The organism is Rhodococcus sp. IEGM 27 (assembly GCF_033142305.1).
Taxonomy (GTDB): domain Bacteria; phylum Actinomycetota; class Actinomycetes; order Mycobacteriales; family Mycobacteriaceae; genus Rhodococcus_F; species Rhodococcus_F oxybenzonivorans.
Window position 1 is genome coordinate 169,983 of sequence record NZ_JAWLSG010000002.1, and the last position, 57,671, is coordinate 227,653.

Below are 57,671 nucleotides of genomic sequence, written 5' to 3' on the forward strand. Positions count from 1 at the left end.
CGAGGTGCTCGGTTACGAGGCCGCGACGGGGTTACTCGAGGCCGGGGCGATCGAGGACGAGGGTGACCTGTTCTCGATCACGGAGGACGATCTCCTGAAGACGTCGATCTTCCGGACCAAGGCGGGCGCTCTCTCCGCCAACGGCCGGCGGCTCCTCGACAACCTCGACTCCGCGAAGGATAAACCGCTGTGGCGGGTGCTCGTGGCGTTGTCGATTCGTCATGTGGGACCTACGGCCGCCCGTGCGCTTGCCGGCGAGTTCGGTTCGCTCGATCGGATCCGCCAGAGTTCTGTCGAGGAGTTGGCGGCAGTGGACGGCGTGGGCGGCACCATTGCCGCGGCGGTCGCGGAATGGTTCGGAGTCGACTGGCATCTGCAGATCGTCGAGAAGTGGGCGGCGGCCGGGGTGCGCATGGAAGACGAACGTGACGAATCGATCCCGCGCAACCTCGAGGGCTTGTCGATCGTGGTGACGGGATCGCTCGAGACGTTCTCACGTGATCAGGCCAAAGAAGCCATCCTCGTCCGAGGCGGCAAGGCCGCGGGTTCGGTGTCGAAGAAGACGGCCTACGTGGTGGTCGGGGAATCACCGGGCTCGAAGCACGACAAGGCCGTCGAACTCGGTGTTCCTGTTCTCGACGAGGACGGATTCCGGCGACTGCTCGAAAGTGGGCCGGAGGCTGTGACCGATTCGGCGATGTGACCGGTTCCTCACTCCCTTTTTTTGGGCACCGTGAGGTGTCCTGCCATAGTTCTGGACATGATCGAAATACGGGATGTGACCCCGGAGGAGTACGAGGTCGTCGGCGACCTGACGGTGATCGCGTACGTCGGCGGCGGATTCGTCGAAGCGCACGATCCGTACACCGAACGCTTGCGCGATACGGCCGGACGTGTGGAGAAGGCGGATGTCCGGGTTGCCGTCATCGACGGTCAGGTCGTCGGCTCGGTCACGATCGCGGATCCGACGTCGCCCTACGCGGATGTGGCACAGCCGGGCGAGCTCGAGTTCCGCATGCTCGCGGTGTCGCCGGACGCGCGCGGCTCCGGCGTCGGTTCGGCGTTGGTGCGACACGTACTGGACAACGCCTACGACCGGGGCGACCGCGCCGTCGTGATGTCGACGCAGCCGTCGATGGAAGCCGCCCGGCGTATCTACGACCGCAACGGATTTGTTCCTGTGGCCCAACGGAATTGGAATCCGGTACCCGGCGTGGAGCTGACCGTCCTGGTCCGCGAACTGGTGTGAGGCAGGCCGCGGGTCAGGCCCTCAGCCCAGTACGGTCGCGATGATGCCGGCCAGGTACCCCAGCCGCGCGACTTCCGAAGGGCGGAACTCCGGACCCCCGGGCCGGCCCAGCATCAGCACGCGTCCGGTGGCGCCGAGTGGGGCCGCGGCCAATGTGGTGTTCATATCGCGCCACACCTGCGGTACCCAGTCGCCCTCACCGTCCAGTGCCGTCGGCTTCTCGAGGGGCATCCACGGGATGTCCGTGGCATGGGTTTCCGGAGCTCCGGAACTTCCGACGACCCGGTAAGCGCCCCGCGGTCCCAGGTCCGCGACCACGGACCAGCCGACGCGCAGCACCCGCGGAGCGCCGTCGACCAGAACCTGCAGACGGTCGTCCGCCGCGGTGGCCACCTGATCTATCAACTCGAGTTCGCGGTGGGTGTCGAGTATTCCGGCATAGGGACGAATGGAATCGATGGTGACGTCGGGGAGGGCCTCGGCGGCGGTGATCAGGGTGTCGGGGAGGGACCCCGGCTCGACATCGACCACGAGGTCGTCGATGGCGAATCCTGCACCCCGCTCCACCACGTCGAGCGACAGAATGTCAGCGCCCACCGAACCGAGGGCGACGGCGAGCGAGCCGAGGCTACCTGGTCGGTCGGGGAGCTGGACGCGAAGCAGATACGACACGTGCGTCCCTTTCACCACGAGATAAACGCGGGAGTGCTACCTGCGACCCCCGTCACGACCATCCTTGCACTTTCGGTTCCGAGTATGCGGTCCCCCCTCCGCCTTCGGGGACCGGCTGCGCGGGAGTTGCTGGTCGCGCGCGATTAGTTGACACCCCCGATACCGAATCGCCTCATTCGCGAAACATGTCGACTCGAAACCTGGGCCCGTCACCACCACACCGGTCATGGTCTGCGTGGTTCCACCACCCTTCCCGACCGTCAGGGCGGCGCTGGCTGCACGGCTGATTAGGCCACGCTCTAGGCTGGGAAGGACATTGTGTACGTCCGACCTGAAAGGGGCCCCGCGGTGCCTGCCATCTCCCGTGACGAGGTCGCGCACCTCGCGCGGCTGTCTCGACTCGCCCTGACCGACGCCGAACTCGACGAGTTCGCGGGTCAGCTGGACTCGATTCTCAGCCACGTCAAGGTGGTCACCGAGGTTCCCGCAGAAGACGTCCAGCCGATGGCGAACCCGAACGCGGTCACCAACGTGACCCGTCCGGATGTGATCGTTCCCGGGCTCACCCCGGAGCAGGCGCTGTCCGGCGCGCCCGCTGTCGAACAGGATCGTTTCGCCGTCCCGCAGATTCTCGGAGAGGGCGAATGAGCGCCGAACTGACCACACTCGACGCGGCAGAGCTGGCGTCGAAGATTCACAGCCGTGAGGTGTCGTCCGTCGAGGTCACCCAGGCACATCTCGACCGTATCGCGGAGGTCGACGGCGGACTCGGAGCCTTCCTGCACGTTGCGGGGGAGCAGGCCCTCGTGTCGGCGAAGGAGGTGGACAGCGCGCTAGCGGCCGGTGAGGCTCCTGCATCGCCGTTGGCGGGAGTTCCGTTGGCGCTCAAAGACATTTTCACCACCACCGACATGCCCACCACTTGTGCCTCGAAGGTCCTCGAGAACTGGGTGGCCCCCTACGACGCGACTCTCACGGGCAAGCTCCGCGCCGCCGGAATTCCGATCCTCGGCAAGACCAACCTCGACGAGTTCGCCATGGGCTCGTCCACCGAGAACTCCGCATACGGCCCCACCCGCAACCCGTGGGACCCCACGCGCGTCCCGGGTGGCTCGGGTGGCGGCAGCGCCGCGGCGCTCGCATCCCGGCAGGCCCCGCTCGCGATCGGTACCGACACCGGTGGATCGATCCGTCAGCCCGCCGCCCTCACCGCGACGGTGGGCACCAAGCCGACCTACGGCACGGTGTCCCGTTTCGGCCTGGTCGCCTGTGCGTCGTCGCTGGATCAGGGTGGGCCCTGTGGTCGCACAGTTCTCGACACCGCCCTGCTGCACGAGGTGATCGCCGGTCACGATCCGCGCGACTCCACCTCCATCGATGCGCCGGTCCGTCCGGTGGTCGCCGCGGCGCGCGAGGGCGCGGGCGGCAACCTGCGGGGTGTGAAGGTCGGCGTAGTCAAGGAACTGCACTCCGACAGCTACCAGCCCGGCGTCCTCTCCTCGTTCGACGCTGCCGTGGCACAGCTCACCGAACTGGGTGCCGAGGTTGTCGAAGTGTCGTGTCCCAATTTCGAGTACGCGCTCGCGGCGTACTACCTGATCCTCCCGAGTGAGGTGTCCTCCAATCTCGCCCGGTTCGATGCCATGCGTTACGGACTGCGGATCGACGAGGGTGACATGAGCGCGGATCAGGTGATGGCCGCTACCCGTGCCGCGGGCTTCGGCCCGGAGGTCAAGCGTCGCATCATGATCGGTACCTACGCACTCTCGGCGGGGTACTACGACGCGTACTACGGCCAGGCGCTCAAGGTTCGGACTCTCATCTCCCGCGACTTCGACAGGGCCTATGAGAAGGTCGATGTCCTCGTGTCGCCCACCAGTCCGTTCACGGCCTGGAAGCTGGGGGAGAAGGTCGGCGATCCACTCGCGATGTATCTGTCGGACCTGTGCACCCTGCCTACCAATCTCGCGGGCCATTGCGCGATGTCCGTTCCGTCCGGACTGTCGGCGGACGACGGTCTTCCGGTCGGGCTGCAGATCATGGCGCCGGCGCTGGCCGACGAGCGGCTCTACCGGGTGGGTGCGGCGTTCGAAGCTGCTCGTGGTCCCCTCGAATCACCGAGTGAGGTCGCAGTCGGGTAGGGCTGTGCCCTGTTCCTTCCCGTAGCGATGCCCGTGCCCGGCGGGGAAGTTCAGCGCTGACAGGAGGTCGACGCTCGCCTGGAGGAACGTCAGGCCGGGAATCCACTGTGGGATAGGGGCATCGGCCACGGCCCGTGACAGATCGGGCCGGCGCAGGATCAGGTCGGGTGACCACCACACGACGGGATCGGACGTGTTGGCCAGAACCGTTGCGCCGTCGGTCATCACAGACCCGGCGGGCGGTCCGGCCCACAGCGCCCCGCATGCTCGCCGGCCAAGGTCTGCCGCGTCGGCGAATTGCGCGCTCCCGCCGACGGATCCGAGGCTCTGACCGTAGACGTAGAGGGCGGGACGGATCGCATCGGGTAGTGCCGTGATGCGATCGGCGACCGCATCGAACAAGGCTGCCGCCGATTCGTCGGCCGCCGAACGGCCGAAGACGAAGGTGATCCAACTCGGTGCGTAGGAATATTGGAGCCCGACAATCGCGACGTCGTCGTCGAAGCGGTCCTCGAATCCTTCCGCCGCGTTCTCGTCGATCCAGCCGGAGCCGGTGGGGACGGTGACGACGATGGCCGAGCGGGCAAATCCGCCGGCCCTCTCGAGTTCCGAGACTGCCAGCGCCGCACGGGACTTCACGTCCGGTGCCGAGTTCATCCCGACGTAGGTGCGGATACTCCCGGCCTGTTCACCGGCCGCCACGAAGCGACGTCCCTGTCGCCCGAGCGACTCCCAGCTGACAACGGACTCGGGGCTCCCCGCTCGTGCGGCAGACATCGGGCGCTGCAACGAGACGTCGACCACGTCATTGGAATCGCTGTAGGAGCGCGACATCATCTCCCATACAGCGGGCCCGGCAACCAGTTGCAGACCGGTCGCGAGAACGACGGCCGTCGTAGCACTGCCGATCCAGCCGAGCCGGTGGGCCACCGAGGAGACGGTCGCACCGGCGGCGACCACGATCACGAAGGTTGTTACGGCTCCGAGTATCACCTGCATCCAGTGGCCCGGGCCGGCGCTGCTCATCCCCATCACCTGTCGTAGGGAGTCCTGCCAGTGATCGGCCGCGACCATCGCCCAGGTGGTGGTGACCATCGCGCCGAGCAAGACGAGGAGTCGAACGGATTCCCGTGGTACCCGGGAGCCGGAGGAGCGGGTGAGCACCTGTCGCAGCCGACGAGCGAGGACGAGCATCCCGAGCCCCGCCGCAGCGAGGACCCCGGTGAACAGGGCCTGCGTCAGGGCGCTTCGAGGGAGCAATGACGGTGTGAGAGAGGCGAGTACGCAGAGAGTGACGACGATCGTGGAGGACGCCCGAGGAAGTGCCGACACCGGAATCGTCGTGGCGAGGGCCCGGCGCAGCGCAGATGCCGGTACCGGGCAGCCATAGTCCCCGAGAGGCCGCGTGCCCAGAACGGTGGTCGTGCTCATGCGACGGCTCCCTCGGGTTCCGGGCGGCGGCGGAGGGACCAGACGGCACCCGCGAGAAGCGCCACACCGAGACCGCCTGCGAGCCCGTACCTGACTCCGGACTCCGTGACGGGCGTGGAATATCCCTGGCGCCAGCTATTTCCCGTGACGGCAGTGGCCGCGATGTTCGCCATGACGAAGCAGGATGCGCGAGCCCGTTCGTCGACGCGCGTGTCACACGCCGCGTGCATGCGTCGATCGAGCTGTGCGTCCAGGCTCTGTCGGGCCCACGGCTCGAGGTCGTTCCCGGACCGGGAGGCGTAACGGAGGAGGTCGTATCCGAGGTCGTGGGCCTTGCACGACGCAACGAATTCGACCGGCAGCGGAACCGGGGACGAGCAGTCGCCGTCCGGGTCGGCGAGCATTCCCTCGACGCGCTGGGGTGTGTATCCCATGACGGATTCGAAGTCCCCGGGGATGGACGCTTCGCCGAACTCCTCGGCGGAGGTGAGCGTGCGCACCGCGTCCGACGCGGCGGCGTTCTCCGCCCGGGGTGTGTCCGCGGTCCCGGTCCCGGAAAACCCGGTAGTGGTCAGAAGTGCCGTTGCGGCACAGGCCACCGCTGCCCACGTAGTTCTCCGTGTCCCCGTCGTTCGCCCTGTCCCCGTCGTTCGCATGAGGACGACGGTATGAACAAGCGTTACGCAGGCACATCACACCGGAGTCCGGTTCGATTCCTGGCTTCGGAGGACCAGTCGGCTGCAATCTCATACCTCGGTACTAGAACTACCTCGGCCCGCGGAGTGAGGACGCGCTGCGAAGGCAGCTCCTACGCTCGACGTGTGGACAAGAAGACGCGAATCCGGAGCGTTGCTCGAGGTCAGTGGCTCAACGTGGCAATTGCCTCGGTCACAGCGATTCTCTTCGCTGTCGCGTGGCCGACACTGCAATTGACGCACCAGGTCAGCCCGCCGATTCAGCCGTTCGTTGCGGCGCTCGCAGCGTTCCCTTTCGTTCTGATCCGCGCCAACCCCGCACTCGGGTGGGCTGTCTCTGCAGTGTCCGCTCTGGTCATTCCGCGGGTCTTCGGACTGCAGGAGGGTTACGACTATCCCTGGCAGGTAGTCCATATCCTGGTGATCCTCGCGCTCCTGGCGGCTGTGAGTATGCGGGCGGCCATTCCGGTGGTCGGCGTCGCGTGGATCTCGACGGTACTCCTCTTCCTCGCCGACACTCCCGGCACCAACGGCCGCGGCTGGGCCGTCGGGCTCACGGCGATCGTCGTCTTCGGCCTGCTGATCCGCTGGCTCGTGCTCTCCCGCAGGCAACTCGCCCGGCAGGAGGAGTTGAGCGAGCTCGAACGCACGCGTCGCACGATTCTCGAGGAGAAGGCGCGCATCGCCCGCGACCTGCATGACGTTGTCGCACATCACATGTCGATGGTCGTCGTGCAGGCGCAGAGCGCCCCTTACCGCATCGCGAACGTGTCGGACGAGACCCGCGCGGAATTCGAGTCGATCGGCGCCGCCGGGCGCGCCGCACTGAACGAGGTGCGCGGACTGCTCGGCGTCTTGCGGAGCGACGGCCAGCTCGCCGAGCACGCCCCGCAGCCGGGGGTGGACCAGATCGGCGAGTTGCTCGAGGGCAGTCGGCGGGCCGGGATTCCAGTCACCTGGACTGTGTCCGGTGATCGGACACTCGTGTCCGAGTCGGTCGGATTGGTGATGTATCGCATCCTGCAGGAGTCACTGGCCAATACTGCGCGGCACGCATCGGGTGCGGCGGTCGAGGTGAAGATCACGTACCAATCTCCGATCGTGTCGCTTGCCGTGGTCAACGGTCCGGCGAAACGGAGTCTCGCATCCGCGCTGACCAGGCACGAATCCACCGGAGGCAACGGAATCATCGGCATGCGCGAGCGTGCGCAGGCCGTCGGAGGAGTGCTCACCACCCGGATGCACGACAACGGTGGATTCGAGGTGCACGCCGAGTTTGCGGCCGCGTCAGCCTAGGCTGACGGGCGTGGCCATCACCGTGTTCATCGCAGACGATCAAGCCATGGTCCGTCAGGGCTTCGGCGCCCTCCTCTCCTCACAGCCCGACATCAGCGTGATCGGCGACGCACCGGACGGGGCTGTGGCGGTGACCGAGGTCAAACGTCTGCGTCCCGACGTGGTGCTCATGGATGTCCGGATGCCGGAGATGAACGGCCTCGATGCGGCGCGCATGATCCTGTCGGCCGGATTCGACCCCCCGGTGCGTGTGCTGATGCTCACCACCTTCGACGTCGACGACTATGTCTACGAAGCACTCAGTATCGGAGCCAGCGGTTTCATGCTCAAAGATGCGCCCGCCGAAGAACTGGTTCGTGCGGTCCGCGTCGTCGCCGACGGGGAGGCACTTCTGGCGCCGACCGTCACCCGGCGTCTCATCGCCGACGTGACCAGCCGCCGCAGCACTACGCGTCGTAAACCCGCTGCGCTGTCGGCGCTGACCCCGCGCGAGCGGGAGGTTCTCGAACTCATCGCCCGCGGGATGTCCAACACCGAGATAGCCGACCGCCTGTTCGTCGCCGAGCAGACCGTCAAGACGCACGTCGGAAAGGTGCTGTCCAAGCTCGATCTCCGCGACCGCGCACAGGCCGTGGTACTTGCCTACGAGAGTGGCCTCGTCACACCGGGCTGAAAAAGAACCCGGCGGTCCGAGGTGCTCTCACGGCGCCGGAGCGGCAAGATGGATAAGGAGAACCACCATCACCACACGAGGTGCCGTCCCTCCGGGAGACGGCGCCGCAACGGGAGAACGAGGGGTGCTTGGATGCGGATCGGGATCCTGACCGGCGGCGGCGACTGCCCCGGACTCAACGCGGTGATCAGGGCGGTGGTGCGTACTGCCGACGGTCGGTACCGCAGCTCGGTGGTCGGATTCCGGGACGGGTGGCGCGGCCTGCTCGAGGATCGCAAGGTTCCGTTGTCCAACGACGACCGGATCGACCGCATCCTCACCCGCGGTGGCACCATCCTCGGAACGGCCCGGGTGAACCCGGACAAATTGAAAGCCGGACTGGACCAGATCCGCCAAACCCTCGACGACAACGGGATCGACGCCCTCATTCCGATCGGAGGTGAGGGAACGCTCACTGCCGCAGGATGGTTGGCAGAAAGCGGTGTCCCGGTCATCGGGGTTCCGAAGACCATCGACAACGACATCGATTGCACCGACGTGACGTTCGGCTTCGACACCGCGCTGTCCATCGCGACGGATGCGATCGACCGGTTGCACACCACGGCAGAGTCGCACCAACGGGTCATGCTGGTGGAAGTGATGGGCAGACACGCCGGCTGGATCGCGCTGCACTCGGGTCTGGCGACGGGCGCGCACCTCACCCTCGTTCCCGAGGTGCCGTTCGACGTCGCGGAGGTGTGCGACATGGTGAAGAAGCGGTTCCAAAGGGGCGACTCCCACTTCATCTGTGTTGTCGCCGAGGGTGCGGCACCCACCCCCGAGTCGATGACGCTGCGCGAAGGCGGCATCGACGAGTTCGGGCACAAACGATTCACCGGTGTCGCGCAGCAGCTCGGCGCCGAGATCGAGCGCCGCATCGGCAAGGAAGTACGGACAACGGTTCTCGGGCACGTGCAGCGGGGCGGCACTCCCACCCCGTACGACCGGGTACTCGCCACCCGCTTCGGGGTGCACGCCACGGACGCGGTCCACCGCGGAGACTTCGGGCAGATGGTGGCCTTGCACGGCACGTCGATCGAATTGGTGGCGCTCACCGATGCCACCCGTCACCTCAAGACCGTGCCGCGCGAGCGGTACGACGAGGCAGCCGCCTTTTTCGGCTGACCGCGTTTTTCGGCACGCGAGCAGGCGCATAAACTCTTCTGCATGACTGCTGTCGACGCGCCTGCCCTCCTCGACTACGACGATGTGCTCGCCAAGTACGAGCCTGTTCTCGGCATGGAGGTACACGTAGAGCTCGGCACCAACACCAAGATGTTCTGCCCGTGCCCAACTGAGTTCGGGGCGGAGCCGAACACGCAGGTGTGCCCGGTGTGCCTGGGCCTGCCGGGGTCGTTGCCGGTGGTAAACGAGGCGGCGGTGGAGTCCGCGATCCGGATCGGTCTGGCGCTGAACTGCTCGATCACGCCGTGGGGCCGTTTCGCGCGGAAGAACTACTTCTACCCGGACCAGCCGAAGAACTATCAGATCTCGCAATACGACGAGCCGATCGCCACCGACGGTTACCTCGACGTCGTCCTCGACGACGGCACCACCTGGCGCGTCGAGATCGAGCGTGCCCACATGGAAGAGGACACCGGGAAGTCGCTGCACGTCGGCGGGGCGACCGGCCGTATCCATGGAGCAAGCCACTCGCTACTCGACTACAACAGGGCGGGCGTGCCGCTGGTCGAGATCGTGACCAAGACCATCAGTGGTGCCGGTGCGCGAGCGCCCGAGGTGGCCCGCGCCTACGTCACCGCCCTCCGTGATCTGCTGAAGTCGCTGAAGGTGTCGGACGTGCGCATGGACCAGGGCTCGATGCGCTGCGACTCCAACGTGTCGCTGATGCCGATCGGTGCTACCGAACTGGGAACCCGGACCGAGACGAAGAACGTCAACTCCCTCAAGAGCGTCGAGGTGGCGGTCCGGTACGAGATGCGCCGCCAGGCCGCCGTGCTGGAGTCGGGGGGTGCGGTGATCCAGGAAACACGCCACTTCCAGGAGGCGGACGGCACCACCTCGCCGGGCAGGCGCAAGGAGACCGCCGAGGACTACCGCTATTTCCCGGAACCCGACCTCGAGCCCGTAGCGCCCAGCGCCGAATGGATCGAGGAACTCCGCGGCACACTGCCGGAGTTGCCGTGGGTCCGTCGGGCCCGGATCCAAGCCGACTGGGGTGTTTCCGACGAGGTGATGCGCGACCTCGTGAACGCAGGTGCCCTCGACCTGGTGATCGCCACGGCCGACGCCGGAGCCTCCCCGGAAGCCGCACGGTCGTGGTGGGTGTCGTACCTCGCCCAGCAGGCCAACACCCGCGGCGTGGAGTTGACGGCCCTGCCGATCACCCCGGCGCAGGTGGCCGAGGTGGTCGCGCTCATCGACAACGGCACACTGAACAACAAGGTGGCGCGCCAGGTGGTCGACCGCGTCCTCGACGGCGAGGGCGACCCCAAGCAGGTTGTCGCGAACCATCCGGAATTCGTGGTCGAGCGGGACGACACCAAGCTGAAGGCTGCCGTCGACGAGGCCTTGGCAGCCAACCCTGATATCGCCGACAAGATTCGCGGCGGAAAGGTGGCCGCTGCAGGCAAGATCGTCGGCGACGTCATGAAGGCGACGCGGGGTCAGGCAGATCCCGCACGCGTCAAGGAACTCGTCATCGAGGCGTGCAGCTAGACCCTCGCTGCCGCGTGCATATGTGCAGGGGGTGCACGCGGGGCGGAGCGGAGCCGATCAGTCGAACCCGCCGCCGCCCGAGGGCAACGGCATCTTGATCACGCGGTCGTCGTTGGGGCCGGGCTGACCCGCTGTCTTGTTCACCGTGCTGACCCAGATCAGCCCGTCCGGTCCGAGGGCGGCCCCACCGAGCTGGCCGTACCGATCCTGGACGATGACGCCCGGGGCAGTGGTGACCGCTCCGGTGCTGGGGTCGGCGGCGAGCGCCGACATTGCTTTGGCCGTGCTCAACGACACCGCGACGACATCCTGCGCCGCCACGCAGCCCCCCACTCCGGGGCGCTCCGGCCACGTCCACACCGGGGAGGACACGGCACCGTCGGCACTCACGCGCTGCAGGCGATCCTCGAGGGGTGTGCGGTCGGTGACCCAGACCGCCACACCGGGGTCGACGCACACCCCACCGGCGGTCCCGATGCCGGACAGGACGACCTGCGGGCGGGGCTGCGCGGGGGTCGGGGCGGGTGACAGCGCGGTGACCTTCAACAGCTTGCCGGCGAGAGAGGCGGGATCGGACGCGGCGGCAGGATTGCCGGCGTTTCCGGTGAGCACCATGAGTTCGTCGCCGGAGAATTCGAGTGAACCGGCATTGCCGACATTCCCACGCGGTATCCCGCCGAGCACTTCCTTGGCCGTATCGCCCGGTGCCACCCGCACCACCCGGTTGTCGGTGGGAGTCGAGATGTAGGCGTAGATCAAGTTGTCCTCGACGAAGCTCGGTGACAGTGCGATATCGAGGAGTCCGCCGTCGGAACTGGCGTCGACGTCGATGTGCGCTATCTCTCTGGGCTGGCGACCCTGTGCGACCTCGAGGATGCGTCCGGTACGTCGTTCTGCGACCAGCGCGGTGGCTGCGTCGGGAAGGACGACGAGCCCGCCCGTGGTGTCGAGACAGGTGGCGATGACACTGGGGTCCGGATCCTGGCACGGTCCGAGCGGCCCGCTGGGCGGTGGGGGTGTGGTGGTGGACGGAGGCGGACTCTCGGGCTCTACCTCGGCACCCGACGCCTCGGAAGGTTCGGGGCTGAACGGTGAGGAGGCCGAATCGTCGAACTTCGCACAGCCTGCCGCGAGCAACGCGGTGACGCACAGCACGGACACCATCCATGTCGATCTGCCGGTCGCCCTGCGGCTCAGCCCACCCACCATCATGAGTGAAACGTTACGGAAGGGTGCGGCGTCACCGCCACGCCGCACCTGCTTCCCGGCGATGTTCCCCGCGCCGACCTACCCTGGACGGTGTGACTGACATGCGGAAAGATCCCAGCGAGTCGCCGGACCCCGGTGCCTCGGACCACGGCGCCTCACCGGACTACGGCAAGGTCTCCAGCCCGTACGACTCTCCGACGGAGCGTTTTCCGACGGCCACGCCGGCGGCGGGTTCCGGGGGACGCACGCTTCCGCACACCGACGACGAACTGGATTTCGGTGACTCTCGGGGCGCGGGTCTGCCGACCGAGCAGATCCCGGCCTACCGGGACTCGGGGTCGTTCGGATCGGATCAGCCGACGGAGGTTCTCGGCGGCACTTCCGCCGCAGCGGCCGCATCGCCGGGTACGACCGCGGTCGGGACGGCGGGTGACGGTGACGTGAAAATCGGTCGCGGAACCCTGGATCTCGGGTTGCTCGCACTGCGCCTCGCAGTGGGCGGCACGGCTCTGGTGCACGGACTGCAGAAGTTGACGGGGATATGGAACGGCCCGGGTCTCGACGGGTTCGAGGAGATGCTGGCGAACTCCGGATTCCAGCAGGCGAAGCTCCTGGCGATCCTGGGTGCTGTCGGTGAGGTCGCCGGTGGGGCGTTGCTGATCCTCGGACTGGTGACGCCACTGGCCGCTGCTTCGGTTCTCGCGGTAATGATCAACGCGTGGGCGTTCCGCCAGACGGCGGAACCGGGCCTCGAGTACTTCGCGCCTGCGGGAACCGAGTACGAGACCCTGCTCGGTGTTTGCGCCGGGGTCATCATTCTCACCGGGCCCGGTCGCATCTCTCTCGACGGTCGCCGGGGATGGGCGACCCGTCCGTTCATCGGTTCGTTCGTCGCGCTGATCTTGGGTGTCGCTGCCGGCGTCTGCACCTGGATCTTCCTCAACGGGGCCAACCCGCTCATCTGACTTCGCAGACGACTCCGCCGCACCTTCTCAGGGAGGTGCGGCGGAGTCATGTCTCTCAGGTCAGTTCTGTGCAAATCAGTTCTGTGCGAACCCGGGGAGCTTCTCCTCTTCCGGCGGCTCTGCCTCGGCGGCTAGACGCCGGCCCAGGACGGACTTGCGCCGGCCGTACGCGAAGTAGATCAGCACACCGAGTGCCATCCACCCGACGAACCGGATCCACGTCTCCACCGAGAGATTGAGCATCAACCATCCGCAGGCGGCGACGGCGAGGATCGGAACCAGCGGAACGAGCGGGACGCGGAAACCGCGCGGCAGGTCGGGCCGCGTGCGGCGAAGAATGATCACACCGATGCAGACCAGCACGAACGCGAACAGCGTGCCGATGTTCACCATCTCTTCCAGCGTGCCCATGGGGAAGAACGCGGCGAGGAAAGCCACGACCGCCCCGACGATCAGGGTGATCCGAACTGGCGTCCCCTTGGTGCCCGTCTTGGCCAGCCCGCGCGGCATCAGTCCGTCCCGAGACATCGCGAAGAGCACTCGGGTCTGTCCGAGCATCATGACCATGACCACGGTGGTCAGGCCGGCGAGGCCGCCGAAGTTGATGGCCGTCTGCGCCCAGGTGATGCCGTGTGCCTCGAAAGCGGTGGCGAGAGTGGCACTGCTGTCACCGACCAGCGGACTCCCGGTCTTCAGATCGGTGTACTTGACCATGCCGGTGAGGACGAGGGTGACGGCGACGTAGAGGACGGTGACGATGGCGAGGGAGCCCAGGAGGCCGCGGGGCAGAGCCTTCTGCGGGTTCTTGGTTTCCTCGGCAGTGGTGGCGACGACATCGAACCCGACGAAGGCGAAGAACACGAGGCTGGCCGCGGCGAGCAGGCCGTACCAGCCGTAGCTGCTGCCGTCGGCGCCGGTGAGGAAGGAGAACAGGGTCTGGTGCACGCCCTGCGCAGTACTCGACGCACCCTCGGCGGGCGGAATGTAGGGCGCGTAGTTCTCCTTCTTGATGTAGAAGACGCCCACCGCGATGACGAGAAGAACGACGGCGATCTTGATGGCCGTGATGATCGCAGAGACGCGGGAGGAGACCTTGGTGCCGATGGCGAGCACGGCGGTGATAGCGCCGACGATGATCAGCGCACCCCAGTCGAAGTCGATCGGCCCGAGATGCGCTGTGGTGGCGCCGCTGAAGCCGAGCGCGTTGCCCAGATACAGCGACCAGCCTTTACCCACCACGGCCGACGCGAGTGCGAATTCGAGGATGAGGTCCCAGCCGATGATCCAGGCGACGAATTCGCCGAAGGTGGCGTACGAGAAGGTGTATGCGCTTCCGGCCACTGGAACGGTGGACGCGAACTCGGCGTAACACAGCGCGGCGAGCCCGCACGCGATGGCGGCGAGTACGAAAGCGAGCGAGATGGACGGCCCGGCGACGTTGCCTGCGGTGCGGGCCGTGAGCGTGAAGATGCCGGCACCGATCACGACAGCCACGCCGAAGACGGTGAGATCCTTGGCGGTCAATTCCCTCCGCAGCCGAGTGTCAGGCTCGTCGGTGTCCGCGATCGATTGCTCGACGGATTTCGTTCGCCATATGCCGACTCCTGGCATGTGTCGCTCCTAGGTTGTGTTCCCGGTGGCCTCGTGGGCCGGAGGATGGTGGCTGTGCGCCGATGTGATGTAGGTCTCATCGGCCAACTGAGGGAACCACTACTGAGCGCCGTGTGCAAGGAGCGGGCCGGTAACTGATCAGAATGATCAGTGGAGGTCGTGCGAGCGGCTCGGGCTCTGAGCGAGTTGACTACCTCGTGATTGCGGTCACGTCACGGCGGATCGGCCCTCGCCGAGGAAGAAAGAAACCGGGCACCGCGGCGAAGGAAGCTCCACAGCGGTGCCCGGCATCGTGCACCCGAATCGATCGTCGGTCAGGGGACCTGGCGCACCGCTCCCTTGTCGGCGGAGGTCGCCAACGCCGCGTAGGCGCGCAGTGCGGTAGTGACCGTGCGTTCGCGGTTCACCGGCTGCCACGGACGTTCGGACGACTCCATCTTCGCCCGGCGCTCGGCGAGCACCTCGTCGTCGACGAGGAGCTTCAGCGTGCGGGTCGCGATGTCGATGAGGATCTGATCGCCGTCCTCCACGAGGCCGATGGCGCCGCCGCTGGCGGCCTCGGGGGAGATGTGGCCGATGGACAGTCCGGAGGAACCGCCGGAGAACCGGCCGTCGGTGATCAGCGCGCACTTCTTCCCGAGGCCGGAGCCCTTGAGGAATGCCGTGGGGTGCAGCATCTCCTGCATTCCCGGCCCGCCGGCGGGACCCTCGTAGCGCACGACGAGGACCTCACCGGGCTGAATCTTCTTACCGAGGATCACCGACACCGCCTCTTCCTGCGACTCCACGACGCGCGCGGGCCCCTGGAAGTGGAACAGGTCTTCGTCGATTCCCGCCGTCTTGATGACTGCGCCGTCGACGGCGATGTTGCCGCGGAGTACGGCCAAACCGCCCTCGACCGTGTGCTTGTGCTCGAAGTCGCGGATGCAGCCGTTCGCGGCGTCCGTGTCGAGTGACGACCAGCGGTTGTTCGTCGAGAACGGCTCGGTGGTGCGGACACCACCGGGTGCGGCATGGAAGAGTTCGACGGCCTCGTCGGAAGCCTTGCCCGACCGGATGTCCCACGTGTCGAGCCACTCGTCGAAGCTCTTTGTGTGCACGGTCGAGACGTCGCTTTCGAGCAGCCCGGCCCGGCGGAGTTCGCCGAGGATCGCGGGGATTCCACCCGCTCGGTGCACGTCTTCCATGTGGTAGTCCGAGTTGGGTGAGACCTTGGACAGGCACGGCACCTTGCGGCTGATCTCGTCGATCTTGTCGAGATCGAAGTCGTACACCTCGCCCTCCTGGGCGGCAGCGAGGGTGTGCAGCACCGTGTTGGTGGAACCACCCATCGCGACATCGAGGGCCATCGCATTGCGGAACGCGGCGGGCGTCGCGATGTTGCGCGGGAGGACCGACTCGTCGTCGTCCTTGTAATAGCGCAGGGCTGCTTCGACGACGGTGGTGCCCGCGCGGGTGAAGAGCGCGCGCCGGGCCTCGTGGGTGGCCAGTGTGGAACCGTTGCCGGGCAACGCGAGTCCGAGTGCCTCGGTAAGGCAGTTCATCGAGTTGGCGGTGAACATGCCCGAACAGGACCCACAGGTCGGGCAGGCGCTGCGCTCGACCTCGGCGAGCCCTTCGTCGTCGACCTCGTCGCTGGCGCTCGCCGAGATTGCGGTGATGAGGTCGGTCGGCGCCTGGGCCACACCGTTCACGACCACCGCCTTGCCGGCTTCCATGGGCCCACCCGAGACGAAGACCGTGGGAACGTTCAGCCGCAGTGCGGCATTGAGCATGCCCGGAGTGATCTTGTCGCAGTTCGAGATGCACACGAGCGCATCGGCGGTGTGGGCGTTGACCATGTACTCGACGGAGTCGGCGATGATTTCCCTGCTGGGGAGGGAGTAGAGCATGCCGCCGTGTCCCATGGCGATTCCGTCGTCGACGGCGATCGTGTGGAACTCGCGAGGTACCCCACCGGCAGCGCGCACGGCGTCGGCGACGATGTCACCCACGTTCTTGAGATGGACGTGCCCGGGGACGAACTGGGTGTAGGAGTTCGCAATCGCGACGATCGGCTTACCGAAGTCGGAGTCGGTCATTCCGGTCGCACGCCACAGCGCGCGGGCGCCGGCGGCATTTCGTCCTGCGGTGGTGGTTCGGGACCTCAGCGGGGGCATGAGCGTATTCCTTAGTCAGCGTACGGAAGTACTGATCAACGCTACTCGCGCGTTATCCGCCGTCAGTGCGCGGCTGGTTCTTGTCCGGGTCTTCACCGTCGGAGGCCGGGTCGGGCGCCTGATCCGCGTCCGCCGCGGCCGCCGCGTAGGGGTCGGGGATCCGCCCACCGCTCGCCGCGGCGAGTTGGGGAAGACGATCGAAGGTGACGACAGGGAGAGCCACCTCGCCGCCGTCGGTCAGCGTGGCGCGCGCCCAGCCGCGTTTCGGGAAGTGGAATCCGGTGATCTCCGACCACGAGAGGGCCCGCCCGCCGACCAGTCTTCGCACGTGAAGTCCCTCGGGTGTGACGGTGGTCCGAACCCGGGCGACCCATGCCGCGGCGAGGATCGGGGCCACGAGGAGCCACCCGAAGGCGGCCGGCCAGCCGAAGATGGGGAACGAGACGGCGAAGAGCAGGAAGGCGCATCCGATATAGGCGAGTGGCGAAATTCGGATGACCTGCTTGGGGATGTCGGTCGTGTGGGATGATGACTCTGGTGGCACGGGCTGCTGCGGAGTTGACACCTCTACATCTTCGCACCGCAGCCGACGTATCTCACATTCTGGGACGGCCGACTCACCAAGTTGACTGTTCACCATTAGCGCGCCTACCGTCGAGCGCGTGAAACAGAATGAGTTGCTCGTAATCGGCCGGCGCGTCGTCGCCTGAGTCGATTTCTTCAACTCGCCAGAAACGACGCGCCACCCTCGTACAGCATTTGCTGACGGGGGTTTTTTGTTGCCCGGAGCCAGAATCAGAGGATTTCCCAGTGAGCGCACCAACCGCACGGCCTCAACCCACGCCGCGCAAGTCGGGGGCTGCCAGCCCTACGACCGCGGCCGCCGCGACGCAGACCGGTAGCCGCCGCCAACTCGCCCCCGAGCGGGTCAGCGGCGCCCAGTCCGTGGTCCGAGCCCTCGAGGAGCTCGAGGTCGACACGGTATTCGGTATTCCGGGTGGTGCGGTTCTGCCTGTCTACGACCCTCTCTTCGACTCGAAGAAGGTCCGGCACGTCCTCGTTCGTCATGAGCAGGGTGCAGGCCATGCCGCCACCGGGTACGCCCAGGCGACCGGCAAGGTCGGTGTCTGCATGGCGACGTCCGGCCCGGGTGCCACCAACCTGGTCACGCCACTGGCGGACGCTCAGATGGACTCTGTTCCGGTCGTGGCGATCACCGGCCAGGTGGGCCGCAGCCTGATCGGAACCGACGCCTTCCAGGAAGCCGACATCTCCGGCATCACGATGCCGATCACCAAGCACAACTTCCTCATCACCGACGGCGTCGACATCCCGCGGATCATCGCGGAAGCCTTCTATCTCGCGTCGAGTGGGCGCCCCGGTGCGGTACTCGTCGACATCCCGAAGGACGTCCTGCAGGCGCAGACGACGTTCTCGTGGCCGCCGGAGATGCGGTTGCCCGGCTACCGTCCCGTCACCAAGCCGCACGGCAAGCAGGTCCGTGAGGCAGCGCGCCTGATCGCCGACTCCAAGCAGCCGGTGCTGTATGTCGGTGGCGGTGTGATCAAGTCGGAGTCCTCACCCGAACTGCTCGAGCTCGCCGAGCTGACCGGTATCCCGGTGGTCACCACTCTCATGGCGCGCGGTGCGTTTCCGGACAGTCATACCCTGAACTGCGGCATGCCCGGCATGCACGGCACGGTTGCGGCCGTGGCCGCCTTGCAGCGCAGTGATCTGCTGATCACCCTGGGCGCGCGGTTCGACGACCGCGTCACCGGTCAGCTCGACTCGTTCGCACCCGACGCCAAGGTCATCCACGCCGACATCGACCCGGCCGAGATCGGGAAGAACCGGTACGCGGACGTTCCGATCGTGGGCGACTGCAAAGAGGTCATCGTCGAGCTGATCGAGGCCATCAAGGCGGACCGGGCGACCGGGACGACTCTCGACCTCACCGAGTGGTGGGCGTATCTCGACGGGATCCGGCGGACGTACCCGCTCAGCTATGACCGCCCGTCGGACGGCGCGTTGTCTCCCGAGTTCGTCATCCAGGCGGTCGGCAAGCTCGCCGGTCCCGACGCGATCTACTGCGCCGGAGTCGGACAGCACCAGATGTGGGCTGCGCAGTTCGTCAACTACGAGAAGCCCCGTACGTGGCTGAACTCCGGTGGGCTCGGCACGATGGGCTACGCCGTGCCTGCCGCCATGGGCGCGAAGATGGGCAAGCCGGACACCGAGGTGTGGGCCATCGACGGCGACGGCTGCTTCCAGATGACCAATCAGGAACTTGCGACGTGCGCACTCGAGGGAATCCCGATCAAGGTTGCGCTCATCAACAACGGCAACCTCGGCATGGTTCGCCAGTGGCAGACGCTCTTCTATGACCAGCGCTACTCCAACACCAACCTCGGTACGCACGGTGCGATCCGCATCCCCGACTTCGTCAAGCTCGCAGAAGCGTTGGGGTGTCACGGAATCCGGGTCGAGCGCGAGGAAGACGTCGAGGCGGCGATCCGTGAGGCGCAGTCCATCAACGACCGGCCGGTGGTGATCGACTTCATCGTCGGCGCCGACGCCCAGGTGTGGCCGATGGTCGCAGCGGGCACCAGCAATGACGAGATCATGGCGGCTCGGGGCATCCGGCCGCTGTTCGACGACGACGAGGCCGCGGCGGAGCCCGCAGTCATTCACGAGGCCATGGAACGCGAACAGCGTTCGGGCGCGGCCACAGCGGCCGGGAAGGAAGATCAGTGAGCACCAGCCACACCCTCAGTGTTCTCGTCGAGGACAAGCCGGGCGTGCTGGCCAGGGTGGCCGCGCTGTTCTCCCGTCGTGGATTCAACATCGAGTCGCTCGCCGTCGGCGGCACCGAGATCCCCGAGATCTCGCGTATGACCATCGTCGTGACCGTCGACGAGTTCCCGCTCGAGCAGGTGACGAAGCAGCTCAACAAGCTGATCAACGTCATCAAGATCGTCGAGCAGGACGGTGACGCCTCCGTCGCCCGCGAGTTGCTGCTCATCAAGGTGCGTGCCGACGCCAGCGTGCGCACTCAGGTGATCGAGACAGTGAATCTGTTCCGCGCCAAGGTGATCGACGTCTCCCCGGAGTCGGTCACGATCGAGGCGACAGGAACGCGATCCAAGCTGGATGCATTGTTGCGGATGCTCGATCCGTACGGCATCCGGGAGATCGTGCAGTCCGGGGTCGTGGCCGTGGGACGGGGGCCGAAGTCCATCACGGCCACTCGCTAGTACTTTAGATACGCAAATTCCAAGAAAGAGGTTGAACTGTGGCAGTCGAGATGTTCTACGACGACGATGCCGATCTGTCGATCATCCAGAGCCGTAAGGTCGCTGTGATCGGATACGGAAGCCAGGGCCACGCGCACTCGCTGAGCCTGCGCGATTCGGGCGTCGATGTCCGCATCGGTCTGAAGGAAGGCTCGAAGTCGCGCGCCAAGGCCGAGGAGCAGGGCCTGACGGTCGGCACGCCGGCCGAGGTGTCCGAGTGGGCCGACGTGATCATGGTGCTCGCACCCGACACCGCTCAGGCGTCGATCTTCACGAACGACATCGAGCCCAACCTGAAGGACGGCGACGCGCTGTTCTTCGGACACGGCCTCAACATCCACTTCGACCTGATCAAGGCCCCGGAGTTCGTCACGGTCGGCATGGTCGCCCCGAAGGGACCCGGCCACCTGGTTCGCCGTCAGTTCGTCGACGGCAAGGGTGTTCCCGCGCTCATCGCGATCGACCAGGACCCCAAGGGTGAGGGCCAGGCGCTCGCGCTGTCCTACGCCAAGGCCATCGGCGGCACCCGCGCCGGCGTCATCAAGACCACGTTCAAGGAAGAGACCGAGACCGACCTCTTCGGCGAGCAGGCAGTGCTCTGCGGCGGCACCGAGGAACTGGTCAAGACCGGTTTCGAGGTCATGGTCGAGGCCGGCTACGCGCCCGAGATGGCGTACTTCGAGGTGCTGCACGAGCTCAAGCTCATCGTCGACCTCATGTACGAGGGCGGCATCGCCCGCATGAACTACTCGGTGTCCGACACCGCGGAGTTCGGTGGCTACCTTTCCGGCCCGCGCGTCATCGATGCCGGCACCAAGGAGCGTATGAAGGCGATCCTCGCCGACATCCAGTCCGGTGAGTTCACCCGCCGCCTCGTCGCGAATGTCGAGAACGGCAACACCGAGCTCGAGGGTCTGCGCAAGGCCAACGCCGAGCACCCCATCGAGGTCACCGGCAAGAAGCTGCGCGACCTGATGAGCTGGGTCGACCGGCCGATCACCGAAACCGCTTAGGTTTCATCGCTTTACCGTTGCGCGCACGACGCCGGCCCAATGTCACCTCGGTCTCGACAGAGCACCCGGGTGTGGCGTTGGGCCGGTGTCGTATCGGACCGTTTCCGCTGTCGCGGGCGTCCACTATGTGGTATTGCCTACCGGGATGCGGATTCCCGGTGAGGGCGGACTAAGCTGTGTGTGGTTAAAACACCTCCACACCCACCTAATCAGGGAGTTTGCACGTGAGCCAGCCAGGCCGTCCTGTTGTTCTGATCGCCGACAAGCTCGCGCCGTCCACCGTCGAGGCATTGGGCGACGGTGTGGAGGTGCGTTGGGTCGATGGACCTGATCGCCCGGCCCTGCTCGCGGCGGTGCCCGAGGCCGATGCGATCCTCGTCCGCTCCGCCACCACCGTCGACGCCGAGGTGCTCGCCGCCGGTACCAAGCTCAAGATCGTCGCCCGCGCCGGTGTCGGCCTCGACAACGTCGACGTCCCGGCCGCCACCGAGCGCGGTGTCATGGTGGTCAACGCGCCGACGTCCAACATTCACACTGCAGCCGAGCACGCTGTCGCGCTGATGCTCGCCGCGGCCCGCCAGATCCCCGCAGCCGATTCCACCCTGCGTGACCGTGAGTGGAAGCGCAGCAAGTTCAACGGTGTCGAAATCTTCGGCAAAACCGTCGGCGTCGTCGGGCTCGGCCGGATCGGTCAGCTCTTCGCTCAGCGTCTTGCGGCGTTCGAGACGCACGTCATCGCCTACGACCCCTATGTGTCCGCGGCCCGTGCCGCCCAGTTGGGCATCGAGCTGGTTTCGCTCGACGAGTTGCTGCAGCGCGCCGATCTGATCTCGGTCCACCTTCCCAAGACTCCGGAGACCAAGGGCCTGATCGGTACGGAGAACCTTGCCAAGACCAAGAAGGGTGTCGTCATCGTCAATGCCGCCCGCGGTGGCCTGATCGACGAGGCGGCACTGGCCCAGGCCATCAAGTCGGGTCACGTGCGTGCTGCGGGCCTCGACGTGTTCGAGACCGAGCCCTGCACGGACAGCCCGTTGTTCGACCTTCCCGAGGTCGTCGTGACGCCGCACCTCGGCGCCTCCACGAGTGAGGCTCAGGACCGCGCCGGCACCGATGTCGCGAAGTCCGTATTGCTGGCTCTTGCAGGCGATTTCGTTCCCGACGCCGTCAACGTGTCCGGTGGCGCCGTGGGTGAGGAAGTCGCCCCGTGGCTCGAAATCGTTCGCAAGCAGGGTGTGCTCCTCGGGGCGCTGTCGGGCGAGGTCCCAGTCAATCTGTCCGTCGATGTGCGCGGCGAGCTCGCCTCCGAGGACGTCGAGGTGCTGGCACTGTCGGCTCTGCGTGGCGTGTTCTCGGCGGTGATCGAGGACGCGGTGACGTTCGTCAACGCGCCTGCCCTCGCGGAAGAGCGTGGTGTGACGGCCGAGGTCACCAAGGCCGCCGAGAGCCCCAACCACCGTAGCGTCGTCGACCTTCGCGGCGTCTTCGGTGACGGCAGCGTCATCAGCGTGTCGGGTACCCTGACCGGTCCTCAGCAGGTCGAGAAGATCGTCAACATCAACGGACGCAACTTCGAACTGCGCGCGGAAGGCCTGAACCTGGTGATCAACTACACCGACCAGCCGGGTGCGCTCGGCAAGATCGGCACCCAGCTGGGCAACGCCGGCATCGATATCCAGGCCGCGCAGCTCAGCCAGGACGCCGAGGGTGAGGGTGCCACCATTCTCCTGCGGGTCGATCGCGAGGTTCCTGCCGACGTGCGTGACGCGATCTCCACCGCAGTGGGCGCCACCAAGATCGAACTCGTCGACCTGGCCTGAAATTCTTTCGTGCGCGTGTTCCGGCACCTCGTGCCGGAACACGCGCACGGTTCTCTGATGAAGTGAGGCGTTCATGAAGCTTGCGGTCATTCCCGGTGACGGAATCGGTGTCGAGGTCACTGCCGAGGCGCTGAAGGTGCTGCGGAAGCTCGTACCCGACCTCGAAACCACCGAGTACGACCTCGGCGCCCGTCGATACAACGCCACCGGTGAACTTCTGCCGGACGCTGATCTGGCGGCGATCCGCACCCACGACGCGATCCTGCTGGGTGCCATCGGCGACCCGTCCGTGACACCGGGCATCCTCGAGCGAGGACTCCTGCTCACCATGCGATTCGCGCTCGACCACCACGTGAATCTCCGTCCCTCCCAGCTCTATCCGGGAACGAAGTCGCCGCTCGCCGCACAACCGGACATCGACTTCGTGGTGGTGCGCGAGGGGACCGAGGGCCCGTACACGGGTAACGGTGGCGCAATCCGAGTCGGTACTCCCCACGAGATTGCCACCGAGGTGTCGGTCAATACGTGGTTCGGCGCGGAGCGGGTGGTGCGCTACGCCTTCGCGCTCGCGCAGACTCGACGCAAACACGTCACCCTGATACACAAGACGAACGTGCTCTCCAACGCCGGTGCAATCTGGACCCGCGCGGTCGAGACCGTCTCGGCCGAGTACCCGGACGTCGAGACGGCGTACTGCCACATCGACGCGGCCACCATTTACATGGTGACCGATCCGTCGCGCTTCGATGTCATCGTCACCGACAACCTGTTCGGTGACATCATCACCGATCTCGCGGGTGCGGTGACCGGGGGTATCGGTCTGGCGGCGTCGGGCAACATCGATGCGTCCGGCACCAATCCCTCGATGTTCGAACCGGTTCACGGTAGTGCCCCGGACATCGCCGGCCGTGGCATCGCCGATCCCACGGCGGCCATCTTGTCTGCGGCCCTGCTGCTGCGCCATCTCGGGCGTGACGAGGATGCCGTCCGTATCGAGACCGCTGTCGAAGCGGATCTGGCTTCGCGCGGTGACGCTGCGGTCGTGACCGCAGAGGTGGGCGACCGGATTGCCGCAGCACTCTAGAAACGCGGTTGGTCTCTAGTCTTTTCCGGTCCCCCTGGCCGGGTCTGCGGACCCGGCCAGGGGGATCATCGGTATGGAAACCACCGGAAAGGCCGCCGCGATAGCGAAGGTCAGCGGGAAGCCGAGTATTCCGATCAGCGCCCCGAAGGTGGGCGGGACCAGTGACGCAGCGACGAATTGTCCCGTGTTCTGGACTCCGAGTGCGCGTCCGCCCCAGAACGGACCGGCGATCTCGGCAACGGCCGTGAACGCGAGGCCGTTGGGAGCCACGGTGGCAACGGAGGCGGCGACGAGCGCCGGTATCGCCAGCAGGGACGGGGCCGAATCCGACAGGGACAGCGCCGCCATCGACAGTCCGCCGGCGGCGGCCACCCAGCGAAGTGGCCTCAATCGGCTACCGACGGCGTCCGACCAGACGCCGACTGCCATCCGTCCGAGTGCGCCGAGAACCTGAGCGACGGTCACCAGTAGGCCTGCAGCGGTTGCCTCCCAATGCCTTTCGGAAATGAGCCAGACGAGGGCGTAGGTCCATACCGTGTATTGCGGGACGACGAGTAGCACCGATACGGCGTGGATTCGCCACAGAGTACTGCTGTTCCGGTACGGATTCGCCAGCATCTCGAGCCCCGCGGCCGACGTGCGACTCGGTCGTGGCGGGTCGACGACTCCGATTGCGCAGGCGAGTGCTGCGGCCGCGCACAGGGCGGTCGGCAATGCCAGAGCCCAGCCGATGCCGTGTTCGTGTGCGAGGGAAGGCATGGTGAGCGCTGCACACGCGATCCCGAGGGGGAGGGACATCTGCCTGATTCCCATGGCGAGACCCCGGCGTTCGGGTGGGAACCAGCCGACCACGACTCGTCCACTCGCCGCGTTCGCGGAGGCCGCGGCCATACCGCCGAGGACGAGGAAGACGCCCGTGGCGGAGAGTGATCCGGACGAGGCAGCTCCGAGTCCGGCGGCCGCAGTCACCGCCATTCCGATGGCGAGCACGGTGCGTTCGCCGTACCGGTCGGCCAGCGCGCCCCACGCAATCAATGTCAGCATCACGCCGACGGTGGGCGCTGCGACGAGAAGTCCGGTGCGGGCCAAACTCAGGCCGTGGCTCGCCTGTAGTTCCGGGATGAGGAAGGCCACGCCGTTGACGAAGACCGCCTGCGCCGCCTGCGCAAACATCCCGAGTGCCAGCATCCACCACTTGCGCGCCGATCCGACGGCGGTGGCCTCGACGTTCGTTGTAGTCATGTCAATCTCAGTATCTAGGATTAAGGTCCCATATATTGGCGAACGGTCGGAGTCTATACCCTCCCGGGTGGGAATGCCGGAGGCCGCCCGATGCCGGGCGATAGACTCTCGGGCATGCGTCTTGGTCGAGTGGCAAGTCCCGATGGTGTTGCGTTCGTGAGTATCGAGGGGGAGGACGGCTCCCTGACGGCCCGGGAAATCGCCGAGCACCCTTTTGGCACTCCTACTTTCACCGGTCGCAGCTGGCCACTGGACGACGTTCGCCTGCTCGCCCCCATACTCGCCAGCAAAGTGGTCTGTGTCGGCAAGAACTACGCCGCCCACGCCGCGGAGATGGGTGGGGAAGCGCCTGCGGATCCGGTGATCTTTCTCAAGCCCAATACGTCGATCGTGGGCCCGGACGCGGCGATCGTCCTGCCGAAATCCTCGAACGAGGTTCATTACGAGGGTGAGTTGGCCGTGGTGATCGGCCGGCCGTGCAAGGACGTCCCGGCGGCCAAGGCCCTCGACGTCGTTCTCGGCTACACGGCCGCCAACGACGTGTCGGCGCGTGATCATCAGCGCCAGGACGTTCAGTGGACTCGAGCGAAGAGCCACGACACCTTCTGCCCCCTCGGGCCCTGGATCGAAACGCAGCTCGATGCGTCGGATGTCGACATCACGACCGAGGTGGACGGAGAGGTGAAGCAGAGCAGCAACACTTCGCTTCTGCTCCATGACATTCCGAAGATCATCGAATGGGTGTCCGCGGTCATGACTCTCCTCCCGGGCGACGTCATCCTCACGGGCACGCCGGAAGGCGTCGGGCCGATCGTCGAGGGTCAGAGTGTCAGTGTGACCATCGGTGGTATCGGGACACTCACCAACCCCGTGACCGCAAAGCGCTGACGGCTCTCGTGTCGACCTGGGGGGCGGACTAGCCTGTAGGGGTCCGTTTTCCCAGCGTCGACCCAAGTGAGCCATGACCACAAGCGAAGTTCGCGTCCGTTTCTGCCCGTCGCCCACCGGAACCCCGCACGTGGGGCTCGTCCGTACCGCCCTGTTCAACTGGGCCTTCGCCCGCCACAACGGCGGGTCGTTCGTGTTCCGTATCGAGGACACCGATGCTGCCCGTGACAGTGAGGAGTCGTACCAGGCGATCCTGGATGCGCTGCGCTGGCTCGGCTTGGATTGGGACGAGGGCCCGGAGATCGGTGGGCCCTACGAGCCCTACCGGCAGTCCCAGCGACGCGAACTCCACCTGGACGTGGTCGGGAAGCTTCTGGCGGCGGGTGAAGCCTACGAGTCCTTCTCCACGCCGGAAGAGGTCGAGGAGCGGCACAAGGCCGCCGGCCGCGATCCCAAGCTGGGGTATGACAACTTCGACCGAGATCTCACTCCGGAGCAGCGCCAGGCCTATCTGGACGAAGGACGCAAGCCCGTCGTCCGGTTGCGTATGCCCGATCACGACCTCGGCTGGGTCGACCTCGTCCGTGGTGACACCACGTTCAAGGCCGGTACGGTGCCCGACTTCGCGCTCACCCGTGGAAACGGCATACCTCTGTACACCCTGGTCAATCCTGTCGATGACGCCCTGATGAAGATCACCCACGTGTTGCGCGGCGAGGATCTCCTCTCGTCGACGCCCCGGCAGCTGGCCCTCTACGAGGCTATGCAGCGCATCGGTGTGGCGGATTTCACGCCGCAATTCGGCCATCTCCCGTTCGTCATGGGTCAGGGCAACAAGAAGCTGTCCAAGCGGGATCCCGAGTCGAATCTGTTCATTCACCGCGACCGCGGCTTCGTACCCGAGGGCCTGCTGAACTACCTCGCCCTCCTCGGCTGGGGCATTTCCGACGATCACGACGTGTTCTCGCTGGACGAGATGGTCGCAGCCTTCGACATCACGAAGGTCAACTCCAATCCCGCGCGGTTCGACCAGAAGAAGGCCGACGCCATCAACGCCGAGCACATCCGGCTCCTCGAGCCCGCCGATTTCGCTGCGCGGTTGCGCGCCTTCCTCACCGTGCACGGACATCTGGGGGAGACGGTCGACGAGGCGGTGTTCGCGACGGCGGCAGAACTCGTCCAAACGCGGATCGTGGTGCTGTCCGACGCCTGGGGACTGCTGAAATTCTTGTTCGTGGACGAGAACGATTTCACCATCGATCCCGCCGCCGCAGCCAAAAACCTGGGTGCCGATGCTGCGCCCGCCCTCGACGCCGCCCTGGCTTCGTTGGAAGCCGTCGCGGTGTGGAATGCAGCGTCGCTGGAGGAGGCCCTGAAGGCCTCGCTCGTCGACGGACTGGGTCTCAAGCCGCGGAAGGCGTTCGCCCCGGTCCGAGTCGGCATCACCGGCTCGCACATCAGCCCGCCCCTCTACGAGTCGATGGAACTGCTCGGGCGCGACGTGTCACTGTCCCGGTTGCGTTCAGCTCGCGCGAGTATCGCCGACTGAGAGTGGCCGACGGCCGAAGGACGAGAGAAACCGCCCTTGACCAGGCGATTTGGTAAATCCCGCCACTAGGCTGGTAATCTCTTCTTCGGCCCGAGCGGCCCGCGGAGCCCTCCGGCTCAGCGGTCCGAACAGGCCATTGGGGTATGGTGTAATTGGCAACACAGCGGTTTCTGGTACCGCCATTCTAGGTTCGAGTCCTGGTACCCCAGCGGAAGTTCGGCCGATTTTGTTACCGAACTTCAGCAAGTTATGCTTGCTGAGCTTCCAGAGCAACACCAGGTTCGTGCAATATCAGTTAGTGCACTACCGAGTTCTTGGCCCCGTCGTCTAGCGGCCTAGGACGCCGCCCTCTCAAGGCGGTAGCGCGGGTTCGAATCCCGTCGGGGCTACACAAGAAACACCCTCCACTTCGGTGGAGGGTGTTTCTCTTTCTGTCAGTGTGCTCGCTTATCCACTCTTGCGGCGGAATTCGCGTTTGTGATCGGCCGGGCCGTGCACGTGATGCACTTTGGAATTGCCGTCCTTGTGCTGAGTGGACATTCCGGCCTGATGATTCTTCCGCTCGAGTGCCTCACGGAATTTCTTGCGCATTTCTTCGTTACTCGCTTCGGCCACGGCGAACTCCCTCGGTAGATGGTTCACTGTGTGAAGTTACGCCGGTGGAATGGAGAATGCGCCTCATTTTTCCCAGGGGCGGAAGTGGCAGAAGAATCAGTCGTCGCGCGTCACTGTCGGCGAGCGGGTTGTGTCAGGTAGGCGGCGGTGGTCCCGGCTACGGGCAGGGCCGGGAGACCGAGCTTTGCGTGGTCCCAGCTCCGGACACGGTCGGGAACCACACGAACAGCGATCCGCTTGTGCATCATCTGGTCGACCGCGGGGCGGAGTTCATCGGAATAGGGGCCCGTGTACCGCTCCCAGACGCTGACGCCGACGGCAAACAGCGCGTCCGGATCGTCGACGACCTCGGCCCGTCCGTCGATCGACACACCCCGCAGGGTGTCGTAGGTGTCACCGTCCTCGATGAGGATCGTGACACGGTCGTCTCGGCGCAGATTGACTGCCTTCTGCGACTTCGCCTTGGTCTCGAACCAGATCTCGCCGTCGATCACGGCGTACCACATGGCCACGAGGTGCGGTCGGCCGTCCGCACCCACCGTTGCGAGAGTCGCGACCCTGCTGTGGTCGACGAATTCGGTGATCTCCGAATCCGTCATCGTGATCTGTGCTCGCTGATTGCTGCCCATCAAGTCTCTCCTGTCGCGGTACGGATGAGACCGAGCATATTCACAGTCGCTTGTGCAACGCTTCCGCAGCGGCGAGGAGATCAGCCGCCCACCGGGCACCGGGCCGTCTACCCATTCTGTCGATGGGCCCCGACACCGAAATGGCGGCGATGACAGAACCGTTCCCGTCGCGGACGGGCGCGGCGACGCTGGCGACGCCCGGTTCCCGTTCGGCGGCGCTCTGCGCCCAGCCTCGCCGACGGACTTCCAGGAGGACGCGTTCGCCGAATGCGGCGTCGGGAAGAACGGCGCGCTGAGTCTGGGGATCCGCCCACGCGAGTAGCACCTTGGCGCCCGAGCCGGCGCTCATCGGAAGCCGGGCACCGACGAGGACGGTGTCGCGCAGGCCGGTCGGCGGTTCCATGGCCGCCACACAGATGCGCTGGGTGCCTTCCCGGCGGTACAACTGCACGCTCTCCCCGGTGATCTCGCGCAGCCGCGGAAGCACGAGCGCTGCTGCCGACACGAGCGGATCATTGGCTGTGGCAGCGAGTTCGGCCAGGCCTGGGCCGGGGCACCAGAGTCCGTCCGTGTCCCGGGTGAGGAGGCGGTGCACTTCGAGACCTACGGCCAGCCGGTGTGCGGTGGCACGGGGTAGTCCGGTGCGCGAGCACAGTTCGGTGAGGCTGCAGGGCTTCTCGGCCACGGCATGTAGCACGCCTACCGCTTTGTCCAGCACTCCGATGCCGCTATGCTGTCTCATAGGTCGATACCAGTTTCTCGCATGGTGGGATCATAGCGCACCTACGGCTTCCGTCGAGTGCGTGCCCGGGATGAGACTGACGACATCAAGCGCACCGCGGACCGGCCCGAAGCCCGCTGTGCGAAGTGACACACAGAGGTGGAGAAGATGGCGGAGAAAGCACGCACCCTGGCAGAGAAGGTGTGGGACGACCATGTCGTCGTTCGGGGTGAGGGGAACAATCCCGATCTCATCTACATCGACCTGCATCTCGTTCACGAAGTGACGAGCCCGCAGGCGTTCGACGGATTGCGGCTCGCCGGCAGGCCCCTGCGCAGGCCGGATCTCACAATCGCCACCGAGGACCACAACGTTCCCACCGTGGACATCGACAAGCCGATCGCAGACCCCATCTCCCGGACTCAGGTCGACACGCTCCGGCGGAACTGCGAGGAGTTCGGTGTCCGTCTCCATCCGATGGGAAACATCGATCAGGGCATCGTGCACGTGGTCGGCCCCCAGCTGGGTCTGACACAGCCGGGCATGACGGTGGTGTGCGGTGACAGCCACACCTCCACGCACGGCGCCTTCGGCGCACTCGCGATGGGAATCGGCACGAGCGAGGTCGAGCACGTCATGGCGACCCAGACGCTGTCGCTGCGGCCCTTCAAGACGATGGCTGTCACCGTCGACGGCGAATTGCCCGACGGTGTCACGAGTAAAGACCTCATTCTCGCCGTCATCGCGCAGATCGGAACCGGCGGCGGTCAGGGCTACGTTCTGGAATATCGCGGCGAGGCGATTCGGAAGCTGTCGATGGAAGCGCGGATGACCATCTGCAACATGTCGATCGAGGCGGGCGCCCGCGCCGGGATGATCGCACCCGACGAGACCACCTACGAATTCATCAAGGGTCGTCCGCATGCTCCCCAGGGCGCCGACTGGGACGCCGCAGTGGCGGCGTGGGAACAGCTGAAGACTGACGAGGGCGCCGTTTTCGACAACGAAGTCCACATCGACGCGAGCACTTTGACGCCGTTCGTGACGTGGGGCACCAACCCCGGGCAGGGTCTGCCGCTCGGTGAGGCCGTTCCCGACCCCGCCGACATCGCCGACGAGAGCGAACGGCAGGCGGCCGAGAAAGCGTTGACCTACATGGGACTCGAAGCCGGGACCCCGTTGCGTGAGGTTGCGATCGACACCGTCTTCGTCGGCTCGTGCACCAACGGCCGGATCGAGGATCTTCGTGCCGTTGCCGAGGTTCTGCGTGGCCGCCACGTTGCGGAAGGCGTCCGGATGCTCGTTGTGCCCGGCTCGATGCGGGTTCGCGCGCAGGCGGAAAAGGAAGGACTCGGCGAGATCTTCACCGCTGCGGGTGCCGAGTGGCGCCAGGCCGGGTGCTCGATGTGCCTCGGAATGAACCCGGATCAGCTGGCGCCGGGGGAACGTTCGGCCTCCACGTCCAACCGAAACTTCGAGGGACGTCAAGGCAAGGGAGGTCGGACGCATCTCGTTTCGCCGCTCGTGGCCGCCGCGACCGCGGTCCGGGGAACGTTGTCCGCTCCGGCAGATCTGGCCTAGGACTCAAGGAATTTAGGAGATTTTTCGATGGAATCCTTTAGCACACACAAAGGTATCGGCGTTCCGCTGCGGCGATCCAACGTGGACACGGACCAGATCATTCCGGCCGTGTATCTGAAGCGAGTGACGCGCACAGGTTTCGAGGACGGCCTCTTCGCCGCGTGGCGGGGTGACCCCTCCTTCGTTCTCAACGTCGCACCGTACGACAAGGGCAGCGTTCTGGTCGCTGGTCCCGACTTCGGCACGGGGTCGTCCCGGGAGCACGCGGTGTGGGCACTATCCGACTACGGTTTTCGGGTCGTGATCGCGTCGCGGTTCGCCGACATCTTCCGTGGGAACGCCGGCAAGGCCGGCCTGCTGGCCGCTCAGGTGGCCCAATCGGACGTGGAACTGCTCTGGAAGTTGCTCGACGAGCAGCCGGGTCTCGAATTGACCGTCGATCTCGAAAACAAGACGGTCACGGCCGGAACCACTGTGGTGCCCTTTGAGATTGATGACTACACCCGTTGGCGCCTGATTGAGGGTCTGGACGACATCGGATTGACATTACGGCAGGTAGAGGCCATTTCTGAGTTCGAAAAGTCAAGGCCTTCTTGGAAACCAACGACGCTTCCGGAGCCTGTTTCGACCGACTGACAGAGCAAATCCGAGTCTCTCCGCCAGATAACAATTCCCTGAGAATGGTGCCGCGTTGTATGAGAATTGGCGTGGCACATAGACTCCTGCGGTATTCAGGTTTACCGTAGTTCGTAGTCGGTCCAATGGTGGGCCATTAGTTCGCGGAGGATTTTCAATGAATAAGGCAGAGCTCATCGATGTTCTGACCGAGAAGCTGGGTTCGGACAGGCGCACGGCAACTGAAGCTGTCGAGCATGTTGTGGACACCATTGTTCGGGCAGTGCACCGCGGCGACAGTGTGACCATTACCGGATTCGGCGTTTTCGAGCAGCGCCGCCGTGCGGCCCGTGTGGCACGTAACCCCCGCACGGGTGAGACCGTGAAGGTCAAGCCCACGTCGGTGCCGGCATTCCGCCCGGGCGCCCAGTTCAAGGCGGTTATCGCTGGCGGCCAGAAGCTTCCGGCCACGGGTCCCGCGGTCAAGCGCGGTGCATCGGCAACCGCCACGAAGGCTGCGGCCAAGAAGGCAGCGGCGAAGAAGTCGGCCGCCGCCAAGAAGACGGCCGCGAAGAAGGCGCCCGCGAAGACGACGGCCACCAAGACGGCCGCGAAGAAGGCGCCCGCGAAGACGACGGCCACCAAGACCGCCGCCAAGAAGGCGCCCGCGAAGACGACGGCCACCAAGACCGCCGCCAAGAAGGCGCCGGCCAAGACCACGGCCACCAAGACCGCCGCCAAGAAGGCGCCCGCGAAGACGACGGCGAAGAAGACCGCCGCCAAGAAGGCGCCCGCGAAGACGACGGCGAAGAAGACCGCCGCCAAGAAGGCTCCGGCCAAGCGCAGCAAGTAGAGCTCGCGCACGCAGCGCTCCGCGTGACAGCAGGCGCCGACCACGATCTCGTGGTCGGCGCCTGTGTGTGCTGCCCCGGGCGAAGCTTCGGGCAGCTCAGTCCTGACGAGACAGTGGGAGGGGGCTGTCGATGTGGTCGGCTGCGATGAGCTTCCCGCCGGAGAGCGAGAGCACCCACGTGCTCGCTTTCCGGTTGCGCGCCGGGGGTAGTGAGACACCATCAGTCTTCGCCCACCATTCGAGCAGATCGGGAATGACCCCGCCCTGACTGCAGATCACCTGCACTCCACCGCGTGCGGCGATTTTGCGCACGAGGGTCCGTGAGGCGGCGGGATCGGCCTTGTAGCTCTCTTCGGACAGCAGCGGCTCGACCCGGATCGTGGTGTCCAGCGAGCGCGCCAGCGGTTCCATGGTCTGGGTGCACCGCGTGCGATCTGCAGAAGAAATCTCGGTGGCGCCGAAAGCCCGGAGCTGCGTGACGAGTGCGTCTGCCTGCAATTCGCCGGTCGGATCGAGCGGTCGGGTGTCGTCGTCACCCTTGTACCGTTTCCGACTCCCTGCCTTCGCATGGCGTACCAGCAACACTGTTGCGGTGTCGGGAGGTAAGGCGCTGAATCGGCGCAGAATTTTGCGATCCATCGGATACGACAATTGATCGGCGACCTGGGGGACCGGAAGCCAGCGCAATTCGTCTACTTCGTCATTGGCCTCGAAAACGCCTTCCCGCGCCTCGGCCGCCCAGTATTCGACGCGCTTCAATCGCCGGTGTCCGGGGATGGGGTAGGTCAATGCCCCGAGGTGGCGACCGAGACGTCCTCGGAGGCCCGTTTCTTCCTCTACCTCGCGCACCGCGGCAACGACCGCGGTCTCCCCGGGATCGAGCTTGCCCTTCGGGAAAGACCAATCCTCGTATTTCGGCCGGTGAACGAGCGCGACCTCCGTCTCGTCGGGATTGTCGGGAGATTTTCGCCACAACACCGCACCGGCGGCGAAGATGTTGGCTCTGACGGGTTTGTCACCTGAGCTGCTCAACGGGTTCCTTCCTTCTGCCGCGCCGTCGTCGCGTTCAGGATCCGCCACCCATCCGCGTCCGCATCATGGCTTCTTGGTGCTCGCGCACATCCTCACCGTCCGCCGGTGCCGCCGCCCAACGTCCGTCCGGCTGCAGCAACCAGCACCGAGTGGTGGGGTCGAGGGAAGAATCGAGAATGTCCCCCATCTGCGCTGTGAGGCGAGGATCTTTCACCTGCGCCATCACTTCGACGCGCCGGTCGAGATTGCGGTGCATCATGTCGGCGCTGCCGATCCAGAACTCGTCGGCGCCGCGGAAATGGAAGATTCGGGAATGTTCGAGGAATCGGCCGAGGATGGAGCGAACCACGATGTTTTCGCTCATTCCCGGAACTCCCGGTTTCAGAGCGCAAATTCCACGGACGACGATGTCCACCGGAACGCCGGCCTTGGACGCACGATAGAGCGCGTCGATCACCTGTTCGTCGACCAGCGCGTTGGCCTTCATGCGAATTCCGGCTTCGTGGCCCTGCAGTTTGCGGGCCACCTCGGCGTCGATCCGCTCGATGATTCCCCGGCGGACTCCGTAGGGCGCAACGAGGAGATTGCGGTAGTGAGTCTTGCGGGAATAGCCCGTCAACGAGTTGAACAGATCGGTGAGGTCCGCGCCGATCTCGGGAGCGGCTGTCAGCAGCCCCACGTCTTCGTAGAGCCGGGCCGTCTTCGGGTTGTAGTTGCCGGTACCGATGTGGCAGTAACGGCGGATCGCCGAACCTTCACGACGGACGACGAGGCAGGTCTTGCAGTGCGTCTTGAGTCCGACGAGTCCGTACACCACGTGAACGCCTGCGTGTTCGAGTTTGCGGGCCCACTTGATGTTGGCCTGCTCGTCGAACCGGGCCTTGATTTCGACTAGAGCCACAACCTGTTTGCCTGCCTCGGCGGCGGCGATCAGCGCGTTGACGATCGGTGAATCACCGGAAGTCCGGTACAGGGTCTGCTTGATCGCCAGAACCTGCGGATCGGCCGCCGCCTGCTCGATGAAACGTTGCACGCTCGTGGAGAAGGAGTCGTACGGGTGGTGCACCAACACGTCGCCGTCGCGAAGTGTGGAGAAGACACTCTTGGGAGTCTCCCGCTCGCCGAAAGCCGGATGGGTCGCAGGCACGAACGGCCGGTCCTTGAGTGCCGGCCTGTCGACCGCGTACACCTGCCACAAGCACGACAAGTCCAGGAGTCCGGGTACCTGAATGACGTCACCCGGGTCGACGTCGAGTTCGCGCAGCAGCAATTCGAGCATGTGCTCGGTCATGTCGTCGGCTACTTCGAGACGCACCGGTGATCCGAAGCGCCGACGGGCCAATTCCCGTTCCAACGCCTGCAGGAGGTCTTCGTCGCGATCTTCCTCGACTTCGAAATCGGCGTTGCGCGTGATGCGGAAAGCGTGGTGCTCCACGATCTCCATACCGGGGAACAACACGTCGAGGTGGGCCGAGATGAGGTCCTCCATGGGGAGGAAGGCGTCGATCGAAGACGGGGTTTCGTTGCGGTTGACGCGGACGAACCGACCCACGTTGTCCGGAACCTTGACGCGAGCAAAGTGTTCGCCGCCGGTAGCCGCGTCCTTCACCGTCACCGCGAGGTTGAGACTGAGCCCGCTGATGTAGGGGAACGGGTGCGCATGGTCCACAGCGAGGGGAGTGAGCACCGGAAAGACCTGCTCCTGGAAATGCACCGACAGGCGTACCCGGTCGTCATCGGTGAGATCGGACCACCCGATGATGGAGATCCCTTCCGCGGCAAGCGCCGGACGCACGGAGTCGAGGAACACCCGAGCATGCTTGTCGGAAATTTCCTGGGTGCGCTTTGCGATCAGCGAGAGCTGTTCCCGGGGGGAGAGACCGTCCGCGGAACGCACGGACAGACCGGTCTCGTCCCGTCGTTTCAAGCCCGCGACCCGCACCATGAAGAACTCGTCCAGGTTGGACGCGAAGATCGCGAGGAACTTGGCACGCTCGAGGAGCGGCAGTGACGTGTCCTCGGCAAGCGCGAGAACACGCGAATTGAAGTCGAGCCAACTGAGTTCCCGATTGAGATAACGATCTTCGGGCAGTCCCTCGGTGAGGACGCTCGCGGGAGCATTCGTAGCCGCAGGAGGCGCCATCGGGATGGTCGTCGAGTTCACCACGAGGGTGCCGTCGTGCGATCCGTTCTTGTCGTCGACGTCGGTCTGCCGGTCGAGTGCTTCGCCATTACTCACATCACGATCATCCCTCGAGGAAACTCCTGCGGACAATCGATGGGGCAAATTCACACTGGTCGTCGGCTACGACTTTCCGCCCGGGGAAGCGGCGATAGGAGTTGCAGCGTCGAGCGCAGCGCGCGTGGCAGGCCCGACTCCGAGTGCGCGAGCGGTATCCAGGTCGTCGGCGGTGTCTACATCGGTTCGCAAACCCGGCCAGTGCCCGTGCAACGGGCGGGCCCCCGACTCGAGGTGTCGCCGCGCCGATCCTGGCCCGAACTGCGGATCGAGCGGAACGGAAGGGTCGCACGAGAACAGTGCCGCGGTGCCGGTTCCGTGATGGTCGACGACCACCGATCGGCCGCCGGTTCTGGCCGCAGCGAGAGCTTCGCCGAATTCGTCACTGCGCAGCGACGGGAGATCGGCCTGCAGGGCCACGACATCCACACCTTGCTCATTCTTTCGAACATGGTCGGCCGCGGCCGCCAGCGCCGCATTGAGTCCGTGCTCGCCCTGGTCTCCCTCGCTACCCTGCTCGTCCACACCGCCCTCGACCGGCGTCGATGTGGGATCGGCATAGACCTGGGCGCCGACGCTACGCGCGAGACGCGCGACTGCCGCATCGGGCGTGACCACCGTGACACCCACCACGGAGTCGACGTCACGGACCACCGTCAGGGTGTCGCGCAGCATCGACAGCACCAGGCCGGTGCGGTCGGCAACGTCGAACATTCCGGACAGGCGGGTTTTGGCCACGTGAAGTTCTTTGACCGCGACCAGTACGTGCGCGCGCGGCGTCACGGATGGAGTCGCGGTGCTCATGCCCGATATCTTGCCAGTCCAGTCCAGACGCTGCGGTGTCGTGCCCCGGTATCGGCGCTACTGTGAGCGGGATACGAAGAGAATCGATGATGAGGGGGCTGTGTGAGCAAGGCTGCTGTATTGGGGGCAGGCTCGTGGGGGACGGCTTTTGCGAAGGTCCTGGCCGATGCCGGAACCGATGTCACCATGTGGGCGCGCCGCGCCGAGGTCGCCGAATCGATCGCCGGGCGGCACGAAAACGTCGACTATCTACCCGGCGTCGCGCTTCCGTCGACGCTGACTGCCACCGACGATGCGGCGGCCGCGCTGGACGGTGCAGACTTCGTCGTTCTCGCCGTTCCCTCCCAGTCGTTGCGAAGCAATCTGGCGGAGTGGAGTCCGATGATCGGCGAGGATGCCACCCTCCTCAGCCTCGCGAAGGGGATCGAGACCGGCACTCTGATGCGGATGAGTCAGGTCATCGTCCAGGTCACGGGCGCCGATCCGGGGCGTGTCGCCGTCCTGTCGGGACCCAATCTTGCCCGCGAGATCGCGATCGAACAACCGGCGGCGACAGTGATCGCGTGCACCGACTCGACGCGCGCGCTCGCGCTGCAGAAGGCGTCGGCCACGGGGTACTTCCGTCCGTACACGAACTCCGACGTGATCGGCTGCGAGATCGGCGGCGCATGTAAGAACGTGATCGCCCTCGCGTGCGGCATGGCAGCCGGAAGTGGATTGGGCGACAACACAATTGCGAGCATCATTACGCGCGGCCTGGCGGAGATCATTCGTCTGGGTGTTGCCTTGGGTGCAAAACCGACCACCCTTGCAGGGCTCGCCGGCGTGGGCGACCTGGTAGCCACGTGCTCGTCCCCGCTGTCGCGAAACCGGTCCTTCGGTGAGCGGCTGGGGCAGGGCGGGTCCATGGAGACCGCCCAGGAGGCCACTCACGGACAGGTGGCCGAGGGCGTGAAATCCTGCTCGTCGGTTCGGGCGCTCGCATCGAGCTACGACGTCGAAATGCCGCTCACCGACGCCGTGCACCGCGTGTGTCATGAAGGTCTCGTCGTGCAGGACGCGATCGGCCAGTTGCTCGGCCGTCGTACGAAGTCGGAGTGACCGGGTGAGCGGAGACTCCACCCGTTGTGTCAAAGCTGTTGCGGCAGAAGCGCATCCAGGGTCTCCGATGCAGCGGGGGCCGGTGTTCGCCGCCCCGTACCAGCTGAGCGCCGACGAAGGAACCGAGTCGGACACGTATGCCCGGGCATCGAATCCTGGCTGGCGCGATCTCGAATCGGCGCTCGCCACGCTCGAAGGCGCCTCCGGGGCGCTGGTGGTCGGCTCCGGGATGTCTGCGGTCACCGTCGCAGTGCGCACTCTTCTCACGGCAGGGGACACGGTGATCGTTCCGGCGGACGGGTACTACCAAGTCCGTGCCTACGCGCGGGAGCGGTGGGAGCCGATGGGCATCACCGTGCACGAAGTGACGACCTCGGACATGGCGAGCGAGAGCACCGCGGCACTGTTGGCGTCGGCGGACGGAACGACGGTTGTCGTCGCCGAGACTCCCGCCAACCCGTCCCTCGACGTCGTCGACCTACGCGCGCTGTCGCAGCGGTGCCGGGATGCCGGGGCCGTGCTCGTCGTCGACAACACGACGGCGACCCCACTCGGCCAGCAACCTCTGGAACTCGGCGCAGACGTCGTTGTTGCCAGTGGCACAAAGGCATTGAGTGGGCACAGCGACCTCCTCATGGGCTACATCGCGGTATCGGACGCCGAATTCCTCGCCGGGATGGAGCGGGAAAGAGCTTTGTCGGGAACGGTGCTCGGGCCCTTCGAGACATGGCTTGCCCACCGAAGTCTCGGAACTGCGGGGCTGCGTTTCGAGCGGCAGTGCGCCAACGCGTCGGCTGTCGCAGACCTTGTGGCCGCGCATCCCGCGGCGCAACGGGTGCGCTATCCGGGTCTGGCGAGTGATCCTTCCCACGCCGTCGCGTCGGGGCAGATGCGCCGATTCGGTGGACTGGTGAGTTTCGAACTCGGCTCCGCCGAGCAGTTCCATCGCTTCGTGGCGGGCAGTGAACTACTCGTTTCGGCGACGAGCTTCGGTGGCATCCACACCACGGCCGATCGCCGGGCGAGGTGGGGAGATGCGGTTCCCGACGGGTTCGTACGACTGTCCTGCGGGATCGAGGACACCGACGATCTCCTTACCGACGTCGAACGGGCACTGTCGGGAGTGTGACCGCGGCTGTCGGCTCGAAGTCGTGAGGTCGGCGAAGTGTCGGCGATCGGAGGTGGGTGCGGTGAGCACGGCGGGGCGGCGGTACGGTTTGTTCGTGAGCACACCGCGTACCCGCGTAGCCGTCATCTTCGGTGGCCGTAGCAACGAGCATTCCGTTTCCTGCGTCTCCGCCGGGAGCGTCCTGAGGAACCTCGACCCCGAACGGTACGAGGTGGTGCCGATCGGTATCACGACCGAAGGGTCGTGGGTTCTCGGCTCCACCGATCCCGCCTCCCTGTCCATCCGCGGCCGGTCGCTGCCCAGTGTCGATGCCGGGGGTTCCGCGTTGGCCCTGACGGCCGACCCCACCCGCTCGGGCGACCTCGTTGCTCTCGACGACGGTGAAGCAGGGAAGATCCTCGCCTCGGTGGACGTGGTATTCCCCGTCCTGCACGGCGCCTACGGCGAGGACGGCACGATCCAGGGTCTGCTCGAGCTCGCCGGAATTCCGTACGTCGGTCCCGGCGTACTCGCGAGCGCTGCCGGAATGGACAAGGAGTTCACCAAGAAGTTGCTTGCGGCCGAGGGGTTGCCCATCGGATTTCAGGTGGTGCTGCGGCCGGGTACCGACAATCTCACCGAGGAGCAGAAGTCCCGCCTCGATCTGCCGGTGTTCGTGAAGCCCGCGCGAGGGGGCTCGTCCATCGGCATCACCCGGGTCGCCGACTGGGCCGCCCTCGACGATGCCATCGCCCACGCCCGTGAGCACGATCCCAAGGTGATCGTCGAATCGGGGATCAGTGGACGTGAGGTGGAGTGCGGGGTTCTCGAATTCCCGGACGGCGAAGTCCGGGCCAGCGTCGTCGCCGAGATCCGGATGCCGGCTGCGTCGGGCAGCGACGAGGCGTTCTACGACTTCGACAGCAAGTACCTCGATGATGTGTGCGAGTTCGATGTGCCCGCGAAACTCGACGAATCGGTGAGCGAAGACATTCGCGCTCTCGCGGTGCGCGCCTTCGCCGCCCTCGACTGCCAGGGTCTCGCGCGTGTCGACTTCTTCGTCACCGAAGACGGTCCGGTCATCAACGAGATCAACACCATGCCCGGGTTCACCTCGATCTCGATGTATCCGCGCATGTGGGGAGCGATCGGAGTCGACTACGGCACCCTCGTGTCCACCCTGGTCGATACTGCGCTCGCCCGGGGCACCGGGCTGCGCTAGACGATGTGCGCGCCCGGCTTGCTGCGCTCGCTGTGGTTCACGGATTGGGGACGGGTGCGGGGTCCAGCGGCTTCTGTGGCAGAACCTTCGACACCGCATCCGACATTTCCTGCAGCGGCGTCGGCCCGACGCCCCGGGGAACGGTAAGCCCTACGTAGATCCCGCGGTCCACGGCGAACCAGCTGCTCGCGTCGATTCCTGCGCTCTCCCCGGAGATCTCGAACCACTGCACCCCGTTGATCACCTGCAATGACGACGCCTGGTCGAACTCTGCGGGACGGTCGAGGCCGCATCGCAGAACGAGTGGTTCACCCTCGGCCGGTTGCCACGCCGCGGTCGCCGCGGGTGCCGGTGGAGTGAGTTCGGCTCGCGTGTACTCGCCCAATGCGTCCGGGAGACCGGCCATCAACGCCGTGCACTCCGCGGAGGCAGCCGCGGGAGCGGGCACCGGACCCAGCGACACGGGGGATTTCGCAGGGTTGCGCCCGGCAATGACCGCGGCGACGACGATGCCGATCACCAACGCGACCGGAAGCGCCACCGCAGTGGCGATGAGAGCAGGATTACGCCGCTCGACGGGTTCGGTATCGGTAGCTGCGTCGGTCGGGCGCGATTCGTGTTCGGGCATGCTCAGATCGTCTTCGGCTTCTCGGGAATGTCGCAGGTGAGGGTGCGGGTGATACCGGGGACCCGGCGGATCTCCTGCGTCACCGGCGCGATGTCGTCGGCGCTGACCCGCGCGATCACGTCATACGGCCCGATCACGTCCTGCGCTGATTGCACCCCGGTGATCTGCGCGATCTGCGCCGCAATGGCCGAAGCTCGTCCGACCTCGGTTTGGATCAGGATGAACGCTTGCACTCTCGCTCCGGCCCTTCCCTGCTCCGCCCCGCATGGATCTCGGTAGAGTCGCGGGTGCTTCGGCGCGCTGATCGGTCACGTGCCGGAGAGTCCCGGCAACAGCTAAAAGGTACCGCAGTCGCACATTCCGTCGACCGGCCACACTGGCGCTGCGCCGGGTGATCCGACACAACGGCGCTCGTGGAGGCACACCATCACACCAACGGATACCCCGGGTTCCCCCGTTCCCCGCACCGTCGCGGATGTCGGGGAGTTCGCCGTGATCGACCGCGCCGTGGAGGGTCGCGTCCAGCCGCCCACCACACTTCTCGGCCCCGGCGACGATGCCGCGCTCGTCCGGGCAGGAGACGGCCGCGTCGTCGTGTCCACCGACATGCTGGTGCAAGGCAGGCACTTCCGGCTCGACTGGTCGGCTCCGCGTGAGGTCGGGCGCAAGGCGGTGGCCCAGAACGCGGCCGATGTCGCGGCGATGGGGGCGCGACCCACCGCGTTTCTCGTGTCGCTCGGTCTGCCGCCGGATACCCCGGTGGAGGTGGCGGACGGTATCTCCGCGGGAATCTGGGATTCTGCCGAGGAACTCGGTGCCGGCGTGGTCGGCGGCGATCTGGTTCAGGCGGATTCCGTCGTGATCTCTGTCACGGTGCTCGGTGACCTCGCTGGGCAGCGCGCCGTCCTTCGCTCGGGCGCCCAGGCGGGCGACGTCGTCGCTGTCGCAGGCACGCTGGGTGCATCCGCCTGTGGTCTGGCCCTCTTCCTCGCGGAATCGACTCGGTTTCCCGGACTTCTCGCCGCCCACCGCGTACCGCACCCACCGTATGCAGCGGCGTGGACCGCCGCCGAGGCGGGCGCACACTCGATGACCGACATCTCCGACGGGCTACTCGCCGATCTCGGGCACATCGGCGCCGCGTCGGGAGTCGGGATGGCGCTCGCGCGGGACGACATCGCCGTGTCGCCGGACCTGGTGTCCGCAGCTGCGATCCTGGGGACCGACTACTGGGAGTGGGTACTGACCGGGGGAGAAGACCACGGTTTCGCCGCCACCTTCCCCTCCGGCGTGCCGCTACCCGAGGGCTGGCTTCGGATCGGAACGGTCCATGACGGGACGGGCATCACGGTCGACGGCCGGCGGTGGCCGGGGGCCTCCGGCTGGCAGAGTTTCTCGGTATAGGTTGCACCCATGGCTATCTACGCACTCGGCGAGCAGGAACCGGACATTTCCCCGGACGCTTACGTCCACCCCGACGCGGTAGTGATCGGGAACGTCACGCTCGCGGCAGGCGCATCGGTGTGGCCGCAGGCCGTGCTCCGCGCCGACTACGGCACCATCTCCATTGGTGCCGGGACCAACATCCAGGACGGCACCGTCATCCATTGCACGCCGATCGACCCCACCGTCATCGGGTCCGGATGCGTCGTCGGACACGCGGCACACATCGAGGGTTCCACGATCGGGGACAATTGCCTCATCGCGTCGGGTTCGGTGGTGTTGAACGGTTCGGTGATCGGGGCCGGTTCCGTGGTCGGGGCGGGCGCTGTCATTCCGTTCAAGTTCGAGGTGCCGCCGAGACGGATGGCACTCGGCGTGCCCGCCAAGATCCGAGAAGGCTACGAGGTTCCCGAGGGGCACGTGGAAATGAACGTGAAGATGTACTCGGCCAACGCGGCGTACTACCGCGACGCCCTGCGCAGGCTCGACTGATGGCTGCGCCGCTATCCGATCTGGTGGAGGCCGGCTGGGCCGAGGCTCTCGCTCCGGTAGCCGATCGCATCACCGAGATGGGTGCATTCCTCCGCGCGGAAATTGCCGAGGGCAGGGAGTATCTTCCGTCCGGCGACAACGTGCTGCGCGCGTTCACGCACCCCTTCGCCGAAGTGAAGGTGCTGATCGTCGGTCAGGACCCGTATCCAACTCCCGGGCACGCCGTGGGGCTCAGCTTCTCGGTGGCGCCCGACGTGCGACCCGTTCCCCGCAGTCTCGGCAACATCTTCGCCGAGTACAGCAAGGACCTCGGTTTTCCGACGCCGTCCACGGGAGATCTGACACCGTGGTCTCGTCAGGGTGTGTTGCTCTTGAACAGGGTCCTGACCGTCCAGCCGGGACTTCCGGCCTCCCATCGGCGGAAGGGGTGGGAAGCTGTCACGGAACAGGCAATTCGCGCGTTGGTGGAGCGAACCGAACCCCTCGTCGCCATTCTCTGGGGCCGGGACGCGTCCACCTTGAAGCCGATGCTCGCAGACGTGCCGACGATCGAGAGCGCTCACCCTTCACCGCTGTCCGCCTCACGAGGATTCTTCGGTTCACGTCCGTTCAGCAGAGCGAACGAACTGCTGGACAGCCTCGGCGCCGAACCTGTGAATTGGGAACTGCCCTAGCGTTTACGCCCGCACTTCCTTGATCGATGCGAAGTCTGCGCGTCTCTTCTCGACGAACGCATCGACGCCTTCACGTCCGATCGGGCTGTCCGCTGCGACGGCGATCGAGGCGGCCTCCGCATCGAGTTGCTCTGCCAGAGTGCGTGTGGTCGATGCGGAGAGCAGGGTCTTGATCCCGGAGTACGAGGAGGTCGGGCCCGCAGCCAGGGTTCGCGCGAGTCGAAGCGCCTCGTCCTGCACCACGTCGTCACCGACCAAGCGGCTCAGAATTCCGAGGCGTACGGCCTCGTCGCCGCTGAGAACCGCATCGGTCAGCAGGATTTCGCGAGCACGGGTGATGCCGACGATCCGCGGAAGAGTCCACGACATACCGCCGTCCGGCGTGTAACCGATCGAGGGGTACGCCGGCCGCATCTTGGTGCCGGGCCCGCCGATCGCGACATCGGCGAGGCAGGCGAGGCTCATTCCCGCGCCTGCAGCCCACCCGTGCACACCGGCGATCACCGGAACGGTCACCGCGTCGAGAGCGCGCACGAAGGCGTGGAAGACGCGCGCGATCTCGGCGACGTACTCGCTGCGCACGGGTGCGGCGGCGAAGGCGCGGACATTACCGCCGGCACAGAAGTTCGGCCCCTCGCCGACGAGGAGAACGCTACCGATCCGATCGCCCACGGCCTCGAGGGCACGTGTGCCCTGATCGAGGCCTTCGCCGTCCAGCGATGTGCCGTTGTCGGCGGTCGAAATCGTGATGCGGAGCACGCCCTCGTCGAGCTGTACTTTGCTGAGTCCATCGAGAGAAGTCACGGTTGCACCCTACGTGGCGCCCGACCCGGCATCACCAGGACCCGATGTGCTGCATCGATGCGACATGACGAAGCCCCCGGCACCGAGGTGTCGGGGGCTTCGGAACACACGCAGCGTCGGGGTCAGCCCCGAGCAACCTTTCCAGCCTTCAGGCAGGACGTGCAGACGTTGAGCTTCCGGGTGTTTCCGGGGGCAACTTCGGCACGAACAGTCTGAATGTTCGGGTTCCAGCGACGATTGGTACGCCGGTGCGAGTGCGAGACCGACTTACCGAAGCCGGGCCCCTTGGCGCATACGTCGCAGACGGCAGCCATAGTCGCGAACTCCTTCAAGATAGTGAACTGTGAAATTTAACTGGCCCCACGTAGGCAGGCCGCAGTGATCGCGGCCCTTACGAGGCAACCGTGCAAGAGTAGCCGCTCGAGTGCTGATTGGCCAAACTCGGCCGGATGACCGAGCACGTCAGACTCGATCGGCGTCCCGCGACTAGTCTGACGGCACCTTCGATTGAACCCGTGAGAGAGGATGCCAGTGGTTCCTGAGCACCCGATGGACGGCCGAGTCCTGACGTCGTGGGCGAGGACGGCGGTCGCGGGACTCGAGGCACGGTGCGAGGAGATCAACAGTCTCAACGTGTTCCCGATTCCGGACGCCGACACGGGAACCAATCTGCTGTTCACCATGCGGGCTGCCCTCGAGGCAATCGACAAGTATGCCGGGAACGACGGCCACCAAACGGACGTCCGTCAAGTGGCCATCGCGCTGGCCCGCGGCGCGGTGGCGGGTGCACGGGGCAACTCGGGAGTCATCCTGTCCCAAGTGTTGCGCGGCGTCGCCGAGGCAGCGGTCACCGGCGTCGTCGACACCAGGACCGTCCGGACCGGACTGTTGATGGCCACCAACCTGGTGACCGACGCGGTCAGTTACCTGGTGGAAGGAACGATCGTCACGGTCCTGCGTTGCGCTGCGGACGCGGCAGCGGAATTCCCGGACGATGCGCCTGTCGCCGACACAGCGCGCTCCGCGGCAGATGCCGCGGCCGCCGCACTTGCCCGCACGCCCGGCCAGCTCGACGCGCTCGGGACCGCCGGTGTGGTCGACGCCGGCGGGCTGGGGCTCGTCGTCATTCTCGATGCCTTCGTCGCGGCGGTCACCGGTGAGCGGCCCGTCCGCGCCCCGATCGCGCTGCGAGTGCCGCGCCGCCTGCCGTCCCCGGATTCAGGCACGGAGTTGTCGGACGTCGAGTTGCCGGACGCCGGCGACGACCTAGCGCATCGTGGCCACCACTCCGCCTGTGAGAGCTCACATCAGGATTTCGAGGTCATGTATCTGGTGGCCGACACAGACGAAGCCCGGATGGCAGAACTGCGGAACGCACTCGACGAGCTGGGGGATTCCACGGTAATCGTCGGTGACGGCGACGGGGGATGGTCGGTGCACGTGCACTGTGCGGACGCCGGGGCGGCTGTGGAGGCCGGTCTCGATGCCGGACGCGTACACAGGATTCGCGTCAGCAGTTTTCTCGTCGACGCGCGCGAACAGGGCAGGCTCCTACCTCCCGTCCGCACTCGCCCCGATCAGGACGATCGGGGCATCGTCGCGGTCGTCGCAGGCGACGGCGCGGCCGACCTCTTCTCCGGGGAGGGTGCGACCGTGCTCCGATGCGACGCCGCCCCCGTCACCCGCGCGCAGCTGCTCGGCATCATCCGCCAGCTGGGACGCCGCGAGGTGCTGGTCCTTCCCAACGGGGCGCTGTCGGCTCAGGAACTCGTCGCGGTGAGTGCCGCAGCCCGCGATTCCCGGCACGAGGTGCTGCTCCTCGCAACCTCGTCCATGGTGCAGGGGCTGGCCTCCCTCGCAGTGCACGATCCGGAACGCGAAGCGGTCGACGACGCTTTCGCGATGTCCGAGGCCGCGGCCGCCACCCGGTGGGGTTCGTTGCGCATCGCGCGGGAGCGGGCCCTGACCTACGTGGGCACCTGCGAACCGGGGGACGGTATCGGTCTGATGGGGCACGAGGTGATCGTGATCGAACCGGACGCGGTCGCCGCCGGGAAGCGTCTGGTCGACGTCGTCCTCGGGGCAGGCGGCGAACTGGTCACGCTCCTGATGGGCGCGGAAGCACCGGCCGGGCTGGACACGGAACTGGCCGATCACATCTCCCAGCGGCATCCCGGCGTCGAGGTGATGATCTACCACGGCGGACAACCGGGAGATCTGTTGCAACTCGGGGTGGAATGAGGAATTCGATGGCCACACTCGCCGACAGGCTCGATCACCTGCTGGGGCGCAAGACCGCCGACGCGCTGGAGGCGGCGTTCGACATTCGGACCGTCGAGGACCTGTTGCGGCACTACCCGCATCGGTACGCCTCCCAGGGCCGTGAACTTGCCGAGAAGGATCCGCCGGAGGGCGAGCACATCACGATCATCGCGCGGGTGTCGTCGGCGGCAATCGTGAAGATGAAGAACCGTCCCGGCAGCATGCTGAAGGTGGTTCTCGCGACCGATACGCAGAACGTCGACGTCACCTTCTTCAGTCCGCAGAAGGTCAAGCACGTCATCAAACCCGGTGTGCGCGCGATGTTCTCCGGCACCGTGAAGTATTTCCGCAGCAAGTGGAGCCTCACTCATCCGAGTTACCTGATCCTCCCGGAGCCTCGTGAGGGCGGCGACGACCCGGTGGTGAACGTCGGGCGGATTCGCGGGGCGGGGGATCTCGCGGGTATCGCCCGGGCCGCCCAGGAGCCGGGCGCGGGCGTCGACATGTCCGTGTTCGACCGCGCCCTGATCCCGCTGTATCCGGCGACACGGGAGGTGGAGAGCTGGACGATCATGAAGTGTGTTCGGCAGGTCCTCGACCAACTCGACCGGATCGACGACCCGCTCCCCGAACGGATCCGTCACGAGCGCAACCTCATCGGTCTGGACGAGGCGCTCCGCCTCGTCCACCTCCCCGACACTCGTGACGACATCGAGAATGCGCACGACCGGCTCCGCTTCGACGAGGCCGCGGCCCTGCAGCTGGTGCTCGCTCGACGCCGGCACGACAACGCCGAGCGGGTGGCGCCCGAGTGCCCGCCGGTACCGGGTGGAATCGCGGACGAGTTCGAGCGCAGACTTCCCTTCCAGCTGACCGACGGCCAGCACGCCGTGGCCGAGGAGATCTCCGCGGATCTGTCCCAGCCGCATCCGATGAGCAGGCTCCTGCAGGGTGAGGTGGGGTCCGGTAAGACCATCGTTGCCCTGCGCGCGATGCTGCAGGTTGTCGATGCGGGGTATCAGTGCGCCTTGCTCGCCCCCACCGAAGTGCTCGCGACTCAGCATGCGCGTTCGCTGCGGGCACTGCTGGGCTCACTGGCGACGGCGGGCGAACTCGGCGCGGACGAGAAGGCGACCCGCGTAGCGTTGCTGACCGGGTCGATGCCGGTCGCTGCGAAACGAGCCGCGCTACTCGAGGTGGTGACCGGCGACGCAGGCATCGTCATCGGCACGCACGCCCTCATTCAGGACAACGTCGAGTTCTTCAACCTCGGCATGGTGGTGGTCGACGAACAGCATCGGTTCGGCGTCGAACAGCGCGACCGGCTCCGGTCGCGGGCGCGCGAAGGCCTGAGCCCGCATCTGCTGGTCATGACGGCGACACCCATACCCCGCACGATCGCCATGACGGTGCTCGGTGACCTCGACGTATCCACCTTGCGCCAGCTTCCGAAGGGTCGTTCGCCGATCAAGAGCAGTGTGGTACCGGCGTCCCAGAAACCGCAGTGGGTCGCACGCGCGTGGGAACGGATCCGCGAGGACGTGGCCGAGGGACGGCAGGCATACGTCGTCTGCTCGCGCATCGGTGACGGTGAGAAGGGCGACGGCGAGGACACTGTCGACGACAAGCAGCCCGACACCAAGTCGGCCGTGGAGGTCTTCGAGGAACTGGGCGGCACCGTCCTGCCCGACCTCCGCGTCGGTCTGCTGCACGGCAGGCTGCCCACGGACGAGAAGGACGCCGTGATGCGCGACTTCACGGCCGGCGACATCGACGTCCTCGTCTGCACCACGGTGGTCGAGGTGGGCGTCGACGTCCCGAACGCCACGATCATGGTGATCCTGGATGCCGACCGCTTCGGGGTCAGCCAGCTCCATCAGCTCCGCGGCCGGGTCGGCCGGGGTGCCCACCAGGGGCTGTGCATTCTCGTCACGGAGATGAATCCGGGTGCGCCTGCCTTTGGGCGCCTGCAGAACGTGGCTTCCACCAACGACGGCTTCGAACTCGCGCAACTCGACCTCGCGACCCGGCGGGAGGGTGACATTCTCGGGGCAGCGCAATCGGGTACCACCTCGACGCTGCGGTTGCTCTCACTTCTCGGCCACGAGGACGTGATCGCCGCGGCTGCCGAGTTCGCCCGGTCGGTGACTGCCGACGATCCGCGCCTGGAAAACCACCCGGGTCTTTCTGCGATGGTCACTTCGGCTCTCGATGCGGACCGGATCGAATTTCTCGAGAAAACGTGAGAAGTCGACGATCGACGTGAAGCAGTTACTTCCGGTCACGTAATTCTTCGCTGCTCTGTTTCGGGCCCATTGCAGAATTCGCACACGTCAGGGGCTGCTTTGTGAAGATTGCGGACGATCCTGCATAATGGGATACCGTTTCTCCGCCGCCGGAGTTGGCGGGGTAGTTTGCTCCAATGTTCTCCAAAGTCCTGGTCGCCAACCGTGGCGAAATTGCGATCCGCGCTTTCCGTGCCGCCTACGAACTAGGTGCTGGAACTGTTGCGGTGTTTCCGTACGAGGATCGGAACTCGATCCACCGTCTGAAGGCCGATGAGAGTTATCAGATCGGTCAGGAGGGGCACCCGGTTCGGGCGTACCTCTCGGTCGAGGAAATCGTCGCCGCCGCGAAGCAGGCAGGTGCCGACGCGGTCTATCCCGGGTACGGGTTCCTCTCCGAGAATCCGGATCTGGCTGCTGCGTGCGCGGAGGCGGGCATCACCTTTGTGGGCCCGTCCGCGGAGGTCCTCGAGCTGACCGGTAACAAGGCCCGTGCGATCGCGGCGGCGAAGGCGGCCGGCCTGCCGGTGCTGGCGTCGTCGGAGCCGTCGGCGGATGTTGACGAGTTGCTCGCGGCGGCGGAGTCGATGCAGTTCCCGATCTTCGTGAAGGCGGTCGCCGGCGGCGGTGGCCGCGGCATGCGCCGGGTGGCCGAGCGGTCCCAGTTGCGGGAATCGATCGAGGCGGCCGCGCGGGAGGCGGAGTCCGCGTTCGGCGATCCGACGGTGTTCCTCGAGCAGGCGGTCATCGATCCGCGTCACATCGAGGTCCAGATCCTGGCCGACGGTCAGGGCAACGTCATCCACCTGTTCGAGCGGGATTGTTCGCTGCAGCGCCGTCACCAGAAGGTGATCGAGCTGGCGCCGGCCCCGAACCTGCCGGACGAGGTGCGGGCGAGGATTTGCGCGGACGCGGTGGCGTTCGCGAAGGAGATCAATTATTCCTGCGCGGGCACTGTCGAGTTCCTCCTCGATACCCGCGGCAATCATGTGTTCATCGAGATGAACCCACGGATCCAGGTCGAGCACACGGTGACCGAGGAGGTCACGGACGTCGACCTGGTGCAGTCGCAGTTGCGAATCGCCTCGGGGGAGACCCTCGCCGATCTGGGCCTGAGTCAGGACAAGATCACGTTGCGTGGTGCGGCGCTGCAGTGCCGGATCACCACCGAGGACCCGGCCAACGGGTTCCGCCCGGATACCGGTCGGATCACCGGCTACCGCACCCCGGGCGGTGCCGGTATCCGCCTCGACGGCGGTACGTCGGTCGGGGCCGAGGTTTCGGCGTATTTCGATTCGATGCTCGTCAAGCTCACCTGCCGCGGCCGCGACTTCGACACCGCCGTCGCCCGGGCGCGCCGGGCAGTCACGGAGTTCCGCATCCGCGGGGTCTCGACGAACATTCCGTTCCTGCAGGCGGTTCTCGACGACCCCGATTTCAAGGCGGGCCGAGTCACCACCTCGTTCATCGAGGAACGCCCCCAGCTGCTCACGCTGCGCAGCTCCGCCGACCGCGGCACCAAGATCCTCACCTACCTCGCCGACGTGACGGTGAACAAGCCGCACGGGGAACGGCCGTCCGCGGTGTACCCGCGTGACAAGCTGCCCCAGATCGACCTGTCCACCCCGCCGCCGGACGGCAGCCGCCAGAAGCTGCTCGCCCTCGGGCCGGAGGGATTCGCCAGGGCGTTGCGGGAGCAGAAGGCCCTCGCCGTCACCGAGACCACGTTCCGCGACGCCCACCAGTCGCTGCTCGCGACCCGGGTGCGGACCAGCGGTCTGCTCGACGTCGCGGGGCACGTGGCCCGGATGACTCCCGAACTGCTCTCGATCGAGGCGTGGGGAGGCGCGACGTACGACGTGGCACTGCGGTTCCTGCATGAGGACCCCTGGTACCGGCTGTCGGCGCTGCGGGAGGCCGTACCGAACATCTGCCTGCAGATGCTGCTGCGCGGACGTAACACCGTCGGCTACACCCCGTACCCGGAGAAGGTGACGCGGGCGTTCGTGGACGAGGCCGCGGCCACCGGTATCGACATCTTCCGCATCTTCGATGCCCTCAACAATGTCGACCAGATGCGGCCGGCCATCGACGCCGTCCGCGAGACCGGTACCGCGCTCGCCGAGGTCGCCCTGTCCTACACCGGCGACTTGTCGAACCCGAACGAGAAGCTCTACACCCTCGACTACTACCTCCGCCTGGCCGAGGAGATCGTCGAGGCCGGAGCGCACATCATCGCGATCAAGGACATGGCCGGGCTGCTCCGCGCCCCGGCCGCGACCACCCTGGTCACGGCGCTGCGCCAGAACTTCGACCTGCCGGTGCACGTGCATACCCACGACACCCCCGGTGGCCAGCTCGCCACCTATCTGGCCGCCTGGCAGGCGGGCGCGGACGCCGTGGACGGCGCCTCCGCGGCGATGGCCGGCACCACCAGCCAGCCGGCGTTGTCGGCGATCGTGGCGGCGGCCGCGCACTCGGAGCACGACACCGGGCTCGACCTGCAAGCGGTGTGCGACCTCGAGCCGTACTGGGAGGCGCTGCGCAAGGTGTACAAGCCGTTCGAGTCCGGGCTGCCGGCCCCGACCGGCCGCGTCTACACCCACGAGATCCCCGGTGGGCAGTTGTCGAATCTGCGTACCCAGGCCGTCGCCCTGGGTCTCGGCGACCGTTTCGAGGACGTCGAAGCCAACTACGCCGCCGCCGACCGCATGCTCGGACGCCTGGTCAAGGTGACGCCCTCGTCGAAGGTGGTCGGCGACCTCGCCCTGCACCTCGTCGGATCCGGTGCCTCCACCGACGAGTTCGCGGAAAACCCCGCCCGCTTCGACATTCCCGATTCGGTCATCGGGTTCCTGCGCGGCGAGCTGGGCACCCCGCCCGGCGGGTGGCCCGAACCGTTCCGTACCCGGGCTCTCGAGGGCCGCGGGCCGGCCAAACCCGAAGTCGCCCTGTCGGTGGAGGACGAGAAGGCGCTGTCCGGTACCTCCGCCGAACGCCGAGCGACGCTCAACCGGTTGCTTTTCCCCGGTCCAACCAAGGAATTCCTCGAGCACCGCGACAAGTACGGCGACACCTCCCAGCTGTCGGCCAACCAGTTCTTCTACGGCCTTCGGAGCGGCGACGAGCATCGGGTGCGGCTCGCCCCGGGTGTCGAGCTGATCATCGGTCTCGAGGCGATCTCCGAGCCCGACGAGCGCGGCTACCGCACCGTCATGTGCATTCTCAACGGCCAGTTGCGTCCGGTGTCGGTGCGTGACCGCTCCATCGCCAGCGAAATCCCCGCCACGGAGAAGGCCGACAAGAGCAATCCCGGCCACGTCGCCGCCCCGTTCGCCGGCGTCGTCACTCTCGCCGTCACCGAGGGGCAGCACATCGAGGCCGGCGATACCCTCGCCACCATCGAGGCGATGAAGATGGAAGCGGCCATCACCGCACCTCGCGGCGGAACCGTCACCCGCCTGGCCATCGGCTCCGTCCAGCAAGTCGAGGGCGGCGACCTCCTCGCCGTCGTCTCGACGAAGGAGTCCGCAAGCGAGTGACGGACGTTCGATGACCCGCATCATCGCGGGGCTCGCGGGCGGCCGACGCCTGCGGGTCCCGCCGAGCGGGACCCGGCCCACCTCGGACCGGGTCCGTGAGGCGTTGTTCAGTGCCCTGCACAGCCGGATGGATCTCGAGGGCGCCTCGGTTCTCGACCTGTACGCAGGTTCGGGGGCCCTGGGGCTCGAGGCGCTCTCGCGGGGCGCTGATCGTGTCCTGCTCGTCGAATCGGATGTGAAAGCTGCGGGGGTCATCTCGCGGAATGTGAGTGCGGTGGGATTGCCGGGTGCAGCGGTGCGGACGGCTCCGGTGTCCGCGGTGCTGGCCGGCACCGCCGATCGCGTGTACGACCTGGTTCTCGCGGATCCGCCGTATGCGGTGGATGACGGCGCGGTGCAGACGGTTCTGAGTGATTTGCGGGGGCACGGCTGGGTGGCCGACGGGTCGATCGTGGTCCTGGAGCGCTCGTCGCGGTCACCGGAGACGTCGTGGCCGGAGGGCTACGCGCCCGTCAAGGCGAAGAAGTACGGCGAGGCTCGGATCGAGCTGGCGACCTGCTACGGTCTGGACTCATGACTGGCGCTGTCTGCCCCGGATCCTTCGACCCTGTGACCAATGGTCATCTCGACGTAATCGGCAGAGCTGCCGCGCAGTTCGACGAGGTCATCGTCACGGTGATGATCAACAAGAGCAAGCGTGGCCTCTTCACGGTAGAAGAGCGGATCGAGATGCTCGAGGATTCCATCAGTGCACTGCCGAACGTGCGAGTCAGTTCCTGGCACGGCCTGCTCGTGGATTACGCAAAGCAGCAAGGGATCACAGCGATCGTCAAGGGTCTACGTGGCGCCAACGACTTCGACTACGAACTGCAGATGGCGCAGATGAACCAGAAACTCACTGGCGTCGATACGTTGTTCATTCCCACCAACCCTGCCTACAGCTACCTCTCCAGCTCACTGGTCAAGGAAGTGGCCACCTTCGGCGGCGACGTCACGGGAATGCTGCCCGAGAAAGTGCACGCCCGTCTGCTGACGAGGATCGCCGAGCGGGCCGCCGAGAGCTGATACCCGACACACCGGCCGTCACGGCACACCACTGGCGTCCCCATCCGGCAGACTTGCACGAAGAAGGCTGCGCCGACCTGCTGAGGTCATGAAAGATTGGGGTTGCTCGTGTACCGGGTTTTCGAGGCGCTCGACGAACTTGTCGCGATTGTCGAAGAGGCACGCGGTGTGCCTATGACCGCAGGCTGTGTGGTCCCACGCGGCGATGTTCTCGAATTACTCGACGATGTGCGCGATGCCATTCCCGGTGAACTCGACGACGCCCAGGACGTGCTGGACCACCGCGACAAGCTGGTCGGTGACGCCAGGTCCAACGCTGAAAAGACAGTCGCCAGCGCCAACGCCGAAGCTACGTCGACGATCGAGAATGCACGGGACGACGCCGATCGTATTCTCGCGGACGCAAAAGCTCAGGCCGACAGGATGGTCGCGGAGGCGCGTGCGCACGCCGAACAGCTGGTCGCCGACGCAGAGGCAGAATCCGAGGCGACCATCGCCGAGGGCCAGCGCGAGTACGACACTCTCACCACCCGCGCCCGGTCCGAGGCCGATCGCATGATCGAGGCAGGGAAGGCGTCGTACGAGCGCTCCGTCGCCGAAGGCACCGCCGAGCAGGAACGCCTGGTATCCCAGACCGAGGTCGTGCAGCAGGCGCATGCCGAATCCGCGCGGGTGATCGACGCCGCACACGCCGAATCCGACCGGCTCCGGTCCGACTGTGACCTGTATGTCGACACGAAACTCGCCGAGTTCGAGGAGTTCCTGTCCGGCACTATTCGCTCCGTCGGACGGGGACGCCAGCAGCTGCGGACGGGTTCGGGCGTGCCCGACTACGCTTCCGACTACGACGCAGACGACCGGCGGGCCGAGCGCCGCCGCTGACCGGCATTTGGATCATCCACGCCGATTGCGTATCGTGGAGTGGTTGCCCAAAGTCGTTCTCCTCATCTCGAAAGTGAAGTGTCTTGTCAACCCATCGCCGCAGCTCATCGCGTTCCCGTAGGGACGCGGATTTCGTGCTGGACACGGTCAAGCTAGGCCGTCGTCCTGGTTCGATGCGCACCGTCGAACGGGTGGTGACGGCGCCGCGGCGCATCGGACTCGACATGATTGCAATCGAGGAGGGATCGGAGATTGATCTCGATCTCCGCCTGGAAGCCGTGTCCGAGGGCGTTCTGGTCACCGGTTCCGTCAGCGCCGACACCGTCGGCGAGTGCTCGAGATGCCTCGAGCCGTTCAGCGGATCTGTCGATCTCAGCCTCACCGAGCTGTTCGCCTACCCGGACAGCGCCACCGAGGAGACCACGGACGAGGATGAGATTTATCGCGTCGAGGACGACGAGATCGACCTCGAGCCCGTCATCATCGACGCGGTCGGACTCGCGCTTCCTCTGCAGCCGCTCTGTAGCGACGACTGCCAAGGACTGTGCCCAGAATGTGGCGTTCGCCTGGCGATTGCCGAATCTGGCCATGGGCATGACATACTTGATCCTCGCTGGGCTGGTCTTGCAGCCAAATTTGGCGTGGAATCAGATCCCAGCAAGAATCTTGTGAACAACGAAGCCGAGGAGAAGTAGAAGTGGCTGTCCCCAAGCGCAGAATGTCGCGATCCAACACGAGGTCGCGTCGCAGCCAGTGGAAGACCACTGTGCCCACCCTCGTTACCTGCCCCAACCGTGGCTGCGGCGAGAAGACGCTGCCCCACATCGCGTGCCCGTCCTGCGGCACATACAAGGGCCGCCAGGTCACTGCCGCCGTCTAGTTCGCCACGGAGAGGCGTCGTGACGAGCGACATCAGTAATACACCCGCCGGCGGCGAGGAGGATCATGCTTCCCTCCTCGCCGCTCTCGGCGTAGAAATCGAACCTTCGCTGCTCACGTTGGCGTTGACCCACCGCTCGTATGCCTACGAGAACGGTGGCCTTCCCACCAACGAGCGACTCGAGTTCCTCGGCGACTCCGTGCTCGGAGTCACCATCACCGAGCAGCTGTACCTTGCGCATCCGCAGAAGTCCGAGGGCGACCTCGCGAAGATCCGGGCGAGCATCGTCAACATGCATGCGCTCGCCGAGGTGGCTCGTGCACTCGGTGACGGCGGGCTGGGAGCGCATCTGCTCCTCGGCAAGGGCGAGGAGATGACCGGCGGGCGCGACAAGCCGAGCATCCTGGCGGACGGCATGGAGTCGATACTCGGGGCGATCCATCTGCAGCACGGGATCGAGACAGCGCGTCGAGTGGTACTCGACCTGTTCAGCGACCTACTCCAACGCGCTCCGCGTCTCGGCGCAGGGCTCGACTGGAAGACGAGCCTGCAGGAACTCACAGCGGAACGTGGTGTCGGTGTGCCCTCATACGAGATCACCGCAACGGGACCGGACCACGACAAGGAATTCACCGCCACCGTCGTGGTGGGCGGCAAGGCGTTCGGTGTCGGAATCGGCAGATCCAAGAAGGAAGCCGAGCAGAAGGCCGCGAGTACCGCGTGGAACGCTCTGTCCGACGGTGGTCCGGACGTAGCAGCCGACGACGTCAGTGCCTGAACTACCCGAGGTCGAGGTAGTTCGCCGCGGACTCGAACGGCACATTGTCGGAGCTTCGATCGATTCGGTCGACGTCCTGCACCCCCGTGCGATCCGGCGGCATCTTCTGGGCGCAGCGGATCTCGCCGGCCAGCTCACCGGCGAGCGAATTGCGCGAGCTGACCGCCGCGGAAAGTACTTGTGGCTGGTCCTCGAGCCCAGTGCCGTCGCGCTCGTGGTCCACCTGGGGATGAGCGGGCAGATGCTCGTGCAGCCACCCGAGGCCGTCACCGAGAAACATCTGCGCATTCGGGCGCGGCTCGATTCCGGGCTCGATTTGCGGTTCGTGGATCAGCGCACCTTCGGCGGATGGGCGCTCGCGCCTCTGGTCGATGTCGACGGCTCGCTCGTCCCCGATTCGGTTGCGCACATCGCCCGGGATCCACTGGACACGAGATTCGACTCTGCGGCGACCGTTACGGTGATGCGCCGCAAGCACACCGAGATCAAACGTGCTCTTCTCGACCAGACGGTGGTGTCGGGAATCGGGAACATCTACGCCGACGAGGCCCTGTGGCGCGCGCAGATCCACGGGACCCGCCTCACCGATCGATTGACTGCTGCGACCCTCCGCCAGCTGCTCGGGGCCGCTCGAGAAGTCATGCGCGAAGCCCTGGATCAGGGCGGCACGTCCTTCGATGCCTTGTACGTGAACGTGAACGGCGAGTCCGGTTACTTCGATCGATCGCTGTCCGCATACGGGCAGGAGGATCGTCCCTGCCCGCGGTGCGGCACTGCAATTCGTCGTGAGAAGTTCATGAATCGCTCGTCGTTCAGCTGCCCGAGGTGCCAGCCTGCGCCGCGGCGAAGTCCGCCGAAACGCCCTGCCTGAGCTCTTCATCGTGTCGCAGAGTCGATTTGGCCTCGAAATAGTCGCCGCCCTTGCGCTTGACGTCGTCCGTGCCCCACTCCCGGTGGTGCGGTACGGGTGCCATCCGGGGAATGTGCTTGCGGCAGTGGATATACGCCTCCTCCACGTCCACGACGACCCATCGCTCGGGCACCCGTCCCTTGGTGTGATCTGCTGGTAGATCCGAGATCTCGGAACGCAGGTCCGCGTCTTCCACGATCCGGGCGGAACCGTTGACGTGCAAGCCGATCAGGTCATGGACGAAGTCCACGAGGATGATTCCCACGTGTGGGTTTTCCCGGATGTTGCCGAGACTCGCCATCACTCCGTTGCCACGATATTCCGGATACGCCACCGTCTTCGGATCGATGACGTGCATGAAACCGGGTGCGCCGGCGCGCAAGCTGTTGTCACATTCGCCGGATGCGTCGGCGGTAGCGACGAACGCGAGTTCCTGGCGGCCGACGAAATCGATCATCGTCGGATTGAGGTGGTCGAGCACCTGGTCAGAGTAGAATTTCACGGCGCGATCCTCGGTGCCGTACTCGACTTGAAGGGTTCGCTCACCCGCGCTACCGATCTGGCCCATCTGCATTGCCCCGCTTACGTGTCGGTGTCATTGGTCGGTTCACCCTACGGTGCACCGATCGACCGTGCCGTGCTTCGGTGCCTGCAAATCCACAGCCCGCCTTACGACTGCCCGTCGGGAGGATGGACGCCCACGGTGCAGGTCCGTCGGCCCCGAGTGGCAGGATTGTGCGCATGGCAGAACAGACTTCCGACACGCCGGCCACGACCTCGTTGTGGGTCGAGCGAACG

55 protein-coding genes and 2 tRNA genes (2 of these 57 cut by a window edge) are annotated in these 57,671 nt (G+C 66.0%); 38 read left to right on the forward strand and 19 right to left on the reverse strand.

All coding sequences use genetic code 11. The annotated features are described in order from the left end of the window. Both ligA and R4P95_RS07160 read left to right on the forward strand, forming a co-directional pair. On the forward strand, positions 1 to 703 hold the 3' portion of the coding sequence (ligA, locus tag R4P95_RS07155; protein ID WP_317746494.1) for an NAD-dependent DNA ligase LigA. 1,388 nt of this gene lie to the left of the window's left edge; only the last 703 of its 2,091 coding nucleotides appear in the window; its start codon lies off the left edge, out of view; its stop codon occupies positions 701 to 703. A gap of 57 nt (positions 704 to 760) precedes the next feature. Beyond that, positions 761 to 1,249, forward strand: a complete 489-nt coding sequence (locus R4P95_RS07160; protein ID WP_317746495.1) for a GNAT family N-acetyltransferase — start codon at positions 761 to 763, stop codon at positions 1,247 to 1,249. Between the two features lie 21 nt (positions 1,250 to 1,270). Here the strand turns inward: R4P95_RS07160 and R4P95_RS07165 are convergent, their stop codons facing one another. After that, entirely contained in the window at positions 1,271 to 1,921 is a 651-nt protein-coding gene (locus tag R4P95_RS07165; RefSeq protein WP_213571626.1) for an amino acid-binding protein, read from the reverse strand. Between the two features lie 348 nt (positions 1,922 to 2,269). Here R4P95_RS07165 and gatC point away from each other — a divergent pair, with 348 nt between their 5' ends. Together gatC and gatA are read left to right on the forward strand one after the other, a co-directional pair. Further along, on the forward strand, positions 2,270 to 2,569 hold the full coding sequence (gene gatC / locus R4P95_RS07170) for an Asp-tRNA(Asn)/Glu-tRNA(Gln) amidotransferase subunit GatC (protein WP_109331061.1): 300 nt from the start codon (positions 2,270 to 2,272) through the stop codon (positions 2,567 to 2,569). Beyond that, positions 2,566 to 4,062: an Asp-tRNA(Asn)/Glu-tRNA(Gln) amidotransferase subunit GatA gene (gene gatA / locus R4P95_RS07175; RefSeq protein WP_213571627.1), complete on the forward strand. Its 1,497-nt coding sequence runs from the start codon at positions 2,566 to 2,568 to the stop codon at positions 4,060 to 4,062. Before gatC ends, gatA begins: the two co-directional genes overlap by 4 nt. Here the strand turns inward: gatA and R4P95_RS07180 are convergent. Then, on the reverse strand, positions 4,036 to 5,493 hold the full coding sequence (locus tag R4P95_RS07180; RefSeq protein WP_213571628.1) for an alpha/beta-hydrolase family protein: 1,458 nt from the start codon (positions 5,491 to 5,493) through the stop codon (positions 4,036 to 4,038). The genes gatA and R4P95_RS07180 overlap by 27 nt on opposite strands. Then, entirely contained in the window at positions 5,490 to 6,092 is a 603-nt protein-coding gene (locus R4P95_RS07185; RefSeq protein ID WP_317746496.1) for a hypothetical protein, read from the reverse strand. The genes R4P95_RS07180 and R4P95_RS07185 overlap by 4 nt, the downstream gene beginning before the upstream one ends. A gap of 222 nt (positions 6,093 to 6,314) precedes the next feature. Here R4P95_RS07185 and R4P95_RS07190 point away from each other — a divergent pair, with 222 nt between their 5' ends. From R4P95_RS07190 to gatB, 4 genes are all read left to right on the forward strand, one after another. Beyond that, positions 6,315 to 7,484, forward strand: coding sequence for a sensor histidine kinase (locus tag R4P95_RS07190; protein ID WP_213571629.1), 1,170 nt, complete (start codon positions 6,315 to 6,317; stop codon positions 7,482 to 7,484). 10 nt (positions 7,485 to 7,494) lie between these two features. After that, the gene (locus tag R4P95_RS07195) at positions 7,495 to 8,157 is read left to right on the forward strand and encodes a response regulator (protein ID WP_213571630.1); all 663 of its coding nucleotides are present in this window, start codon (positions 7,495 to 7,497) and stop codon (positions 8,155 to 8,157) included. A gap of 132 nt (positions 8,158 to 8,289) precedes the next feature. Next, the gene (locus tag R4P95_RS07200) at positions 8,290 to 9,321 is read left to right on the forward strand and encodes an ATP-dependent 6-phosphofructokinase (RefSeq protein WP_109331051.1); all 1,032 of its coding nucleotides are present in this window, start codon (positions 8,290 to 8,292) and stop codon (positions 9,319 to 9,321) included. A 42-nt stretch (positions 9,322 to 9,363) separates the two neighbouring features. After that, positions 9,364 to 10,875, forward strand: a complete 1,512-nt coding sequence (gene gatB / locus R4P95_RS07205; RefSeq protein ID WP_213571631.1) for an Asp-tRNA(Asn)/Glu-tRNA(Gln) amidotransferase subunit GatB — start codon at positions 9,364 to 9,366, stop codon at positions 10,873 to 10,875. A gap of 57 nt (positions 10,876 to 10,932) precedes the next feature. On the opposite strand, the gene R4P95_RS07210 is transcribed toward gatB, so the two are convergent. Next, a complete protein-coding gene (locus R4P95_RS07210; protein WP_213571632.1) occupies positions 10,933 to 12,087 on the reverse strand; it encodes a PQQ-dependent sugar dehydrogenase in 1,155 nt (384 codons plus the stop codon). A gap of 98 nt (positions 12,088 to 12,185) precedes the next feature. Here R4P95_RS07210 and R4P95_RS07215 point away from each other — a divergent pair, with 98 nt between their 5' ends. Beyond that, positions 12,186 to 13,049, forward strand: coding sequence for a DoxX family protein (locus R4P95_RS07215; RefSeq protein ID WP_213577880.1), 864 nt, complete (start codon positions 12,186 to 12,188; stop codon positions 13,047 to 13,049). Positions 13,050 to 13,124: 75 nt separating this feature from the next. Here R4P95_RS07215 and R4P95_RS07220 read toward each other — a convergent pair whose 3' ends face one another. The 3 genes from R4P95_RS07220 to R4P95_RS07230 form a co-directional block, all read right to left on the reverse strand. After that, entirely contained in the window at positions 13,125 to 14,660 is a 1,536-nt protein-coding gene (locus tag R4P95_RS07220) for an amino acid permease (protein WP_317840472.1), read from the reverse strand. A 314-nt stretch (positions 14,661 to 14,974) separates the two neighbouring features. After that, the gene (ilvD, locus tag R4P95_RS07225) at positions 14,975 to 16,819 is read right to left on the reverse strand and encodes a dihydroxy-acid dehydratase (RefSeq protein WP_159926089.1); all 1,845 of its coding nucleotides are present in this window, start codon (positions 16,817 to 16,819) and stop codon (positions 14,975 to 14,977) included. 52 nt (positions 16,820 to 16,871) lie between these two features. Beyond that, positions 16,872 to 17,363, reverse strand: coding sequence for a PH domain-containing protein (locus tag R4P95_RS07230; RefSeq protein WP_317746615.1), 492 nt, complete (start codon positions 17,361 to 17,363; stop codon positions 16,872 to 16,874). A 266-nt stretch (positions 17,364 to 17,629) separates the two neighbouring features. Between R4P95_RS07230 and R4P95_RS07235 the strand changes: the two genes are divergently transcribed. The 5 genes from R4P95_RS07235 to R4P95_RS07255 all read left to right on the forward strand — a co-directional run bounded on the left by R4P95_RS07235 (position 17,630) and on the right by R4P95_RS07255 (position 24,029). Next, the gene (locus R4P95_RS07235; protein WP_213571634.1) at positions 17,630 to 19,573 is read left to right on the forward strand and encodes an acetolactate synthase large subunit; all 1,944 of its coding nucleotides are present in this window, start codon (positions 17,630 to 17,632) and stop codon (positions 19,571 to 19,573) included. Then, entirely contained in the window at positions 19,570 to 20,073 is a 504-nt protein-coding gene (gene ilvN / locus R4P95_RS07240; RefSeq protein WP_109331036.1) for an acetolactate synthase small subunit, read from the forward strand. Before R4P95_RS07235 ends, ilvN begins: the two co-directional genes overlap by 4 nt. Positions 20,074 to 20,123: 50 nt before the next feature. Continuing rightward, a complete protein-coding gene (ilvC, locus tag R4P95_RS07245) occupies positions 20,124 to 21,125 on the forward strand; it encodes a ketol-acid reductoisomerase (RefSeq protein WP_317746616.1) in 1,002 nt (333 codons plus the stop codon). Between the two features lie 224 nt (positions 21,126 to 21,349). Continuing rightward, entirely contained in the window at positions 21,350 to 22,945 is a 1,596-nt protein-coding gene (gene serA / locus R4P95_RS07250) for a phosphoglycerate dehydrogenase (protein WP_159926091.1), read from the forward strand. 73 nt (positions 22,946 to 23,018) lie between these two features. Next, on the forward strand, positions 23,019 to 24,029 hold the full coding sequence (locus tag R4P95_RS07255; protein ID WP_109331032.1) for a 3-isopropylmalate dehydrogenase: 1,011 nt from the start codon (positions 23,019 to 23,021) through the stop codon (positions 24,027 to 24,029). Positions 24,030 to 24,044: 15 nt separating this feature from the next. On the opposite strand, the gene R4P95_RS07260 is transcribed toward R4P95_RS07255, so the two are convergent. Beyond that, positions 24,045 to 25,271, reverse strand: a complete 1,227-nt coding sequence (locus R4P95_RS07260; protein ID WP_317746498.1) for an MFS transporter — start codon at positions 25,269 to 25,271, stop codon at positions 24,045 to 24,047. A gap of 114 nt (positions 25,272 to 25,385) precedes the next feature. Here R4P95_RS07260 and R4P95_RS07265 point away from each other — a divergent pair, with 114 nt between their 5' ends. The 4 genes from R4P95_RS07265 (at position 25,386) to R4P95_RS07280 (ending at position 28,097) form a co-directional block, all read left to right on the forward strand. Continuing rightward, positions 25,386 to 26,159 carry a fumarylacetoacetate hydrolase family protein gene (locus R4P95_RS07265; protein ID WP_317746499.1) on the forward strand — a complete coding sequence of 258 codons (774 nt, stop codon included), beginning with the start codon at positions 25,386 to 25,388 and terminating at the stop codon, positions 26,157 to 26,159. A gap of 73 nt (positions 26,160 to 26,232) precedes the next feature. Continuing rightward, positions 26,233 to 27,708 (forward strand): glutamate--tRNA ligase, encoded by a 1,476-nt coding sequence (gene gltX / locus R4P95_RS07270; protein WP_317746500.1) that lies wholly within the window; start codon positions 26,233 to 26,235, stop codon positions 27,706 to 27,708. 137 nt (positions 27,709 to 27,845) lie between these two features. Next, a tRNA-Gln gene (locus tag R4P95_RS07275) sits at positions 27,846 to 27,917 on the forward strand. A gap of 107 nt (positions 27,918 to 28,024) precedes the next feature. Then, positions 28,025 to 28,097 (forward strand) — tRNA-Glu (locus R4P95_RS07280). A gap of 58 nt (positions 28,098 to 28,155) precedes the next feature. Here R4P95_RS07280 and R4P95_RS07285 read toward each other — a convergent pair. From R4P95_RS07285 to R4P95_RS07295, 3 genes are all read right to left on the reverse strand, one after another. After that, complete coding sequence (locus R4P95_RS07285) at positions 28,156 to 28,323, reverse strand: DUF5302 domain-containing protein (protein WP_159926095.1); 168 nt, start codon at positions 28,321 to 28,323, stop codon at positions 28,156 to 28,158. A 110-nt stretch (positions 28,324 to 28,433) separates the two neighbouring features. Further along, complete coding sequence (locus R4P95_RS07290; RefSeq protein WP_317746501.1) at positions 28,434 to 28,952, reverse strand: PPOX class F420-dependent oxidoreductase; 519 nt, start codon at positions 28,950 to 28,952, stop codon at positions 28,434 to 28,436. Between the two features lie 40 nt (positions 28,953 to 28,992). After that, positions 28,993 to 29,694 carry an IclR family transcriptional regulator gene (locus tag R4P95_RS07295; RefSeq protein WP_109331025.1) on the reverse strand — a complete coding sequence of 234 codons (702 nt, stop codon included), beginning with the start codon at positions 29,692 to 29,694 and terminating at the stop codon, positions 28,993 to 28,995. 138 nt (positions 29,695 to 29,832) lie between these two features. On the opposite strand from R4P95_RS07295, the gene leuC reads away from it, so the two are divergent. From leuC to R4P95_RS07310, 3 genes are all read left to right on the forward strand, one after another. Next, on the forward strand, positions 29,833 to 31,254 hold the full coding sequence (gene leuC / locus R4P95_RS07300) for a 3-isopropylmalate dehydratase large subunit (RefSeq protein WP_213571638.1): 1,422 nt from the start codon (positions 29,833 to 29,835) through the stop codon (positions 31,252 to 31,254). A 27-nt stretch (positions 31,255 to 31,281) separates the two neighbouring features. Then, the gene (gene leuD, locus R4P95_RS07305; RefSeq protein WP_109331021.1) at positions 31,282 to 31,890 is read left to right on the forward strand and encodes a 3-isopropylmalate dehydratase small subunit; all 609 of its coding nucleotides are present in this window, start codon (positions 31,282 to 31,284) and stop codon (positions 31,888 to 31,890) included. A gap of 157 nt (positions 31,891 to 32,047) precedes the next feature. Beyond that, on the forward strand, positions 32,048 to 32,722 hold the full coding sequence (locus tag R4P95_RS07310; protein WP_213571639.1) for an HU family DNA-binding protein: 675 nt from the start codon (positions 32,048 to 32,050) through the stop codon (positions 32,720 to 32,722). Between the two features lie 96 nt (positions 32,723 to 32,818). On the opposite strand, the gene R4P95_RS07315 is transcribed toward R4P95_RS07310, so the two are convergent. From R4P95_RS07315 to cofC, 3 genes are all read right to left on the reverse strand, one after another. Next, positions 32,819 to 33,754 carry a bifunctional NUDIX hydrolase/histidine phosphatase family protein gene (locus R4P95_RS07315; protein ID WP_317746502.1) on the reverse strand — a complete coding sequence of 312 codons (936 nt, stop codon included), beginning with the start codon at positions 33,752 to 33,754 and terminating at the stop codon, positions 32,819 to 32,821. A 34-nt stretch (positions 33,755 to 33,788) separates the two neighbouring features. Continuing rightward, on the reverse strand, positions 33,789 to 35,993 hold the full coding sequence (locus R4P95_RS07320; protein WP_213571641.1) for an RNA degradosome polyphosphate kinase: 2,205 nt from the start codon (positions 35,991 to 35,993) through the stop codon (positions 33,789 to 33,791). Between the two features lie 66 nt (positions 35,994 to 36,059). Next, entirely contained in the window at positions 36,060 to 36,776 is a 717-nt protein-coding gene (gene cofC / locus R4P95_RS07325; protein ID WP_317746617.1) for a 2-phospho-L-lactate guanylyltransferase, read from the reverse strand. Between the two features lie 123 nt (positions 36,777 to 36,899). Here cofC and R4P95_RS07330 point away from each other — a divergent pair, with 123 nt between their 5' ends. The 3 genes from R4P95_RS07330 to R4P95_RS07340 all read left to right on the forward strand — a co-directional run bounded on the left by R4P95_RS07330 (position 36,900) and on the right by R4P95_RS07340 (position 40,228). After that, positions 36,900 to 37,898 (forward strand): NAD(P)H-dependent glycerol-3-phosphate dehydrogenase, encoded by a 999-nt coding sequence (locus R4P95_RS07330; RefSeq protein WP_109331013.1) that lies wholly within the window; start codon positions 36,900 to 36,902, stop codon positions 37,896 to 37,898. A 4-nt stretch (positions 37,899 to 37,902) separates the two neighbouring features. Then, complete coding sequence (locus R4P95_RS07335; protein ID WP_317746504.1) at positions 37,903 to 39,027, forward strand: cystathionine gamma-lyase; 1,125 nt, start codon at positions 37,903 to 37,905, stop codon at positions 39,025 to 39,027. A 94-nt stretch (positions 39,028 to 39,121) separates the two neighbouring features. Beyond that, the gene (locus tag R4P95_RS07340) at positions 39,122 to 40,228 is read left to right on the forward strand and encodes a D-alanine--D-alanine ligase family protein (protein ID WP_109335186.1); all 1,107 of its coding nucleotides are present in this window, start codon (positions 39,122 to 39,124) and stop codon (positions 40,226 to 40,228) included. Between the two features lie 37 nt (positions 40,229 to 40,265). Here the strand turns inward: R4P95_RS07340 and R4P95_RS07345 are convergent, their stop codons facing one another. After that, positions 40,266 to 40,856, reverse strand: coding sequence for a DUF3515 domain-containing protein (locus R4P95_RS07345; protein WP_213571645.1), 591 nt, complete (start codon positions 40,854 to 40,856; stop codon positions 40,266 to 40,268). 2 nt (positions 40,857 to 40,858) lie between these two features. Beyond that, a complete protein-coding gene (locus R4P95_RS07350) occupies positions 40,859 to 41,089 on the reverse strand; it encodes an Lrp/AsnC ligand binding domain-containing protein (RefSeq protein WP_109331007.1) in 231 nt (76 codons plus the stop codon). Between the two features lie 259 nt (positions 41,090 to 41,348). Between R4P95_RS07350 and R4P95_RS07355 the strand changes: the two genes are divergently transcribed. Genes R4P95_RS07355 through R4P95_RS07365 form a run of 3 tightly spaced genes read left to right on the forward strand, consistent with a single transcriptional unit; the run spans position 41,349 to position 43,465 of the window. Continuing rightward, on the forward strand, positions 41,349 to 42,260 hold the full coding sequence (locus R4P95_RS07355; RefSeq protein WP_397517646.1) for a thiamine-phosphate kinase: 912 nt from the start codon (positions 41,349 to 41,351) through the stop codon (positions 42,258 to 42,260). 9 nt (positions 42,261 to 42,269) lie between these two features. Then, positions 42,270 to 42,791, forward strand: coding sequence for a gamma carbonic anhydrase family protein (locus R4P95_RS07360; protein ID WP_109331003.1), 522 nt, complete (start codon positions 42,270 to 42,272; stop codon positions 42,789 to 42,791). Continuing rightward, on the forward strand, positions 42,788 to 43,465 hold the full coding sequence (locus R4P95_RS07365) for a uracil-DNA glycosylase (RefSeq protein ID WP_213577891.1): 678 nt from the start codon (positions 42,788 to 42,790) through the stop codon (positions 43,463 to 43,465). The genes R4P95_RS07360 and R4P95_RS07365 overlap by 4 nt, the downstream gene beginning before the upstream one ends. A 3-nt stretch (positions 43,466 to 43,468) precedes the next feature. On the opposite strand, the gene R4P95_RS07370 is transcribed toward R4P95_RS07365, so the two are convergent. Beyond that, positions 43,469 to 44,269 (reverse strand): enoyl-CoA hydratase/isomerase family protein, encoded by an 801-nt coding sequence (locus R4P95_RS07370; RefSeq protein WP_213571646.1) that lies wholly within the window; start codon positions 44,267 to 44,269, stop codon positions 43,469 to 43,471. Between the two features lie 122 nt (positions 44,270 to 44,391). After that, positions 44,392 to 44,583: a 50S ribosomal protein L28 gene (rpmB, locus tag R4P95_RS07375; RefSeq protein WP_109330998.1), complete on the reverse strand. Its 192-nt coding sequence runs from the start codon at positions 44,581 to 44,583 to the stop codon at positions 44,392 to 44,394. 235 nt (positions 44,584 to 44,818) lie between these two features. On the opposite strand from rpmB, the gene R4P95_RS07380 reads away from it, so the two are divergent. From R4P95_RS07380 to mutM, 10 genes are all read left to right on the forward strand, one after another. Further along, positions 44,819 to 46,510: a DAK2 domain-containing protein gene (locus tag R4P95_RS07380; protein WP_213577893.1), complete on the forward strand. Its 1,692-nt coding sequence runs from the start codon at positions 44,819 to 44,821 to the stop codon at positions 46,508 to 46,510. An 8-nt stretch (positions 46,511 to 46,518) separates the two neighbouring features. Then, positions 46,519 to 48,777, forward strand: a complete 2,259-nt coding sequence (gene recG, locus R4P95_RS07385) for an ATP-dependent DNA helicase RecG (protein WP_317746505.1) — start codon at positions 46,519 to 46,521, stop codon at positions 48,775 to 48,777. A gap of 176 nt (positions 48,778 to 48,953) precedes the next feature. Continuing rightward, complete coding sequence (locus R4P95_RS07390) at positions 48,954 to 52,358, forward strand: pyruvate carboxylase (RefSeq protein ID WP_213571648.1); 3,405 nt, start codon at positions 48,954 to 48,956, stop codon at positions 52,356 to 52,358. A 10-nt stretch (positions 52,359 to 52,368) separates the two neighbouring features. Continuing rightward, positions 52,369 to 52,935 (forward strand): 16S rRNA (guanine(966)-N(2))-methyltransferase RsmD, encoded by a 567-nt coding sequence (rsmD, locus tag R4P95_RS07395; protein ID WP_317746506.1) that lies wholly within the window; start codon positions 52,369 to 52,371, stop codon positions 52,933 to 52,935. Beyond that, positions 52,932 to 53,423, forward strand: coding sequence for a pantetheine-phosphate adenylyltransferase (coaD, locus tag R4P95_RS07400; RefSeq protein ID WP_213571650.1), 492 nt, complete (start codon positions 52,932 to 52,934; stop codon positions 53,421 to 53,423). The genes rsmD and coaD overlap by 4 nt, the downstream gene beginning before the upstream one ends. Positions 53,424 to 53,531: 108 nt before the next feature. Then, complete coding sequence (locus R4P95_RS07405; protein WP_109335185.1) at positions 53,532 to 54,305, forward strand: DivIVA domain-containing protein; 774 nt, start codon at positions 53,532 to 53,534, stop codon at positions 54,303 to 54,305. A gap of 83 nt (positions 54,306 to 54,388) precedes the next feature. Then, entirely contained in the window at positions 54,389 to 55,000 is a 612-nt protein-coding gene (locus R4P95_RS07410) for a YceD family protein (protein ID WP_284707201.1), read from the forward strand. Positions 55,001 to 55,002: 2 nt separating this feature from the next. Further along, on the forward strand, positions 55,003 to 55,185 hold the full coding sequence (gene rpmF / locus R4P95_RS07415) for a 50S ribosomal protein L32 (protein WP_109330985.1): 183 nt from the start codon (positions 55,003 to 55,005) through the stop codon (positions 55,183 to 55,185). 19 nt (positions 55,186 to 55,204) lie between these two features. Beyond that, complete coding sequence (rnc, locus tag R4P95_RS07420) at positions 55,205 to 55,963, forward strand: ribonuclease III (RefSeq protein ID WP_159926122.1); 759 nt, start codon at positions 55,205 to 55,207, stop codon at positions 55,961 to 55,963. Then, entirely contained in the window at positions 55,956 to 56,834 is an 879-nt protein-coding gene (mutM, locus tag R4P95_RS07425; protein ID WP_159926124.1) for a bifunctional DNA-formamidopyrimidine glycosylase/DNA-(apurinic or apyrimidinic site) lyase, read from the forward strand. Before rnc ends, mutM begins: the two co-directional genes overlap by 8 nt. Here the strand turns inward: mutM and R4P95_RS07430 are convergent. Further along, positions 56,776 to 57,447 (reverse strand): pyridoxamine 5'-phosphate oxidase family protein, encoded by a 672-nt coding sequence (locus R4P95_RS07430; protein WP_213571651.1) that lies wholly within the window; start codon positions 57,445 to 57,447, stop codon positions 56,776 to 56,778. The genes mutM and R4P95_RS07430 overlap by 59 nt on opposite strands. 167 nt (positions 57,448 to 57,614) lie before the next feature. Here R4P95_RS07430 and R4P95_RS07435 point away from each other — a divergent pair, with 167 nt between their 5' ends. After that, a protein-coding gene (locus R4P95_RS07435) for an OsmC family protein (protein WP_109330977.1) crosses the window boundary here: on the forward strand, positions 57,615 to 57,671 show its beginning. 384 nt of this gene lie beyond the right edge of the window; only the first 57 of its 441 coding nucleotides appear in the window; it begins with the start codon at positions 57,615 to 57,617; its stop codon lies beyond the right edge, outside the window.

Coding starts and splice junctions, on each gene's coding strand:
- R4P95_RS07260 (WP_317746498.1), bottom strand. CDS start 25,271: ATGACTACAACGAACGTCGAGGCCACCGCCGTCGGATCGGCGCGCAAG.
- R4P95_RS07345 (WP_213571645.1), bottom strand. CDS start 40,856: ATGCCCGAACACGAATCGCGCCCGACCGACGCAGCTACCGATACCGAA.
- rsmD (WP_317746506.1), top strand. CDS start 52,369: ATGACCCGCATCATCGCGGGGCTCGCGGGCGGCCGACGCCTGCGGGTC.
- R4P95_RS07360 (WP_109331003.1), top strand. CDS start 42,270: ATGGCTATCTACGCACTCGGCGAGCAGGAACCGGACATTTCCCCGGAC.
- R4P95_RS07210 (WP_213571632.1), bottom strand. CDS start 12,087: ATGATGGTGGGTGGGCTGAGCCGCAGGGCGACCGGCAGATCGACATGG.
- R4P95_RS07390 (WP_213571648.1), top strand. CDS start 48,954: ATGTTCTCCAAAGTCCTGGTCGCCAACCGTGGCGAAATTGCGATCCGC.
- R4P95_RS07200 (WP_109331051.1), top strand. CDS start 8,290: ATGCGGATCGGGATCCTGACCGGCGGCGGCGACTGCCCCGGACTCAAC.
- R4P95_RS07265 (WP_317746499.1), top strand. CDS start 25,386: ATGCGTCTTGGTCGAGTGGCAAGTCCCGATGGTGTTGCGTTCGTGAGT.
- R4P95_RS07380 (WP_213577893.1), top strand. CDS start 44,819: ATGGACGGCCGAGTCCTGACGTCGTGGGCGAGGACGGCGGTCGCGGGA.
- R4P95_RS07290 (WP_317746501.1), bottom strand. CDS start 28,952: ATGGGCAGCAATCAGCGAGCACAGATCACGATGACGGATTCGGAGATC.
- rpmB (WP_109330998.1), bottom strand. CDS start 44,583: ATGGCTGCCGTCTGCGACGTATGCGCCAAGGGGCCCGGCTTCGGTAAG.
- R4P95_RS07430 (WP_213571651.1), bottom strand. CDS start 57,447: ATGCAGATGGGCCAGATCGGTAGCGCGGGTGAGCGAACCCTTCAAGTC.
- recG (WP_317746505.1), top strand. CDS start 46,519: ATGGCCACACTCGCCGACAGGCTCGATCACCTGCTGGGGCGCAAGACC.
- R4P95_RS07255 (WP_109331032.1), top strand. CDS start 23,019: ATGAAGCTTGCGGTCATTCCCGGTGACGGAATCGGTGTCGAGGTCACT.
- R4P95_RS07220 (WP_317840472.1), bottom strand. CDS start 14,660: ATGCCAGGAGTCGGCATATGGCGAACGAAATCCGTCGAGCAATCGATC.
- gltX (WP_317746500.1), top strand. CDS start 26,233: ATGACCACAAGCGAAGTTCGCGTCCGTTTCTGCCCGTCGCCCACCGGA.
- R4P95_RS07295 (WP_109331025.1), bottom strand. CDS start 29,694: ATGAGACAGCATAGCGGCATCGGAGTGCTGGACAAAGCGGTAGGCGTG.
- R4P95_RS07310 (WP_213571639.1), top strand. CDS start 32,048: ATGAATAAGGCAGAGCTCATCGATGTTCTGACCGAGAAGCTGGGTTCG.
- gatB (WP_213571631.1), top strand. CDS start 9,364: ATGACTGCTGTCGACGCGCCTGCCCTCCTCGACTACGACGATGTGCTC.
- R4P95_RS07160 (WP_317746495.1), top strand. CDS start 761: ATGATCGAAATACGGGATGTGACCCCGGAGGAGTACGAGGTCGTCGGC.
- leuD (WP_109331021.1), top strand. CDS start 31,282: ATGGAATCCTTTAGCACACACAAAGGTATCGGCGTTCCGCTGCGGCGA.
- gatA (WP_213571627.1), top strand. CDS start 2,566: ATGAGCGCCGAACTGACCACACTCGACGCGGCAGAGCTGGCGTCGAAG.
- coaD (WP_213571650.1), top strand. CDS start 52,932: ATGACTGGCGCTGTCTGCCCCGGATCCTTCGACCCTGTGACCAATGGT.
- ilvD (WP_159926089.1), bottom strand. CDS start 16,819: ATGCCCCCGCTGAGGTCCCGAACCACCACCGCAGGACGAAATGCCGCC.
- R4P95_RS07215 (WP_213577880.1), top strand. CDS start 12,186: ATGCGGAAAGATCCCAGCGAGTCGCCGGACCCCGGTGCCTCGGACCAC.
- R4P95_RS07180 (WP_213571628.1), bottom strand. CDS start 5,493: ATGAGCACGACCACCGTTCTGGGCACGCGGCCTCTCGGGGACTATGGC.
- ilvC (WP_317746616.1), top strand. CDS start 20,124: ATGTTCTACGACGACGATGCCGATCTGTCGATCATCCAGAGCCGTAAG.